The following is a 57184-nucleotide window of genomic DNA, read 5'->3' as shown; positions in this document are numbered from 1 at the left end:
ATAATAGATAATCTGGTCAAGCTTCTTGGTTGGTAAACCTAACAGATATCCAATTTTATTTGGCAATGACTTGAAATACCAGATATGCGCTACCGGTACCACCAACTCAATATGCCCCATGCGCTCACGGCGCACTTTTTTCTCAGTTACTTCAACACCGCAACGGTCACAGATAATCCCTTTGTACCTGATTCTCTTATATTTCCCGCAGTGGCACTCCCAATCCTTCACTGGCCCGAAAATCCGCTCACAGAACAAACCGCCCATTTCTGGCTTGTAGGTTCTGTAGTTGATGGTTTCCGGTTTTGTTACCTCTCCGTTTGATCTCTCCAGAATTGATTCTGGAGAAGCCAAGCTGATGGTAACTTTAGAGAAGTCCTGGATTAATTTTTTATTTCTTGCTAACGCCATGTTATGTGTTGCTAGATATGTAAAATTCCTTTTTACTAAGCAGCTCTCCTAACGCAGATGAGGGAGATTCCAGACAAAGGCGTTTTTGGCCTCTTTTTCTGAAATCTCCTCCAAAACAGCTTTTTAGTCCAGCGTAATTTCCAAGGCCAAGCCTCTGAGTTCGTGGATCAACACGTTGAAAGACTCAGGGATGTTCGGCTTAGGCAACACGTCGCCTTTCACAATGGCTTCGTATGCTTTGGCACGGCCAATCACATCATCAGACTTCACAGTTAAGATCTCCTGCAGAACGTTGGCAGCCCCGAAGGCCTCCAATGCCCATACCTCCATCTCACCAAAACGCTGACCACCAAATTGTGCTTTACCACCCAACGGCTGCTGCGTAATGAGTGAGTATGGTCCAATTGAACGGGCGTGCATCTTATCGTCTACCAAGTGACCCAGTTTCAGCATGTAAATTACACCTACCGTTACGGGTTGGTCAAAGCGGTCTCCGCTTAGGCCATCAAACAGGTAAGACCGGCCGAAGCGAGGCAAGTTAGCCTCTGTCAGTTCAGCCGAAACTTGTTCCTCAGTGGCACCGTCAAAGATTGGTGTGGCATAAGTACGCCCTAACCTTAATCCAGCCCATCCTAAAACTGTTTCATAGATCTGCCCAATGTTCATCCTGGAAGGTACCCCAAGTGGGTTCAACACAATATCCATGGGTGTTCCGTCTTCCAGGAACGGCATGTCTTCCTCGCGTACAATACGGGCAACAACCCCTTTGTTACCGTGACGACCCGCCATCTTGTCACCCACTTTCAGCTTACGCTTCTTAGCGATGTACACTTTAGCTAGCTGCACAATACCTGCTGGCAACTCATCTCCTACTTCTAAAGTGAATCTATCACGCTTGAAGCGGGCAGAGATGGTGTTACGACGCTTGGTATAATTCTTCACCAGTTCCAGCAACATCTTGTTTGTTTGCTCGTCAGCAGTCCATCCTTCAAGGATCAGGTCCTTGAACATGTTCACTTCTTCCGGAACAGCATAGTTGCTTTCATCTTTGTAAGGGTTCTTGTCTGGGAAAAGCGCATCAGTGATGTTCTTTTTGCCAAACTTGGCACCTTTGGTCAAGATTTCATCCCCAAAACGGTGACGAACACCCTGGCTTGTTTTCCCCTCAAGCAATTCTACCAGCTTCTCAATCATCACGTTCTTCACGGCTTTGAGTTCACTGTTGTATTTCGCTTTCAGATCTTCCACCTCTTTCTTCGCTTTGGCGCGGAGGTTCTTATCTTTCTTAGGACGAGAGAAAAGTTTTGTCTCTATCACCACCCCATTCAAAGATGGCGGCGCTTTCAACGAGGCATCCTTCACATCACCGGCTTTATCACCGAAGATAGCACGCAGAAGTTTTTCTTCTGGCGTTGGGTCTGTCTCACCTTTAGGAGTGATTTTACCAATCAGAATGTCCCCTTCACGAACTTCAGCACCAATTCTGATGATACCATTCTCATCTAAGTTACGAACTGCCTCTTCGCTGACATTTGGAATCTCAGAAGTTAATTCTTCTTCGCCTCTCTTCGTTTCCCGAACCTCCAGTTCAAACTCTTCAATGTGAATTGAGGTAAAGATGTCATCTCTAACAACTTTCTCAGAGATCACAATCGCATCCTCAAAGTTATATCCCTGCCAAGGCATGAACGCCACCTGCAGGTTTCTTCCTAAAGCAAGTTCTCCCTGGTTTGTAGCGTATCCTTCGCACAACGGCTGACCCTTCACAACTCTTTCGTTCTTCTTAACAATAGGCGTTAAGTTGATACAAGTATCCTGGTTAGTCCGACGGAATTTGATCAGGTCATAGGTCACATATTCAGCGTCAAAACTCACCAGTTTTTCCTCATCAGTGAGGTCATACCGAATGATGATTTTGTTCGCATCAACAAAGTGAACCTCCCCATCACCTTCTGCTCTTACCAGAGCTCTGGAGTCAAGGGCAGCTCTTCCTTCCAGACCAGTTCCTACAATTGGAGCCTGCGGTTTCAACAGTGGAACCGCCTGACGCTGCATGTTAGATCCCATCAAGGCACGGTTCGCATCATCATGTTCCAGGAAAGGAATCAATGACGCAGCCACTGACACAATCTGGTTTGGAGCAACGTCCATGTAAGTGTAGCGTTCTGGCTCAACTACCGGGAAGTCACCCTCAAAACGGCCTTTAACTTTATCATTGATAAAGTTACCATTCTCATCAATCAAGGCATTTGCCTGAGCAATGTGGTGGGTATCTTCTTCTTCAGCAGTCAGGTATTTTACACCTGAGTTCATATCTACTTTTCCCTCTACCACATTGCGGTAAGGAGTTTCAATGAAGCCCATGCTATTTACGCGCGCATGCACGCAGAGCGAGGAGATCAGTCCAATGTTTGGTCCCTCTGGTGTTTCAATGGTACAAAGACGGCCATAATGGGTATAGTGAACGTCACGAACCTCAAAACCGGCGCGCTCTCTTGAAAGACCTCCTGGCCCCAGAGCAGACACCCTACGCTTGTGCGTGATTTCTGCCAGAGGGTTGGTCTGGTCCATAAACTGTGACAACTGGTTCGTTCCGAAGAACGAGTTAATCACAGAAGAAAGCGTACGGGCGTTGATCAGATCAACCGGTTTGAATTCTTCATTGTCCCGCACGTTCATACGCTCCTTGATGGTTCTGGCCATACGGGCCAGACCTACCCCAAATTGCGCATATAACTGCTCGCCAACGGTTCTTACCCGGCGGTTACTCAAATGGTCAATATCATCTACTACCGCTCTTGAGTTAATCAAACCGATCAGGTATTTCACAATGAGCACAATGTCTTCATTGGTTAACACCTTGGCATCCCAGTTATGCTCAAGTCCTAGCTTCTTATTGATTCTATAACGGCCAACATCGCCTAAGTCATACCGTTTGTCACTGAAAAACAGTTTCTGGATAATGTCTCGGGCAGTCTCTTCATCAGGCGCTTCAGTGTTCCTCAATTGACGGTAGATTTGCTCCACCGCTTCTTTCTCAGAGTTTGAGTTATCTTTCTGAAGTGTATTGTAGATGATGCTGTAGTCTGCAATGTTCACATTTTCACGGTGCAGGATGATAGACTTTACCCCAGAATCTGTGATAACATCTAAATCATCTTCTGTCACTTCTGAATCACGCTCCAATAAGACTTCGTTTCTGTCAATTGAAACCACCTCTCCGGTGTCTTCATCAACAAAATCTTCTGTCCAGGTGCGCAGAACCCGTGCAGCAAGCTTTCTACCAACAACACCTTTCAAGGTTTTCTTGTCAGCACTTACTTCTTCTGATAACCCAAACAGATCAAGAATGTCTTTATCTGTACCGTAACCTATAGCCCGAAGAAGCGTTGTTACCGGAAACTTCTTCTTACGGTCAATGTAGGCGTACATAACGTTGTTCACGTCTGTCGCAAACTCAATCCAAGACCCTTTGAAAGGGATAATTCTGGCTGAGTATAATTTAGTACCATTGGTATGTTTGCTTTGCGCAAAAAACACCCCTGGAGAACGGTGAAGCTGTGATACAATTACGCGTTCAGCGCCATTAATCACAAACGAACCTTTCTCAGTCATGTACGGGATGTTGCCCAAGAATACTTCCTGCTCAATAGTTTCAAAATCTTCATTGTCTGTATCATTACAGATCAGACGAAGTTTTGCTTTTAGTGGAACAGAATATGTTAATCCGCGGTCAATACATTCGTCAACTGAATATTTTGGAGGATCTACGTGGTAGTCCACAAATTCCAGAACGAAATTTTCGCGGGAATCAGAAATTGGGAAATTTTCAGCGAATACTTTGAAAAGACCTTCTTCCGTGCGGTTTTCGGCAGCTGTTTCCAACTGGAAAAAGTCTTTGAATGACTGCAACTGCACATCCAAGAAGTCTGGATAATCAATCACAGAATTAATGGAGGCAAAATTGATCCGCTCTGTCGTTTTACTTGTTGCCAAAGTTGTCAGATTTTAACGTTTAAACTTTGTCATGCCTAATAACGGTCTGTTCTAAGGCACTTATCTTCTAGAAAAAACTTTTCTAGGTACAAACAGGAAAAGACCTGACGAAAATGCCAGGTCTAACCCTTTGTGGTAATGGAAGGTAGTGTGTGGATTACTTAACCTCCACTTCAGCACCAGCTTCTTCCAATTGCTTTTTCAATGAATCAGCTTCATCTTTAGCAACACCTTCTTTCAATGGTTTTGGAGCACCATCAACAAGCTCTTTCGCTTCTTTCAAGCCAAGGCCAGTCAATTCTTTTACCAGTTTCACAACTGCTAGTTTAGAGGCACCAGCTGATTTAAGGACAACATCAAATGAAGTTTTCTCCTCAGCAGCAGCACCAGCATCTCCACCGGCAGCACCACCGGCTACCATTACTGGAGCAGCAGCTGCTGGTTCAATACCATACTCATCCTTAAGAATTGTAGCAAGTTCATTAACTTCTTTAACAGTTAAGTTAACCAACTGCTCAGCGAATGCTTTCAAATCTGCCATTTTTATTAGTAATTAAAAGTTGTTTTAAAATTGAAATTATTGTTCTCTCTCTGATAACGTTTTAAGCACGCCAGCCAACACATTGCCACCGCTCTGAAGGGCAGAAATAACGTTTTTGGCAGGTGATTGAAGCAAGCCGATGATCTCACCAATAAGCTCCTCTTTAGATTTGATCTTGCTGAGGGTATCTAGCTGCTCTTCTCCAATGTAAATGCTGCTGTCAATGTAAGCTCCTTTTAACAAGGGCTTTTTGTTTCCGCCTTTGCGGAAGTCTAACAACAATTTTGCCGGAGCATTTCCTGTTGTTGCTTCAAATAGAAGTCCTGAAGACCCTTTCAAAGCCACGTCTAATGAAGACGTATCCACATCAAGGGTGTCTAAGGCTTTGCGTATCAGAGTGTTTTTGTACACTTTGTACTCTATACCTCTATCAAAACACAATCTTCTGAATTTGTTGATAGTGGCTACCGTTAAGTCTGAAGCGTCCGTGATGTAAACGAAAGAGTTATTGGCTAACTTTTCGCTTAAGTCACGTACAATGATTTCTTTCTCTTCCCGTGTCATCTCTTTTTCTCGTTAGATTGAGTTTTTGTCAACTACCACACCAGGGCTCATTGTACTAGACAATGTGACGCTCTTGATATAAGTTCCTTTGGCTGAAGATGGCTTTAAACGATTCAAGGTAGCAATTACCTCAGCCGCGTTGGCTGCAATCTGATCTGGTCCAAAAGACACTTTTCCAATGCTTGTATGAATGATACCGGTTTTATCAACTTTAAAGTCAATCTTACCAGCTTTTACTTCTTTCACCGCCTTGGCAACGTCAGTAGTTACGGTACCAGCTTTAGGGTTAGGCATCAAGTTACGTGGTCCTAAGATTCTTCCTAGTCTACCTACTTTTGCCATTACCGCTGGCATCGTGATAATTACATCAACATCAGTCCATCCTTTTTCGATTTTCTGGATATAATCATCTAAACCAACGAAGTCTGCACCAGCATCTTTTGCTTCCTGCTCTTTGTCAGGAGTACAAAGCACTAATACACGAACATCTTTACCTGTACCATGTGGAAGTGTCACAACACCTCTCACCATTTGATCAGCCTTACGTGGGTCAACTCCTAAGCGCACATCAATGTCAACAGAGGCATCAAACTTTGTGAAGGTAATCTCTTTCACAACACCCGCTGCATCTAACAAAGAATACTCTTTTTTAGGGTCGTACTTCGCTAAGACTGCTTTTCTGTTTTTAGAAATTCTAGCCATTTGCTTTTTTAATTACTCACTCCAGGGAGCAGTGCCTTTAACTGTGATACCCATGCTACGCGCTGTACCCGCAACCAATTTCATAGCTGACTCCACTTTGAAAGCGTTCAAGTCAGGCATTTTGATTTCAGCAATCTCGCGAATCTGATCCCACGTCACAGAACCAACTTTGTTACGGTTAGGCTCTTTTGACCCGTTTTTGATTTTTGCTGCATCCATCAACAAAACTGGTGCTGGAGGAGTCTTAATTACAAAGTCAAACGACTTATCTGTATAGATCGTAATCAAAACTGGGCAAACTTGGCCAGCCTTATCCTGGGTTCTCGCATTAAATTGCTTGCAGAACTCCATAATGTTAAGACCTTTAGAACCAAGAGCAGGTCCAATCGGCGGTGCAGGATTCGCGGCGCCTCCCTTTACCTGAAGTTTCAGGTAACCTTTTATTTCTTTTGCCATTATTAATTATTACTACTGTTCCTTTTCTACTTGCATGTAGTTCAGTTCAACCGGTGTATTTCTACCGAAGATCTTCACCATCACGTTCAGTTTGCGACGCTCCTCAAACACTTCCTCTACTGTTCCAGAGAAACCATTGAATGGGCCATCCATCACCTTCACTGTCTCTCCCACAATAAACGGGGTCTCCAGAGTCTCAACTTCCTCAGAGGTCTCGTCAACTTTACCTAAGATGCGGTTGACTTCAGACATCCTCAAAGGAACGGGCTTTGTAGTGGCATTACCACCGTTAGCCCCCAGAAAACCTATAACTCCTGGGGTACTAGTGATCAGGTGCTCTACTTCACCATTTGAAATATCAGCGTGCACTAATACATAACCGGGAAAAAAGCTGCGTTCTCTCACGCGTTTTTTCCCGTTACGCATCTCATAAACTTTCTCTGACGGAATTAGCACCTGAGGCACCATCTCCGTAAGATTGTGACGCGCTACTTCATTTTCAAGATAAGACTTTGCTTTCTTTTCTTGTCCTGAAACCGCGCGCACTACATACCATTTTAAATCTGCCATTTCTCCAGCTCTTCTTTTTTAGAATTGGTTATAAAACCATTCCAGGGTGGAGTCGTAAACAAAGTCCATAGCACCCACAATGACTGCAAACACAACAGACCCTACCAACACTAAAATAGAGCTTTTTTGAAGCTCTGCGTAGGTAGGCCAAGATACTTTGTTCCGCATCTCCTCTACTGTGTCATTGAAGAATTTCGTCAACTTTCCCATTGTGATTCTATTTACTTCTATTGCACGGGAGGTAGGACTCGAACCTACAACCAATGGTTTTGGAGACCACTACTCTACCAATTGAGCTACTCCCGTAAAAAAATGCACGCCATTCATTCAAATGGAGTGCAAATGTAGTATTCTTTTTCTAAAAAAACAAGTCCGCCCCACTTCAACAGCAGAGCGGACTCATTTTTTTTGAAATTAGTCAAGGATTTCAGTTACCTGACCGGCACCTACAGTTCTACCACCCTCACGGATAGCGAAACGCAGACCTTTCTCCATCGCTACTTTGTTGATCAATTCAACAGTGATAGTGATGTTATCACCAGGCATCACCATTTCAACACCTTCTGGCAGAGTAATCACGCCAGTTACGTCTGTAGTTCTTAAATAGAACTGAGGACGATAGTTGTTGAAGAATGGAGTGTGACGTCCACCTTCTTCTTTAGAAAGAACGTAAACCTCAGCTTTGAATTTTTGATGAGGAGTTACTGAACCTGGCTTGCAGATAACCATACCTCTGCGGATATCAGTTTTCTCAATACCACGTAACAACAGACCTACGTTGTCACCAGCTTCACCTCTGTCAAGGATCTTACGGAACATCTCAACACCAGTTACTGTAGACTTCAAGCCTTCAGCACCCATACCCAAGATATCTACTTGCTCACCAGAGTTGATGATACCACGCTCAATACGGCCAGTGGCAACTGTACCACGACCAGTGATTGAGAACACGTCTTCAACTGGCATCAAGAAAGGAAGATCAGTTAAACGAGCAGGAATTGGAATGTAGCTATCAACAGCTGCCATCAATTCTTCAATAGTTTTCACCCACTTCTCATCTCCGTTCAAGCCACCAAGAGCTGAACCTTGAATCACTGGAATGTTATCGCCGTCAAATCATAGAAAGAAAGAAGCTCTCTGATTTCCATTTCAACTAGCTCTAATAACTCTGGATCGTCTACCATGTCCACTTTGTTCATGAACACAACAAGGGCAGGAACACCTACCTGACGAGCCAAAAGGATGTGCTCACGTGTTTGTGGCATTGGACCATCAGTAGCAGCAACTACCAGGATAGCACCGTCCATCTGAGCAGCACCAGTCACCATGTTTTTCACGTAGTCAGCGTGACCTGGGCAGTCAACGTGCGCGTAGTGACGGTTCTCAGTAGCATACTCTACGTGAGAGGTGTTAATTGTAATACCACGCTCTTTTTCTTCTGGAGCGTTGTCAATAGAAGAGAAATCTCTTTTTGCGGCTAGACCTTTACTCGCTAAAACCTGAGTAATAGCAGCAGTCAAGGTTGTCTTACCGTGGTCAACGTGCCCAATCGTACCGATGTTTACGTGCGGTTTGGAGCGATCAAATTGTTCTTTAGCCATTTTAGATAGTATTTAGTTCTTCGTTGAATAGTGCGCTCTATCAAAACACACCCGTTCGAGCCAACGATGGGAATTGAACCCACGACCCCTTCCTTACCAAGGAAGTACTCTACCCCTGAGCTACGTCGGCATAATGAAATGATGCAGCTTGCGCTGCATCATACACTTTTAAAAAAGAGCGGGAGACGAGGTTCGAACCCGCGACCTACAGCTTGGAAGGCTGTCGCTCTACCAACTGAGCTACTCCCGCTTGTTTACTAAAAGATCAGAAATTTCACTTTGAATAACCTGTAACCTTATTCTGATTTCTGACCGGTGTTGGTGTGGGGAGAGAAGGATTCGAACCTTCGAAAGCTTACGCTAACGGAGTTACAGTCCGTCCCATTTGGCCACTCTGGAATCTCCCCATTCTTCTTTCAAAGAACCCTAAAACCGTTTTCCGTTGCCGTTTTCGTTCTTAGGAGCTGCAAAATTAGATGCTTTTTCTTTCGTGTCAAATATTTCTGCAAATATTTTTTCAGGCCAATCATTTATAGCCCTTCGTTGTCCCTCAATTTCTCATCCTGTGCCTGCAGTTTTGCCACTGTTTCTTTACGTTCTTCTGTCTCTGCCATGAGTGTAAGCATTTGAAACGCTGACTGTTTGACCACTGGCATATTTTCCCGTTCCACTATGTTTACCAAAGCCTGCCAACCCCTCTCCTGCTCATCAATATTTTTTTTCATCAGGAAGGCGCCAAAGCTCTGTATGAAGTAATACAGGTCCCCGCTACGCAGTCTCCTGGCCTGCCGCAGGTACCAATCGTACATCTGGTTCTCCTGAGAATCTGTAAAAGCTGCGGCTACCGCATTTACTATGTCTGGGTTTTTCAGGTTTAAAAATGAAGTCAGGCGCTGCAGATCATGCTTGCCCCTGGCCCATGAGAAAATGGCGGCAGCGTTTACCTGGTAGGAACTGTCTTGCAGCCCTACTTCAATAATCTCTTTCGGGAGCCCTGTCAATGTCCCCAATACGTAAGTAGCCGTGGCCCTTACTGAACTGTTAGGGTCTTTGGCCGCCAGCATCTGCAGTTGCCCCTGCACTTCTGGAGATTCCATTAGAGGAGTGCTTACCAAGAGCTCTAGTCCTGTGGCTCTAATTTTCCAGAATGGATCTTGCACGGCTTTCATAATAGCTTCCTGCAGCCCCAGCCCGGTAGTGTCCCGTAGATGGTCCAGCGCAGTTGCCTTTGCAGCAAAGGCCGTGCTGTACTGGAACTGGTTTGCCCATTCTGAGATTGTCTGCTTATGTTGTATATCTGCCAACAACGTTTGCTCTGGGTCTACCACTACCGCTTCTGGGGTATGGGCCAATGGAAAACTGAAGCTCTGGTTTGTCTTTGTGACCTCAACCTGCCACTCCTGCTTCCCCCCTTTATGATAGATAGCAACCGTCAAAGGAAAGTTGTAGACGGTTGTCTGCACAGTGTCCTGTGTCTGATTCACGTGCAGTGTCAGGGACTGGTCCTGGAAAGAATGGCTGATGCTCAGCACCGGATGCCCCGGGGTGAGGAACCATTGCTGAAAGAATGGCCTGAGGTCTTTCCCGGTTACTTCCTCAAACGCCAAGCGCAGTTCATCTATCTCTACCGGACTGAACTTGTTCCGGACCAGGTAATAATTGAGAGACTGGAAAAAAGCCTCCTCCCCAACCAATTTCCGGAGCATGTGCAGCACCCTCCCGCCTTTGGCGTATGAATGACTGTCAAACATATCTTCCTTGTCCAGGTACCGGTACCGGATCAACGGCTCCTGCTTGGTTCTGGCTTCGCCTAAATATTCCAGCAATGCCTCTCTGTGCGTGAGAGCGGCTTCATCTGCCCCGTACTGGTGCTCCGCCCACAGGTATTCTGAGTAATCTGCAAAGGACTCATTCAGGGGCAGGTTGGCCCAGGATTCAGTGGTCACCAGATCACCAAACCACTGGTGGAAAAGCTCATGGGCAATGATATGGTCCCAGTTCTTGTCTAGCAGTTCCCGGCGGTCTTGCTGCACAGACTCCATAAACGTGGAGGCTGTGGTGTTTTCCATGGCCCCTGACACAAAATTACGTACCACCACCTGCGCGTACTTGTCCCAGACAAAGGGCACGCCCAGCTTCTGGGAGAAGAATTCCATCATGGCAGGGGTGCGGCCAAAGGTAGCTTTGGCCGTAGCCGCATACTCAGGCTCTACCCAATAGGTAACCTCCTTGTCCCGCCATTTGTCTTTCACCACCGTAAATTCACCAATAGCCATCATGGCCAGGTAAGGCGCATGCGGCTGGTTCATTCGCCAATGGTCTGTGCGCAGGCCGTTGGCTCCTTTTCTAGATGATACCAGCACCCCGTTTGAAAGCGTCTTAAACCGGTCTTCTACAGTCATGATGATCTCCTGCGTCATGCGCTCATTGGGTTTGTCAATGGTGGGGAACCAGGCAGAGTTAGCCTCGGTCTCCCCCTGCGTCCAGATTTGCTGGGGCAGGTCTTCCTCTTTCCCCGTGGGGTTGATGAAGTACAGGCCCTTATCTGCCAGAATGGCCTCACTTCCTTTCACCTTCAGTTCATTGGGCTTAGCCGTGTAGGAGATAAAGATTTGCAAAGTGTCTTTACGGGTATAGGCCTTATCCAGCTTGAGGGTGAGTTGGTAGCGGTCATAGTCATAGGCCAAGGGCACCTCCTGTTTTCCTTTTTGCAGTGTCACCTTATGAAGGTCAAACCCTTTGGCATCCAGCACAATTTTTTCCTGCGGATAGAAATACGGCTTAAGGGTGAGGGTGGCCTCCCCCAGCAGGTGCTGTTTCCCCCAGTCAAACCTTACGTTGAGCCGCGTGTGCAGCAGATCCATCAGGCGCTCAGCCGCAGGATTATAAGGCCCCTGGCTGGTGACAGGGGCGGGAGCCAAAGCCGCAGAATCAACCTTGGTGGCTACGGGTTCAGCGGCAACAGAGGTGTTTACAGGGCGTTTGGCGGCACAACCCGCCAGCAGCCCTGCTGCGGTCATATACAAGAAGGCGCGGGAAACAATGTGATTCATGCAAGGATTTATTAACTTTGAGGACTCAAGTTGAGAATTTATTCTAAACTTACCGTATACACGCTCTTAAACGCTGCTCTACATGCTACAGGTAAAATCAGCTACGAAAACGTGGCAAGTTGTGGTTGAGAAAAACCAGATTCTTCTCAATAACGCCCCTTTTACCTGGGATCTGCTCCCGCTCAACGCCACCTCTTTCCATATAATCAAAGACGGCAAGTCTTACACGGCAGAGCTGCTGGAGACCGAGCCAGACACCAAGACCTTCCAAATAAAAATCAACGGCAACGTGCACACCCTGCAGGTGCAAGACCGCATGGACCTGTTGCTGGAAAGCCTGGGCATGGGGCAGGCCCTGAGCCAAAAGCTCAATGACATCAAAGCCCCTATGCCGGGGCTGATTCTGGACATCAAGGTAACGCCGGGGCAGGAGGTGAAGAAAGGAGACCCAGTTCTCATTCTGGAGGCCATGAAGATGGAAAACATCATCAAATCACCTGGTGACGGCGTGGTGAGCGAGGTGAAAGTAAGCGTGAAACAGAACGTGGAGAAGAACCAGGTACTGGTTGTATTTTAGATAAAACCTGTTTTGGGCCTGTTTTTCAGAAAACAGGCCCAAAACGTATACAGGCGTCACTAACTATTCTACTTATAAGAAGCATGCGATTCAAACGAATTCTATTGAAGCTCAGCGGAGAGTCCCTGATGGGCGAACAGCAGTACGGCATTGACACCAATATGCTGGTGCAATATGCCCAGGAGATTAAAACTGCCGTAGACCTTGGGGTACAAGTAGCTGTGGTGATTGGGGGCGGAAATATTTTCAGGGGCGTACAAGCCGAGTCTGTAGGGTTAGACCGCGTGCAAGGGGACTACATGGGCATGCTGGCCACCGTTATCAACAGCATGGCGTTGCAAAGCGCCCTGGAGAAAGCCGGTGTGTTTACCCGCCTGCTCTCAGGCATCAATATTCAGCAGGTCTGCGAGCCGTACATACGGCGCCGGGCCATGCGCCACCTGGAGAAAGGCCGCGTAGTAATTTTTGGGGCCGGCATTGGCAGCCCATACTTCACCACAGACTCAGCCGCCTCCCTGCGCGCCATTGAGATAGAGGCAGATGTGGTGCTAAAAGGCACCCGCGTTGACGGCATCTACACCGCAGACCCAGAGAAAGACCCCACGGCCACCCGTTACGTAGACATTACCTTTGAAGAAGTATTTGAAAAAGGCCTCAACGTGATGGACATGACCGCCTTCACGCTCTGCAAAGAGAACAACCTGCCCATAGTGGTCTTTGACATCAACAAGCCCGGCAACCTGGCCAGATTGCTGGACGGGGAAAAAGTAGGCACCCTGGTGTCTATGTAACCAAGCCCCAGGCAATGGAATTTACAGAATAAAATCAGAAATTAGCGCCGCCCATTGGCTTACGCTGGGGCGGCCATACACAGCATATCTTTCTAACCGAAGAACAACATGACCGAAGAAATTAATTTTTACTTGAGCGAAGCCGAAGAATCTATGCAGAAGGCGGTACAGCATACAAGCGTAGAATTAACAAAAATCAGAGCCGGGAAAGCTTCACCGGCCATGGTGGAGCACCTGCGGGTAGATTACTACGGCACCCCTACCCCCATCTCGCAGGTTGCCAACGTCACCACGCCAGACGCCCGCACCCTCATGATCAAGCCTTGGGAGAAGAACATGATTTCTGAAGTGGCCAAAGCGATCAAAAACAGTGACCTAGGGCTTAACCCGCAGCAAGATGCCGAAGGCGTACGTCTGAACATTCCTGCCCTGACCGAAGAACGCAGACGCGAACTGGTGAAACAGGCCAAGAACGAGACTGAGAGCGGCAAGATCAGAATCCGGAACATCCGGAAAGATGTGAATGATGACCTCCGTAAGCTTCAGAAAGAAGGCACCTCAGAAGACGCCGTGAAAGACGCAGAAGGCAAGGTGCAGAAATTGACAGATGCTTATATTGTGAAAATTGACGAGCTTCTCACCAAGAAAGAAGCTGAGATCATGACCATCTAACCCTTACGTTTTTGGCCTGTTTTTCAGAAAACAGGCCAAAAACAGAAAGCCCCGTTAGAGCAATCTAACGGGGCTTTCTGTTTTTGGCAGGTATGCGTTCTATAGCTGCTTCTGTGCGTAGCCTAGTCCAGGCTTCTCAGCCATTTGGTGGCAGCATCAATATCATCAAACACCTCAATGCCGCGGGTGTCATAGGTAAAGCGCAAAGACTTGTCTGTGGAGAGCCGGCTGAACATGCTGGGCGAGTACACCCAGGCAAAGGCGGTCATTCCCGCCTGTTTCATGCGCGGAAACCAATCTGACCCTACCCATTCTGCCGCACTGGACCAAATTCCTTCTACATTGGTGTTGTCATTTAAGACCTTATGGCTCCCGTGCTGCACCATGGCCTCTAAGATCCGCTCACAGCCCTCCTGCACAGAACGAAGTGTTTGAAACCCTGTCCAGTCGGCATACACACATTGGGAGGAATCATCAAAAGAGATAGTGATAGTGGGGTCTTGAAACAGGACAGATTTACTCATTTTTCAATTAACTCTTCCATTAAAGAAGAAGTGGAAGCAAATTAGGCCAGCAAGCCGAGTTTACCAAGAACATTTTAAGGAAAAACAGGATTTAACCTCGCGCCAAAACCCCAAAACCCTTTTTTAACGAATCACACCCAAGAAAGGTTACCTTTGCTGGGTCACCTTGCCGCTGCTTTAACAGAAAAGAAAATATAACCAACTTTCCAGAGATAATTCAACCCATACATTACCAGAAACCTACCAGCACACCCACCCCGCACGGCGCCCACATTCCCCCTCCACCACCCATTCTTGGTTGCGCAGGTTCTGCCCCAGAGAATTGAACAGCACCTAAGAACGGAAACAAAGCCACAATCTCAGGGACAGCTGCTGCTTTTGCGTCACTGAAACAAGGGTTGGACACCCCTTAAAAAGCCGGGCGTCTGTTTTGGGCCTGTTTTGAGAAAAACAGCCTTAAAACAACGCCCGGCTTTTAGGACCGACAGCTCTACCTGTACAGTTTTTTAGCTTCTACATATTCCAGCACCGGCTCCGGCAACAGGTAACGGGTTGATTTCCCCTCTTTGAGGCACTTTCTGATAAACGTGGCAGAGATGTCCAGCAGCGGCGCGGGCACCACCTGAATCTTGGGGTGATTTTGAAACTGCTCCGGCACCTTGGCACTGCCGGGCCTGGGGTACACCAACACCTCAGCCTCTTCCAGCAGCTGTTCGTAATTCTTCCATTTGTGCAGCGTGGCCAGGTTGTCTTCGCCCATGATCAGGGCAAACTGGTACGTGGGGTATTTTTCCTTCAGGTAAATAAGGGTGTCAATGGTGTAGCTGGGCTTGGGCATTCTGAACTCAATGTCTGTCACCCCCAGGTCTGGGTTGTCTGCTATGGCCAGGCGCACCATGTGCAGGCGGTCAAACTCATGCAACAGGGTGTTGCTGGGTTTAAACGGGTTCTGCGGGCTCACCACCAGCCAAACAGTGTCCAGCGTGGTGTTGGTGGCCATGTAGTTGGCCAGAATGAGGTGCCCTACATGAATGGGGTTGAAAGACCCAAAGAGCAGTCCAACCCGCATGCTTATGCTATTACGTCTTCTTGATAAATGAAATCACGCACCAGTTTCTCCGCCTTGGCGAAGGCTTCTTCCAGGTTCTCGTTCACAATCACCTCATCAAACCTGTCTTCAAAGCTCAACTCAAACTTGGCCTTGAACACGCGGCTGGAGATGCTGGAGGCCGAGTCTGTATTGCGGGCTACCAAACGCTTAGAAAGCTCCTCAATAGAAGGGGGTTTCACAAAAATGGCAAGGGCGCGGTCTTTGTAGAACTCTTTCACACTCAGGCCGCCCTTTACGTCTACGTCTAAGATGGCATGTTTTCCAGAAGCCCAGATGCGCTCAATCTCAGATTTAAGCGTACCGTAAAAAGCGCCTTCGTACACCTCTTCCCACTCTACAAATTCGTCCTGGTCAATTTTCTGGCGGAATTCCTCTGGCGTGATAAAGTAGTAATCTTTACCGTTTTCTTCTGAGCGGCCGCGTCGGTCACGGGTGCAGGCAGAAATAGAGAAGTTTAATTCTGGGAGTACGTTTACTAAATGCCGTACAATTGTAGTCTTGCCGGCCCCTGAGGGAGCCGAAAAAATAATGATTTTGCCTTGCATTTGGGTTTAGCGCCGCTTAGTAGCCTAAGCTTATATGGTATGGATCTTTGATTTGATGGAGTTGACGAGGTCTGCAGGGGTGCCCGGCCGCGCAAGGCAGATTTCAGGAAGGTGATAAACTCCTGCTGCTTCTCAATACTCTCAAAGCAGGGCGAGCACTCATCAGCCTGCTCTGCCAGAAAAGCCTCATCCTCTTTAGTGGCGGCACCTTCCAACCACTTCTCAAACACACCTTTCACCTTCTCACAGTCAGGCTCGTGGTTTTCATCTGTGGCGCCTGCGCCTTTTACCTCATTTGTCATTGTAGTAGTTCCCATCATAATGCTGTAAATTAACTGTTATATCCCATTGATTTAGCGTATTTCTCCAACTTCTCTTTCAGGAAGTGCCGCGCGCGGTGCAACCTGCTCCTAACTGTTCCAATAGGGATGTCCAGTATCTTGGCCATCTCCTCATAGGTGAAACCCTCCAGGTCACAGAGAATGATCACCGTCCGGAAATCTACCGGCAAAGAGTTCAGCGCCCCGGCCACTTCATCCCCAATCAGGTCCTGCACGCTTTCCATGCGCAGGTCTGTGGTGCCGCTGGAGCCTTCGCCCTCAGCGTCCACGTCTTCTGAGTTGTAGTAGCCTTCCACCTCAGAGTAGTCTACTTTGGCGGGTTGCTTGCTCTTTTTCCGGAAGTCGTTTATGAACGAGTTCTTTAGGATGCGGAACAGCCAAGCTTTGGCATTAGTTCCGGGTTCAAAGTAATCGAAGAAACGATAGGCCTTTAAATAGGTCTCCTGGACCAGGTCATTGGCATCATCTTCATCAAGGGTAAGCCGGAATGCGAAGTTGTAGAGAGAGGAAATGACCGGCATTAGCTCCGCTTCAAAGCGGGCATCTTTTTCCTCTTTACTCATTGAATTCCCTCTCTGTTCGCTCATTTGACTTAATTTAGTACTTTTACAGCATTAATAAAGGTACCTATACGCAAATATAGAAATTAAATATACATAGGTACATACGAATATTCTAGCAGATGTTTTCAGTACCCGCTAGAAAGGTACTTTTCAGGAAGTTACTCCTGCCTCTTTTTTAGTTCTGCGCCCATGCCTGCACCCATTTCTGTCACCATTCTGGCCAAAAACAGCCAGGAATACCTGCCCGCCTGCCTTTCGGCCCTGGCCAGCTTCCCGGAGATTATCCTGCTGGACAACGGCTCTACTGATGACACCGTGGCTATTGCCCAGACGTTTGCGAACGTACGGGTGTTTCATTCGCCGTTCATTGGCTTTGGGCCGCTCAAGAACCTGGCCGCCTCCCACGCCACCCATGACTGGATCCTGTCTGTAGACAGTGATGAGGTGCTTTCGCCGGAGCTGGTGCAGAACATTCTCACCCATGCCCTCGCCCCCACAACGGTGTATCAGTTTCTGCGCAAAAATTTCTATGGAAAACGAGAAATCAATGCCTGTGGTTGGGAAAATGATTTTGTGCTGCGCCTGTACCACCGCCAGCATACCGGCTTCTCCCAGAGAGACGTACATGAGGGCATACGTACAGACGGCGTACAGGTAAGAACCTTACCGGGCACCTTAGATCATTTCTCTTACCGTGACGCCTCTGAGCTTGTCTCTAAAATGAATTATTACTCCTCCCTTTTTGCACAGGAGCACCAGGACCGAAAAAAATCTGGCTTTCTGAAAGCGGTACTGAAAGGAATATTTTCTTTCTTGAAGAATTATTTCCTGAAAAAAGGATTTCTGTATGGAGCTGACGGGTTTGTGATTTCGGTTACCAACGCGGCCGGTTCTTTTTATAAATACTACAAACTGTATGAGGCAAATAAGAGACTGAATAAAAACGGGTGACATACTACCTCCCGTTTTACCTCCTTAGAGCATGTTTAAATTTGTCTTTTGCGCTGCAAACGGGCATCAAAAGAACCTGGCTTCGCCCGTTTCTCTCAACGTAGCGCTGCTACGCTGCTCAAAAATGGTATAGCCAGAACCTTTCGCCCCCAGTTTTCGCCTGCAAAAACAAAATTTAAACAAGCTCTAGCATAACCTTACACACAGTTTACCCTATCCCCCTTTATGAGAATTTTACTTTCTATACCTGGCCACACGCGCACCATTCCCATGGGGAGGTTCACAGAGAAAGCATTACAGCAACTGGGGCATGAGGTGCATGTTTTTAACCATGAGAGAAATGGCCAGGTAGAAAGGGTGCGGGAAAAAATCAGCTTTAAAAGGTTTAAGGCATATAAGAACCAGCAGGTGTTAGACTTGGCAGAAACCATCAAACCTGATCTTTTCTTTACCATCTATGGGTTTAACCATGATGCCGCCACTCTGGAGAAGCTGAAGCAGAAAGGCATCATGACCGTTTGCTGGTGGCTCAATGACCCGTTTGACCTGGGGTACAAGCACATTCCGGCACACCTGTATGACCACTTCTTCTCCAACAGCAAAGGCACCCAAGGCGTGTACCATCACTACCAGGTTAAAAACTGTCACTACCTGCCCGTGGGCATAGACCCAGAGGTGCATAAACCCGGCGCATCTGGCGAGAAGAAATATGACATTGTGTTTGCGGGAGACTGGCACCCAATCCGGGAAAAAGCCCTGACCCAGTTGGTGACACAGTTTCAGTTTGTCCTGGCAGGTCCCTGGAAACGAAAGATTGATAAGGACTCGCCCTTGCGGCCCTACTTTGTGAACATGGGGTACTTCACTCCTACTGAGATGGCCGCTTTCTTCTCCCAGGCCCACATTGTCTTTAACCTGCACACCTGGTTTGGCCGCTGGTCTTATGGGGTAAACCCGAGGCTATTTGAAGCCAGCGGTTGCCGTGCGTTCCAGATCTCTGACCGCAAAGAAGAGATTCAGGACTTGTATGAACCCGGGAAGGAGATTGTGCTGTATGACCGGCTAGAGGAAATACCTGAGCTGCTCACCCATTACCTGGCCCGGCCGGAGGAATGTGACGCCATTGCCGCCAACGCCTACACACGCACCCTGCAGCAGCATACCTATATGCACCGTATGCAAGAGCTGCTGGAGGTTATCAACCGCTCGTGACCTTCTTTGCTATAGAAAAGAAACGCCCGGCCTCTCTGGAGAAGCCGGGCGTTTTTGCTCTGGTTTCCGGAAAACAGGCCGGAAACAGGATTATTAGTAACGGTAGTACTCTGGTTTGAACGGGCCCTCTACCTCCACGCCAATATAGGCGGCTTGCTCAGCAGACAGTTCCTCCAGCTCCACCCCAATCTTGGCCAGGTGCAGACGGGCTACTTTCTCGTCCAGGTGCTTAGGCAGGGTGTACACTTTGTTCTCGTAGGCATCAGCGTTGGTCCACAGTTCAATCTGGGCCAGGGTCTGGTTAGAGAACGAGTTGGACATCACAAAAGACGGGTGACCGGTGGCGCAGCCCAGGTTTACCAGACGGCCTTCGGCCAGCACAATGATATCTTTGCCGTCAATGGTGTACAGGTCTACCTGCGGTTTCACGGTGTCTTTGGTGTGGCCGTAGTTCTCGTTCAACCACGCCATGTCAATCTCGTTGTCAAAGTGGCCAATGTTGCAGACAATGGTTTTGTCTTTCATGGCCTGGAAATGCTCTGCCCGAATGATGTTGAAGTTACCGGTAGCGGTCACCACAATGTCAGCCTCAGGAATGGCGTTCTCCATTTTCTTCACGGCAAAACCGTCCATGGCGGCTTGCAGCGCGCAGATAGGGTCAATCTCTGTCACAATCACGCGGGCACCGGCCCCACGCAAAGACGCGGCAGAACCTTTCCCTACGTCACCGTAACCGGCTACCACGGCTACTTTACCGGCCATCATCACGTCAGTAGCGCGTCTGATAGAGTCTACCAATGATTCTTTACAGCCGTATTTGTTGTCAAACTTAGACTTAGTCACCGAGTCATTCACGTTGATGGCCGGAATCAACAAAGTGCCGTTCTTCATGCGCTCGTACAGGCGGTGCACCCCGGTAGTGGTCTCCTCAGACAGACCTTTGATGTTGGCGGCCAGCTCCGGGTATTTGTCAAACACCATGTTGGTCAGGTCGCCACCGTCGTCCAGGATCATGTTCAGGGGCTGACGGTCCTCGCCAAAGAACAGGGTCTGCTCAATGCACCAGTCAAACTCCTCGGCGTTCATGCCTTTCCAGGCGTACACCTGTATGCCCGCCGCCGCAATAGCCGCCGCCGCATGGTCCTGGGTTGAGAAGATGTTGCAGCTAGACCAGGTCACCTCAGCGCCCAACGCCACCAGTGTCTCAATCAACACCGCGGTCTGGATGGTCATGTGCAGGCAACCGGCAATACGCGCACCCGCCAATGGCTGGCTGGGGCCGTACTCTTCCCTGATCGCCATCAGGCCCGGCATCTCGGCCTCGGCCAGTTTTATTTCTTTTCTTCCCCACTCCGCCAGGGAAATATCTTTTACTTTGTACTTCTGATAGGTTTCTACCATGGTAGTTCAACTTTTTTATATAGAACCACAAAGGTACACAAAAGTTTATCATCCTCCATTGAAGAGGTTTCAGCCGTTTTGGGGCTAGTTTTGGAAAAACAGGCCAGAAACAGGAAATCAGCACCCCTACCCTACCACCACCCTTTGCAATGCTCACTTCCGCCGAAAAGAAATTTATAGAAGACCATCTCACCGCTGACCCGGCGCAGCTGGTGCTGCAGGCCCAAAAGTGGCCCCGGCTCAACGTGCCCAAACTGGCGCAGCAGGTGCAGGCACGGCAGAAGGCCAAGAACAAGCTCCCTGCCTGGGCGGCTAACCTGGAGCTGGTTTTCCCTGCCAACCTTTCTGTGGAGCAGAGTTCCTCTGAGCTCACCGCCGCCTACAAGGCAACCCTGGTGCCTGCAGAGACACTGGCAGATTTGACCGGCGGCTTTGGGGTAGACGCCTTCTATTTTGCGCAGCAGTACAGGCAGGTGTACTATGTGGAGCGGCAGGCCGAACTGGCGCAGACCGTTGCCTACAACTATTCCCAATTGGGCGTGCAAAACGTGCAGGTGTGCCACCAGGAGGCCGAAGACTTTCTGCAAACCCTCTCTGCCCCGCTGGATGTCATCTACCTGGACCCCGCCCGGCGCGGCCAGGCCCGGGAGCGGGTGCACCTTCTGCAGGACTGTGAGCCAGATGTGCTGCGCCTGCTGCCCCTCCTGCTCAGCAAAGCGAAAAAAGTGCTATTGAAAACGGCCCCCATGCTGGACCTGGACCTGGCACTGCAGGAATTGCCCGGTGTCACCAGGGTATGGATTATTGCCGTGCAGAACGAAGTCAAAGAGGTGCTGTACTTACTTGAACAGGAGACGGTAGAAACCCCGCAAATAACCGCGGTGCACCTGCGGCCGGGGCAGGCGCCGCAGGAAATCACCTTTACCAGACAAGAAGAGGAAGCGGCTGCGGCCATTTATACCCCAGAACCGCTCCGGTACCTCTATGAGCCCAATACCGCGCTGCTCAAAGCCGGGGCGTTTAAGTGGCTCTCACAGCACTATCAGGTGCAGAAGCTGCACCGCAACAGCCACCTCTATACTTCAACAGATTTGTGCCGGGCGTTTCCGGGCCGGATTTTTGAAATCAGCGCCAAACCAAAAGCCAGCGCCAAAGAAATGCACAGGCTGCTGCCCCAGAGAAAAGCCAACATCACCGTGCGCAATTACCCTTTAACGGTGGCGCAGCTGCGCGATAAGTTAAAACTGAAGGAAGGCGGCGAAGATTACCTGTTTGCCACCACAGATAGGCAGAACAAGCCAATTCTGCTGCTCTGCCGCAAAGTTTAAGCCTGACAGCAGTTCTGTTTTTGGCCTGTTTTGGCCAAAACAGGCAAAAACAGGAAATGTCTTTACGTGAGCCGGTAAAGAGAACCATACACGCTATACCTGGTATTTAGGGTTGGCCTTGCTCACCCACCTGCTGCCTTTGAGCCGGAAGCGCCAGGGCAGCAGGGCATCTGCCCCGGCGTAGGCCACCCCCACCCGCGGGCCTTCCAGGATATCCTGCTCCGGGACCTCTAGCCCCCGGTCCTCAAACCAAATCTCAGAGCCGGTCAGGCTTGCGCCGGTGTGCCGGGTAGAAATGCCCAGCGCCTGCGTGAGCAGCCCGGGGCCGGCCGTAAGCCGCGGCTCTATTTTCGCCAGATTTCGGCGCAGCCGCATTTCTTCTATGCCTTCTAAGGGCTCAATGGCTCTGATGAGCACCGCATCTGCCGTGCCTTCTGCGTTGGTCACCACGTTGAACAGAGAGTAGATCCCGTAAATGAGGTACACGTACGCCACACCACCCTGGTGGTACATGATCTCTGTGCGCTTAGTGCGGCGGCCCAGGTGCGCATGGCAGGCGGCATCCCGGGTGCCGGAATACGCCTCGGTCTCCACTACCAGGCCGCGGGTCAGCACTCCGTCAAAGCGGGTGCAGAGGTGTTTCCCCAGCAGTTCGCGCGCAATGGTCACCACGTCTGGGCGGGTATAGAAAGCCTCAGGAAGTTTCTGAGCAAGAGAGGTTGGCCCCAAGGTTCTTGTTATTGCTTGATGTAGACTTCGGTCACGCCGTCTGCGGCCACATTGCTGATGACCAGCGTTCTTTCGCCGCAGAACCAGTACTGGTACCCCACCGGCATGAGGCTCTGCCCCACAATTTTGAACGGCTGCCGTTCGCCCTGCAGGTTTCCGTCCAGCCGCTCCTCGTATTCACCGTTTTCAAAAAAAGTCAGGCGCTTAGGCGTTCCCACCTGTTCACCCGTCAGGAACTCGTCTTCTTTTGAGCCCATGTAGTTGGTTCTGATGCCTTTCAGCTCCCACTCCCCCACCAGCCAGCTCTGTGTGGTCACTGAGTCTGTGGTAGTCACCTCGCAAAGGGCCACCGCCACCTGGTTGCTGTTGTCTTCTGCCGCCTCTTCTCTGCTGGCATTCTGGTTCTGCTGGCATGACGCCAGGCCCAGGCCCACGGCCAGGACGGCAAACATTCTTTTTCTCATAGCAGTGGTAGTAGGGCCCAACGCATCTCCTGCCAACCGGGGCACAGAGACGCATCTGGCCTTTTTCAGGCAGGTTACTTTTTCTTGGCCAGGGGCTTCTGAATATTAAAGTACACCTGGGTCAGGTTGAGCTTGTTAGGCGACTTGATGTTGATGAGGTGGTACTTGTTGTCAATGGTCTGCACCGGCCCGTTCTGCCGCAGCCCCACCACCGTTAAAAACATGTACTCATCCCGCGGGGCGGCCAGAACCACCGCCGTCTCTGGTGACCGGCCGTTGCCGCTGGCTTTGATGGCCTGCATGAGCCCGTCAAACTTCACCAGCCACTTCTTGCTCTCTGCCTGGTTGTTCATTTCGCCGTAGGCCATGTGAATGAGGTACATCACATCCATGTTGAACGGGTCTGTGGCCAGGATTTTCTTACCCGTGCTCACAATCTCAGGAAACTTTTCATAGAGCAGCATCTCGTTGAGGGCATCTGCCTTGTCATTGCCTTTGTAGGGGCTGTAGCCGGGCTGCATGACCCAGCCGTAGTACAGGTGCTTGTATTCTTCTGGGGTGAGGGTGCCGTCATTGGCGTGGTAGCGTTTGAGCAGGTTAGGGTAATACAGCTTTGACTTAGAAGATGAAATGGCGGTTTTGATGGCGTCAAAGTTGATCTTGGAAATAGTCTGCGCATGCCCGTTCACAAAAACAGAAAGGCAGAGCGCGGTCAGGAGGAATAGGCGTTTCATTTCAGGGATAGAGGGAAAAAGTAAGACGGCAAGCCGAATGCAAATACAATGCTAAAAACTTGGAAGCTGGCTAAAAAGTTACACCTCGCACCGTAGCCCAGCCCAAACCTCTTTCTGTTTCTGGCCTGTTTTGGCCAAAACAGGCCAGAAACAGAAAACACTAGCATCAACTAAATTATTAGTTATAATGTACAAAGATGTTTATCTTGGGCAAAACCAGCCCTGAGCCATGAAAAAGCAATTCTTCTTCTTCCTCCTTTTGATGGGCCTGCTGCAGGTAGCAAAGGCCCAGAAAGTGGTTTCCTCGTTTCAGCAAGCCGAAGGTACGGCCCATTCTATGCAGAAACTAGACGCCCGGTACAAAAGTGCGGTTCACGCAGACTCCAGCCTGGCGGTGTTCAGGGGCAACGACCAGGCAAGGCTGGTGCAGGCGTACCAGCAACTGCTGCAGGAGCTGGGCCGGCACCTAGCCCAGAACAACTTCACCTGGGGCAAACCTACCCGCTGCTTTAACCGCTTCTATTTCAGCCCAGACGGTTCTGTTGACTACTACCTCTTTCACCTGAACCCGCAGGAAGTAGATGCCCAGAAACAGGCTGAGTTCCAGCGGCTCATGCACCAGTTCATTCAAACGCACCGCCTTTCAGTGCAGGCGCCTGTCAGGTTCAGCCAGTGCAGCCCGGTGGTGTACCAGGACCCGCCTGCCAACCGGTGACATCTGTTTTTGGCCTGTTTTCTGGAAAACAGAAAAACGGAATGAAGTAGAACGAACTTAACGGTGGAACTTTCTAGCAACGGCTTGCCTCCTGTTCAACAGACATTCCGTACCTGTTTTTAACAGCATTTACTTATTTCAACCTGACTTTACTGACTTCTACCTGATTTTCCTATCTTTGACAGACCTGTTTTTAAGAACGCACCATGCCTCCTACCCAATTTTCTCAGGAAATACTCGTTTTTCACGGCCGTACCGCGCCGGAGCCGGGTATGTTGGTAGGTTACGGGGCGCTTATTCAATTTTATGGGTTGGCGTTACCGCTTCCGGTGAAATTGGCCATCATCAGCAGAAAGAACCGCAAATACAGCCAGGCCCAATGGGCCGTTTTTCCGCCAGCTTACCACCCGCAAGACTCTTTGGCCGGTCATCTAACGTTTGCCCTGAAGTATGAAGGCGTCAACCTGCTGTTTTTCAAGAAGCTGTTCGGGCAACTTGGGCCAGCCGAGGTGGTGGCCCTGATCCAGCAAGAATACACGGGGCAGTACATGCGCAAAGTCTGGTTTCTGTATGAATGGCTCCTGCAAGAACAACTGCCTATCCCAGACCTAACCATCAAGAACTATGTGCCGCTGCTGGAGGAGAAACTACAGTACGGGTTAGCAGGGGGCACCCGTTCTGCCCGGCACCGTATTCTCAACAACCTGCCCGGCACCCCGGCTTTCTGCCCGTTGGTTTCTAAAACCAATGCCCTGGAGCAATACATAGCTGAAAAACTGGACGAGAAGATCAGCCGCACGCTCAAAGGGGTGCACAAAGATGTGTTGCTGCGTACCTCGGCTTTTCTGCTGCTCAAAGATTCCAAGGCCTCGTTTAGCATTGAAGGCGAGCGCCCCACCCAAACCAGGGCCGTGCGGTGGGGCCAGGCCATTGGGCAGGCGGGTGCCCGGCCGTTAAGCCAAGCCGAACTCCTGCGCTTGCAACAGTTAGTCATTGGCGACAGCCGGTTCACGGCGCTGGGCTACCGCACCGCCGGCGGGTTTGTGGGGGAACATGACCGAAGCACCGGCGAGCCCCTGCCCGACCATATTTCTGCGCGCTGGCAAGACCTGGCAGCCTTGATGCAAGGTCTACTGGCAAGTGCCCAACTCTTAGAAAACGCCCATTACCACCCGGTACTGGCGGCCGCGCAAGTGGCCTTCGGGTTTGTGTTCATTCACCCGTTTGTAGATGGCAACGGCCGTCTGCACCGCTATCTCCTGCACCACCTGCTGGCGGCTATGCGTTTTACACCGCAGGGCATCATCTTTCCGGTGTCGGCGGCTATTCTGGAGCACATGGCCGCGTACCGGCAGGTGCTGGAAACCTACTCGCACCCCCTGCTGGATTTCATTCAATGGCGCACCACCCCAGACCATAACATAGAAGTACTCAACGAGACCATAGACTATTACCGCTACTTTGACGCCACCCCGCAAGCGGAATTCCTGTTCCATTGCGTGGACTATACCATTCAGCACATCATCCCCGAAGAAGTAGCGTACCTCCAGAAATACGACCGCCTGAAGGCTTGGCTAGATGACCGTTTCCAGATGCCCGATAAAACTGTAGCCCTGCTAATACAGTTTTTGCAACAGGGCCAGGGCACTTTATCTGCCCGCGCCAAAGCCAAAGAGTTTGCCGCCTTAACGCCAGAAGAAGTACTTGAGATTGAAACGCGCTATAAGCGGGTTTTTGAACCAGAGGAATAGAGCAAATCTAACCTCCCTAAAATACGTCTGTACGTTTTTGGCTTCTTTTTCCAAAATCAGGCCGAAAACAGGATTTTAATCTTGTGGCAGAATGGTTAGCTTGCGAATAGAATCAAGTCTGTACCTCACGGGGAGAGGCATGGGCAAGGCCTTGGTCATGGCGGCTGTAGTGTATGCCCGTGAACAGAACATTAAAATTCACCCGGTATGCCCTTCGCCAAAATGCTCTTCAAGAAAGAGGAATCTATTAGGGATGTGCTGTTTAAGGAGCGGTTGGTTGTGGGGTGAACGAAGGATGTTGTACTAAAATAATATCTATATATTATTTAGATAGTGACTCATCCATTATCGCTTAAATCACTTTTTTATTAATGGTTAAAGTTTTTGACTTTTACCTTATAAACACATTTGAATTAACTCATTAATTAAGGTTTTAGGATCCTCAAATATCTCAGAGGCGGTCATCTCTAATGCAATTTCTTTTTTATTAAAATTGTATTCGTTTTCAAGAATAGCTATAACTTCTTTACCAGCGATATCAAAAAGTGGCTTAGTATTATTTTGTCTATCAGACAAAGTATAATTTTCAGGAATAATAAACCCACTTTTGGCCTGTATAATCGCTCGAACATCACTTTCCTCAACATTTGCAAGCCTTGAAATAGCTGGAGGACAAATTAAATAATTTTCCATTTCCCATCTTCTCCATCTTCTATACTTTAATTGGCTACCATCCGAATCAAAGTCAGGATATGTCTCATTTAAACTAGCATTAGTATTTTCGTATAGGTTATTATCTCTATCTTCTAAACTTAATCCGATCAAACCCTGAATTTCAGCCTTTAAATGATGAAATAATTGTTTCCTTTGGTCATGCTTATTCGCAAAAGACCATATTACTAAATTTTGCGGCCAAACTAAGCCTAATTTTTCGCACCAAATTCTCAAAAACTCTGCATCAGATGTATTTTCAACAAATAAAACCCTTTTAAATCTTTGCAAGTTATTTATCATAGGCGAATACTCAGTCCCTAAACCACCAATCAAGGCAACTTTTTGGCTTTCTTGATTTAAATAACTTACCCTACTCCCCCTTACCTGCAATATATCTGTGGTACTTACATATTTCAAAATTTCAGTTGAATGACTAGTTAATAAAACTTGCTTATTACTCAAATCACTAACATTTACTAACTTATCAATTAATAAAGTTTGGAGACTGCAGTGAAGATGTGCATCAGGTTCATCTAACAAAAGAACGTCAATATTTGCATCAAGTGCAAAAGTATAAATACTAAGCCATTGCAAAAAACCACTTCCTTCTACCATAATATCCCTTTTATTATATGAAGGAAAAGGCTTAAAACGGCCATTTTCAAATTTACCTTTAGCAAGGTCAACCTTCACATAATTATGAAAGAGCGGGCTAAAATTATGAGGAAAAAGATTTACATTAAATATTTCACAAAGCAATGTGTTTAAAATTTCGAAAGGATCACTAGCTTTCAGCTGACGTAAACTTGCACGTGGAATTTTGTTATTTATTTTAAGAGAATTTCTTTTGGATAGATTAACTAAGAACATTTCCACTATAGTATTACGAAGAACAGCACCCGCTAAACCACGTCCTATCATCTTTTTTCTATCGGCTTGGGAAAACCATTGTTCTCTATCACTAATACCAGCAAATGGAGGCAGATAGGCTATTGTAGGAAGTTTATCCCCATGAGACAAATTTGAAGAGGTTTGCTTTATAAATAGTCGCTCTTGAGTTAATGAAAATGATATTTCAAGGAATCTATCTGGCTTCTCAGGTAAATCCCAATAGCATTTTATTTTAAGACTATAACTTGCAATTGGCTTTAAGTTTGTCCACAAGTATTTAAGAGATGGAATATTAATAGGAGTAAAGTCGTCAAAGCTTATACCTATTCCATCTCCATTAAAGCTTGGCAATAGTGATTTACTTCCTTTCTCATTAATCAAATATAGTTTTGCAAACTCCCATACAGCCAATGAATGCAGGACTGAAGATTTACCTGAGTTATTCCCTCCTGCTATAACAGAAACACTATTTGTCTTTAATTCAAATATTGTTGATTGAAATCTTTTAAAATTAGTTAATTCAACTTTCTTTATCACTTTTGTAAAATTTAATAAATATTAAAACATTTTAAAAGTACATTATTTTTTGTTAATTCAAAAAGTTAAAGTATCAGAAACCACTTTATCCCTTTTGTCACTTAGTCTTTAACTTTGACTAAAATAAACACGTCATAAATACCCTCATACCCTTGCCATTCAACCCATTTACCATAGACCTACCCGTTCGGGAGATTATCCCTTTCGTGCGGGAACACCTTGCCGCCCAGAACACGCTGATTGTGAACGCGCCTCCGGGGGCGGGCAAGAGCACCCTGTTGCCGCTGGCCCTCTTAGACGAGGCCTGGGGGATGGGGCAGAAAATCATTATGCTGGAACCCCGCCGGTTGGCCGCCCGCACCATTTCCATAGAAGATAGGCAGAGGAAATGACTTTGGGAATGGCTTCTAATATGCAATTGTATCAGTTTTTAGTCCTCGTACATCATTCCTGTTATAGGGTATTATCACCAAAAATGGCCTTATACTGAAGACTTCTACTTCAATGGGTTTACTGTTTCCACAGAAACTAAATTGTACATTATTCTGTACATATAAATGTACGCTTTTTTTTCGTACATTTATCTTTCAATTGAAGAACGGGAGCCATGAAAGCTATTACCATCACCAGCCTGCGTAACAGAATCAAAGCGTATTTAGATGAGGTCATCCAATCTGGAGAGACCATCATAGTGCCACGAAACAACAAAAATGATGAGGCAGTGGTGCTGATCTCTTTGAAAGAATACAATGCCCTGCAGGAAACCGAGTATCTACTCTCCAGCCAAGCCAACCGCAACAAACTACAAACTTCTATTGCTCAATTGAATGCGGGTGAGACGGTGCCTTTCACCTTTCCAGATTCAAAAACAGGAGTGGCAGAATAGGCATGAACATTACTTTTTCCGCGCAAGCCTGGGAAGAATACCTGTATTGGCAAAGCACAGACCCAGGCATGGTGACCAAAATCAATGACCTTTTAAAGGTGATTCAACGCACTCCCTTTGAAGGAATTGGCAAACCTGAAGCATTGAAGCATGGCCTTAAAGGATTTTGGTCCAGAAGAATCACCCAGGAACACCGCCTGGTATACCGTATTGTGGGAGAAAGAGGAATGAATCAAGTATGTGAGGTAGCCCAATGCCGCTACCACTACACCAGATAAGCAATTCTCCTTTACGCTACCCTTAAAGGAAGCGGTGGGCCTTGAGTACTTAACCCAATTACCACCTCATTCCTAATTTCTAATTCTTAATTCCTAATTCTCCCTCCCTTGCCTTTCAACCCATTTACCATAGACCTGCCCGTTCGGGAGATTATCCCTTCCGTGCGGGAACACCTCGCTGCCCAGAACACGCTGATTGTGAACGCACCTCCGGGGGCGGGCAAGAGTACCTTGTTGCCGCTGGCCCTCTTAGACGAGGCCTGGCTGAAGGGGCAGAAAATCATCATGCTGGAACCCCGCCGGTTGGCGGCCCGCACCATTGCCGAGCGGCTGGCGCAACTGCTGGGCGAAGAAGTGGGCCAGACCGTGGGCTACCGCATCCGGTTTGAGAACCGCATCTCAGAGAAGACCCGCCTGGAAGTAGTCACCGAGGGCATTCTCACCCGCATGTTGCACTCAGACAACGCGCTCAAGGGCGTGGGGCTGGTTATTTTTGACGAGTTTCATGAGCGCAGCATCCACGCCGATGTGGCCATGGCCCTCGCCCGCGAAGCACAGGCTACCCAGCGCCCCGACCTGCGCCTTCTGGTCATGAGCGCCACCCTCAACATGCCCCAGCTCACCCGCCTGCTCAACGCCCCCGCCGTGGTGAGCGAGGGCCGGCAATACCCCATAGACGTGCAGTACGCCGGCGAGACCGATGCCCAACTGCTCCACGAAATGACCGACCGCGCCGTGCGCCAGGCCCTGCAAGAGAAAGAAGGCGATATGCTGGTGTTTCTGCCCGGCGAACAGGACATCAGAAAAGTAGAAGCCCTGCTGCGGCGCGGCCTGCGCGACGTGGCCATTCACCCGCTGTACGGCATGCTGCCCCCCGGCAAGCAGTACGCCGCCATCATGCCCGACCGCAACGGCAAACGCAAAGTGGTGCTGGCTACCTCCATTGCGGAGACCAGCCTCACCATTGAGGGCGTGACCGTGGTGGTAGATACCGGCTTTGCCAAAACCCAGCGGTTTGACCCCGCCACCGGCCTCAGCCGCCTGGAGACGGTGCGCATCTCCAAAGACGCCGCCGACCAACGCGCCGGTCGGGCCGGGCGCTTAGGCCCCGGCACCTGTTACCGCCTCTGGACCGAGAACCTGCACGCCCGCCTGGCCCCGCACCGCACCCCCGAGATTCAGGAAGCCGACCTGGCCCCGCTGGTGCTGGACATGGCCGCCTGGGGCATCACCGATATTAGGGCGCTTACTTGGCTCACGCCGCCGCCCAAAGCCGCCCTGCTGCACGCCCAGGAAACCCTGCACCAGCTCAACGCCCTGGAAAACGGGCGCATCACCGAGCACGGCCGCACCATGCACGCCCTGCCCACGCACCCGCGCCTGGCCCACATGCTGCTGGCCGCCCAGGAAACCGGTCAGCTGGCTCTGGCCACCGACATTGCCGCCCTGCTGGAAGAACGCGACCCGCTGCCCCGCGAAGCCGGTATAGACCTGAACCTCCGCCTAGAGGCCTTGCGGCGTACCCGCCAAGAGAAACTGCACCAGAAACGCTTCGCCAAGATTGACAAGATTGCCGCCTCTTACCGGCGGATGTTCCAGATTGAACCTGAAAACACCGCCGTGGACCCCTATGAAACGGGTTTCCTGCTGGCCAACTGCTACCCCGAGCGCATTGCCTGCGCCCGCCCCGGCAATAACGCCCAGTTCCAGCTCGCCAACGGCAAGTACGCCAGTGCCGGCCACCGCGACGACCTGGCCCATGACCCATGGCTGGCCATCGCGCATCTGCACGCCGGTGGCGAAGGCGTGGGCCGCATTTTCCTGGCCTCGCCGCTCAACCCCAAAGACCTGGCCCCGCTGGTGAAGCAGAAAGATGTGGTCTCCTGGGACCCCGAGGAAGGAGAATTAACGGCCTCCCGCGACCTGCGCATAGGCAACATCGTGCTCCAGAGCAAACCCCTCCCCGAGCCCGACGAACGCTTCCTGATCCCCGCCATCTGCGAGACCATCCAACGCGAAGGCGAAGATTGGCTTAATTTCTCGGATGCCGTGAAGCAGTTCCAGAACCGCGTGCTCTGCCTAAGAAAATGGCACCCCACCGAAGGCTTCCCTGATATCAGTACTTCTACCCTTTTGCTCACCTGTAACGAGTGGCTGGCCTATCACCTGGAAGACGTGCAGATTGGCCAGGACCTGCTGGACATTGACCTGCTGCCCCTGCTCCAGAACATGCTCACCCGGGAGCAACGCGAACGGCTGGACGAGCTGGCCCCCGCCACGCTTACCTTGCCAGACGGCCACGCGGTGGAACTTTACTACCCAGAGAACGCGCAGCCGCCGGTGTTGGAAGTACGCTTGCAAGACATCTTTGCGTGGGAAAACCACCCCACCGTTGACGGTGGCGACGTAGGCGTGGCCCTGCATTTGCTCTCCCCAGACTTGAAGCCCTTGAAAGTGGTGACCAGTTTGCGCTATTTCTGGCAGGAAGAATACAGGTTGATGCGCGGCTCTTTAAAAGCCCGCTTCCCGAAGGTGGAATGGAAGTGATAAACATATACAGTACCCGAAATGGGTTTGCTGATAGTGTATCGCTGGAAGCTATTTGTGATTTTGCAATTTAGACCAGTATTGATGCGGCAACCGCTATGGACGGAGATGCAAAAAGTTCTTCTTAGTAGTACGAGGTCTTTTTGAGCAGGCGTTTTGACGGTGTATTTATTAGTTGCGTTTTAGGCCTATTTTCAGGAAAACAGGCCGAAAACGCAAACGGCGCGGTTCCTTCTCCCCCGGGGAGAAGGCTAGGATGAGGGAGGTTCCAATTGCCAGAAGCAGGATTTCCAGGATTAGGTTCATTTTCTGGATTTTGTGAGTGATTGGCGCAGACGCTCGCAGGTCCTCCGGACGCTACGAGGTCTTTTGGAGTGGCTTATTGCGCAATGTTGATGGTTAAGAACAAATGCGCTGGCGCGAGTCTTTGACTCGTGACCATAAGTGCTGCGAGTCTCCAGACTCGCCGGGAACCACCAGCCGGTGACATGCGAAATATGTGTTCCGCACTCAGTCTGGCATTAGATAAAACGAGTTTATGCCTCAAACGGAGAAACGGAAGTCTGGAGACGCCAACCACGCAACGGCACTTATCTGGAGACTCGCGCCAGAATAGATGAAAGAAGTACCTTTCTGCTGTTCCTCTCCTCAAAGCATGCAACTCATAAACCAATAGCTGCTGATGTATTCCGCGTAGCTAAAACAGTACAAGCGTACGCAGACAGATAGCCAATACTTAGAGAGCAGATAGTAGAATTAAACGATTGGCTGGACATTTAAGAAAGGGTTTTACTAGATGAAATTCACTAGAAGGTCGCCTTTCATCAGACGCAATCATCTACCATCACAAGAAATAATACCGATAGGCTAAAATAGAAGAGCCGCTGCCCTTTGTTGGCAGCGGCTCTCATTGTTCCACAGTTTTATTTTGCGCCTTGATAGGCCATCAGTTATTCAATCCAGTTGCGGCGGCCTTCAAAGTGGTTGCACCCAAACTGGGCGCCGGTCACCATCTCAAACGGCTTGGGCTGGCTGGGCATCATGCCCATCTCATGCACCACCGGGAGCACAAATTCTGGGTTCATGGCTGGTTTGCCAGACAGTTCATCACACAAGCCAAACTGGTTGCTTTGCACTTCCACTACTTTCTGATCCTGGATCCAGTGGTTACAATGATTGCAGGTCGCTTCCATATCTTCATCTGTTTAAGTTCAACATCAAGTAGAAGTTTATACCCCGGCAGCTGCATTTTGGGTTCAGGAAAAACAGCTTTTGAATTAATTTAGATTTGTACTAAATAAAGACACCGGTTCCTTCAAAGCCCTCAGCGGGGGGCTAGCTTAAAAATACCTTTGTCTAACGCCCACCCCAAAGCAGACACCTTGCCGGGCAGAGGATCAACTACCTCACCCTCCCTCCCGGCCAGCGCACCAGATTCACTGCCCCGCCAGAGGAAGTCAGAGCTATCAGAAGAATGTCCCGCGGGGTTGCGCCTTCATTCAGCGGCCAGGCGCTAAAATTCAGGTTTCTTCCGCAGGGCAACCCTTACCTTTTTGTGCGGAATGCCGTAGGAAAGCAGGTAAAAACCAAATAACCATGGACGCTAACCAAACCACCAGATCATTCTCCCACTTGTTTAAAAGCCCTTCCCAGCTATTTGCCGCCCTCTCCAACCCTGGCAAAGCCGGAATGGACCTTTACAAAGCCCTGTCTACCAGAGAAAAGCAGTATGTGCTGTTTGCCGCCGGTGCCGGGCTGATTGTCTATGGCTTTGTGCTGGGCAAGCAGAACAAGTAGCACCGGTTCCTGTTTTCGGGCTGTTTTTCAGAAAACAGCGAAAACAGGAATTCCCCCTCCTTCCCCTGCGGGCGGCTGCCGTTCACCTCCCATTTTCCCTGCCCCCTGCCCGTACTTAAACCAACTGCTTGTGGGCCAAGCCCATTGCCAGGATCTTCGCTGAACTTTTTCATTCGCCATCACCACAGAAGCAGGTAATGCTTATATTTACTCCGGAAACCATTTAACACAACTATGTATACCGGACTTCAGCACCTGCACTCGTACCTTGCGTACCTGGTGCTTCTAGGCGTAGTAATCTCCCTGCTCAGCGCCTTGGCAGGTTTATTTGGGGGTAAAACCTTCACCGACAAGAACCGCAAACTGGGCCTGCTGGGCTTAATCCCTACGCACCTGCAATGGGTGGTGGGCTTGATTCTGTACTTTGTTTCTCCGCTGGGGCTGGAAAGCGCCTCTGGCGAAGCCATGAAAAACTCAGTGTCCCGCCTGTACTTCTTAGAACACCCGCTCATGATGGTGCTGGCCGTGGTTCTCATCACCGTTGGGTATTCCCGGGCTAAACGCCAGGTAGGCACTACCAGCGGCTTTAAAAGCATTGCCATTTTTTACGCCCTTGGCCTGATTCTGATTCTGAGCCGCATTCCCTGGAATGCCTGGCCGGGCAACTAGCCTGATTTTTCTATTGCCTTCCAAAGCCGCTTCTAAAAAAAGGAGCGGCTTTTTTGTTGTACCGCCCTGGTTGCACCTGACCGCTTCAACGTTCCGTTTCCGGGCTGTTTTTCAAAAAGTAGCGCTAAAACAGGCGCTGGCTCCTTGATTGGCCAAGGCGCCGCTGGCAGCTTTTCTTTCTGCTTGGCGTATGCGTACATACTAAAAAGGAAGAACATGATTAGAGCGTATAAACTGTACAATGACGAAGAGGGCCATTCAAGAGTGGCCGTAGGCACGGTAACCGACCGCACCCTGACTGACGCCAAAGCCATTCAATTTAAAGTTACCCCACCCGGCACCTTCTATGATTGGCACCCTGCCCCTACCCTGCAGTATGTACTCACGCTGGAAGGCACCCTGGAATTCACCACCAGCACCGGGGAAACCTTCACCCTTACCGCAGGAGACGTGTTAATTGCCGCTGACACCGCAGGCAAAGGGCATAAATGGCAAATGATTGGGGAATACCCCTGGAAAAGAGCCTATGTGCTGGTGAACACTGAAGATGACCTCAACTTTGTTCCTAATGAATGAGACGCCGGGGCAATACCTGTACGAAGAAGAAGTGGAAGAGAGGTGGTCTTCTGTGCGGCAACGCGCCCTGGCAGGAACCTGCCGTCAGGCTTCTAGTTGGTTTCTAGCGCGGCTACCGGAACCAGCAACTACGTTGGCAGCCCCTTTGTCTGGCAGTTTTCACCAACCAACCTAAAACAAGTAGTCTCAACGGAAAAGCCACGAAAGAAGCTCCCGTGGCCTTTCCGTTGAGACTGCATATAAGGCTCTCATGAATAATCCTGTTTTCGGCCCGTTTTTCAAAAAACAGGCGAAAACAGGATTATAAGATCAGACGCTACGTCTAACAGAACTACTCCCTTTGTGTTCCTGAACAGATCTAGGCTGCTAACTAGATAAGCACCTGTGGTTCTCAATTTCCGTTCGTCACCCAGATCCTTTCTGGGGAACAGAGAAAGGAGTAGACTGTAAAGTTATTTCTGCTCAAACGCCTGTCACGCAGGAGAAGGTCTTTGAGCTGTGGTTTGATTCATCAAGAGCTGCAAGATAACATGGAGCAACCCGCCTGCTGGGTGGCCCAATCTGGCCGTTTGGCAAAAAACTCATCATACCGGTGGGAGTATGGGTCCTGGATGGCCTCCTGCAACTTGAGGAATAACGTATCCTGCCCCTGCTCCAACTCCTGAATGGCCTGGTGCAGCAGGTAGTTCCTGAGAATGAACCGCGGGTTTGCTTTCCGCATCAGCTCCTGCGACTCTTCTCTGGAGATGGCATTGGCGCTTCTCCTTCGGCCGTAGGCGTTTATAAAGTCAACCAGAAGCTCCCTTTCCTTGCCGGAAAGCTCCTGATAAAAAGCGTCTTTGAAATGGGCAACTATTGCCGGCTCTTCCTGCTGCGCCGCCGGTAGCTCTATCAGGTACTGATAGAACATGGTCATGTCTGGCTGCACGGTGGCAAGCATTTTCTCCAATTGGGTAAGTAACTCCGTGTCTTCCTCCCTCACCTGGTCCAGGCCCAGCTTTCTGCCCAGCATGGCGTAATACTCTGTGTAAAAGAGGTCGCTGTAGGTTTCCAGGGTAGCCACCAGCTCCTCGGTGCCGGGCAGTAGCGGCGCAATGGCGCTGGCCAGACAGCCCAGGTTCCAGTACGCAATGCTTGCCTGTTTCCCAAACGCATACCGCCGCCCGGGCAGATCTGTGGTATTGGGGGTGAAGTTGGGGTCATAATTATCAAGGAACGAAAAGGGGCCGTAGTCAATGGTGAGGCCCAGAACAGACATGTTGTCTGTGTTCATGACGCCGTGCACAAAACCCACGCGCATCCACTCCACCACCAGCCGGGCGGTTCTGGCCACCACTTCTTTAAACCAGGGCAGTACTTTTTCTTCGCCCTGTATGTGCGGGTAGTACCGGGAAATGGTCCAGTCAACCAGCTTTCTCAGGTTCTCCACCTCTTTTCTGGCGGCGGGCATCTCAAAGCTCCCAAACCGAAGAAAACTGGGTGCCACCCGCAGCACAATGGCTCCCGACTCAAAGGCGGGGTTTCCGTTGTAGAACATGTCGCGCATGACCTGGTCACCCGTGGCAACCAGGCTCAGCGCCCGGGTAGTGGGCACCCCCAAATAATGCATGGCCTCGCTCATCAGGTACTCCCGCACCGATGAACGGAGCACGGCCCGGCCGTCGGCGCGGCGGGAGTAGGCAGTTTGCCCGGCCCCCTTCAGTTGCAGTTCATACGTCTGGCCATGGGGTGCCTCCCACTCCCCCAAGGTAATGGCTCTGCCGTCTCCCAGCTGCCCGGCCCAGTTCCCAAACTGGTGGCCGGCGTAGCACGCTGCGTACGGGTACATGGAGGCGGTCACCTTGTTTCCGCCCAGAATGTCTACCTCCTGCTGGTCAACAGGCTTTTGAACGCCCAGCTCCTGCGCCAGACTCTCTGACCACGCCAGCAAAGAAGGGCTTTTAACCGGTGTGGGCAGGGCCTTGCTGTACAGCACGCCCGGCGTTTGCCGCGGACGGGTGTTGCCGCTGTCATCCCCCGGAAACGTTTCTACAAATTGCTTTTTATATTCTTTCTCTTGTAAGCTTTGCATGTACTAGTGTGTATTAAAATTCCAGAACAGGAACAGTTCACTGCCCCTGTCTTGGGTAAACATAAGTTGGAGGGGAATAGTTGTGTTGAGGGGAGCTGAAGAAGGAATGAATTTCCCCGCCTGTTTTTGGGCTGTTTTTAGAAAAACAGCCCAAAAACAGGAAAATAGAATTTAGCGGTCTGCTGGCTCTGCCGGAAGGGGCTTATACAAAAACGCGGGACCCTGAGTAGTTGAGCCTGAATTCTTTGGGGGTGCAGCCGTTCTTTCTCTTAAAGATTCTGTTAAAATAGGAGAGATTGTTGAAGCCGCACTTGAATGAAATTTCTGAGATACTTTCTGTGGTGTCAATCAACATGCGGGAGGCGTGGCCTAACCTGATTTCATTCAGGCTGTCAACAAACGTTTTACCAGTCCGTTTTTTGATAAACCTACTAAAAGACACCTCTGGCATGTTCACCACCTTGGCTACATCTGCCAGTGAAACATCTTTATCATAATAAGACTGCATGTATTCAAACGCCTTCTCTATTCTGCGGGAGTAGTGGTTGAACTGGTCTGGGGTAAACGAGCTGTTTGACAAGGTGCGCATGTTGCGCGAGGTAGAAAGGTCATGCAGGATGGAAATCAACTCCAGCACTGAGTCAAACCCGCTTTTCTTGGAAAGCTGCTTAAGCCGGGGGTGAAAGGCCTCACTTACCTCTATTGAAAAAGCAACCCCCTTGCTGGCCCGTTCCAGCAAGGTTCTTACAAAGCTAAGCTGGTTTCTCCGGAGCAGTTTCTCATCAAACAGATCACGGTGAAACTGAATGGTAATCTCTTCAATGGCTTTGGTCTGGCACTGATGCGTGAACCACCCATGAGGCAGATTACTCCCCACCAGCACCATGTCATAGGTGCCAATGACCTCTACATGATCTCCCACCACCCTTCGGGCCCCGTCGGCATTGTACACCAGGTTCAGCTCAAAGTCATCATGATAGTGCAAGGGAAAAGTAAACTCCTCCTTCACCCTGGCAAAGATGGTGAAACAGTCATTCTGAGTTAAGGGAGTGATCTCTCTATAAATTGTACTCATGTTAAAAAGAAGCTTTTTAGAGATTCAGCATCTACTGCTTGTTAAAATAGCATTAGAAAATATTCTTAAATATCCATAAATTCCAAGATGAATCCTAGAAGGCAAATTTATCAATTGTGCAAATAAATCAATCTTTATCTGAAGCAAAATCAGTTTCAAACCTTTTTACCTATTTTTATTTTGATATAATTTATAAATTTCTCAAACCATTCACCCCATCTTAAAAATAACCGGGTCGCGTTAAACTGTGCAAAAGGTGAGATAATATTGTTTATTGCTAAAATTGTATCATTCCCCACACCAGATTCTGTCTATTTTTGTACTAGTTCTGAACATAGCCACTTTGCCATTGGCATTGCTGAAAAACGTTACTGTTTCATGTTAAATGACTTGTCTGTATCAGGCGCTCCTCACCGGCAGGAGGTGGCGCCACAAGCTTTATTGAAGAGGCCGGCTTTTTGGCGGCTCCTGGCAGTAGTAGACTCACTAAAACACCAGTTCCTTTCTGAAGATTGAGGCTTTACACCCGCTCTTACAAGAATGGTCCCATTTATTTACCATAGATACACAACTACCCAACCGCTTGCATGAAGTTACAACCATTAGATATTGCCATTATTCTCCTATACCTGGTATCAGTGTCTGTGATAGGACTGGTATTACAGAAAAGGGCTAAGGCAAACAAAGAAGCTTACTTGTTGGGGGGAAATACCTTGCCCTGGTATGCACTGGGGCTTTCTAACGCGTCAGGCATGTTTGACATCTCAGGCACCATGTGGATGGTGATGCTTGGTTTTGTCTATGGCCTCAAAAGTATCTGGATTCCCTGGCTGTGGCCCTCGTTCAACCAAGTGTTCCTGATGATGTTCCTGGGCATGTGGCTTCGCCGGTCAAACGTGACGACAGGAGCCGAGTGGATGCTGACCCGCTTCGGCCGGGGCCGGGATTCAAACAAATCACATGCCATTGTGGTCATCTTCGCGCTGCTCAGCTGTCTGGGGTTTCTGGCATACGGGTTCATTGGGCTGGGGAAGTTTGTGGAGATCTTTGTGCCCTGGTCCATGGTTCAGCCTTACATCCCGTTTGAAGTGTCTGCCGAGTTTGTGCCGCACTTTTACGGCATGATCTTCACCCTGTTTGCCATGTTCTACTCTGTCATTGGCGGAATGTCCAGTATTGTGTGGGCCGATGTGCTGCAATATGTCATCATGACGGTAGCCGCCGTGATTATTGGGGTCATGGCCATGAATAACCTGGAGGCATCTGCCCTGAACGTGCCGGAAGAATGGAAAACCCCCTTCTTTGGGGCCACTCTCAACCTGGACTGGACCGGCATCATTGATGAAGTAAATGACAAGATTCAATCAGACGGCTATTCCCTCTTCGGGATTTTCTTCTCCCTGATGCTGTTTAAGGGGGTGCTGGCCAGTATTGCCGGCCCCACTCCCAGTTATGATATGCAGAAGGTGCTGTCTACCCGCTCCCCAGAAGACGCGGCCAAGATGAGCGGGTTTGTCTCTGTGGTCCTGATCCCTACGCGCTACCTTATGATCATTGGGTTTGTGGTGCTGGCGCTCCTGAATTATAACCAACTCAACCTGGAAACAGCCAATGGCATTGATTTTGAACGCATTCTCCCCTCTGCTATCCAGAATTTTGCCCCCACAGGCGTACTGGGCCTGATTCTGGCCGGTTTGCTGGCGGCCTTTATTGGGACCTTTGCCGGCACCCTCAACGCCGCCCAGGCCTATCTGGTCAACGACGTGTACCTGCGGTATGTCAACCCCACCGCCTCTAACCAAACCGTAACGCGCATGAACTACACCACCGGCATTGTGGTGGTATTTGTGAGCATGATCATCGGGTTCTTCGCCAAAGATGTGAACAGCCTGCTCCAGTGGATTGTGGCCGGTTTGTACGGTGGGTATATTTCAGCCAACGTTTTAAAGTGGTACTGGTGGCGGTTTAACGGCAGCGGTTTTTTCTGGGGCATGCTGTCGGGCATTATTCCGGCCCTCATCTTCCCCTACATCTTTGACGGGCTTGACCTGTACTACTTCCCGCTCCTGCTCCTGATTTCACTTGCCGGCAGCATCACAGGCACCTTGATGGCCCCTCCCACAGATACAGAAACGCTCAAGAGTTTTTACCGCTCTGTACGGCCCTGGGGGTTCTGGAAACCTATTGCCGAACTGGTGAAGGCGGAGGAACCTTCTTTTACCGAAAACAAAAACTTCTGGCTGGACATGTTCAACGTGGTGATAGGGGTTGTCGGCCAGATGTCACTCACCCTGCTGCCCCTCTACCTGGTGCTGGGCATGAACACAGAGCTGATCATTGTTCTGGTGGTATTGGCAATCATTGGCGCCATCCTTAAAAAGACCTGGTGGGACAAACTGTCTTCCCGGGAAAACCAAACCCCTGCCCTTCCTAAAAAGGAAGAGACAGTTGCAGCCCACAGATAAATCAAGACTTGCTGACAAAACAGAAGCAGTGTCACCTCAACTTATTTCATCATGAACAACACATTTAACCAAAGACTAGGCATCTTAGAAAAAGCGCACCAGGAACTTATCTCCCGCCCAAACCAAAAAATGCCGCTTGGGAACGGGATCTTTGACAGATATGCCTTTCCGGTACTTACCGCCCAGCACGCCCCCCTTACCTGGCGCTATGACTTCAACCCGGAGACCAATCCGTATTTTATGGAGCGGCTGGGTGTAAACGCCGCTTTCAATGCCGGTGCCATCAAACTGAATAACAAATACTACCTGGTGGCCCGGGTGGAGGGATATGACCGCAAGTCCTTTTTCGCGGTAGCAGAGAGTGACAATGGCCTTGACAATTTTCAGTTCTGGGACCGCCCCGTGGTGATGCCTGAAACAGAAGAGCCAGACACCAATATCTATGACATGCGGGTGGTTCAGCACGAAGACGGCTGGATCTACGGCCTTTTTTGTACAGAGCGGAAAGATCCCAACGCCAAACCCGGAGATGAGTCTGGGGCGGTGGCGCAATGTGGGATTGCCCGCACCAAAGACCTTAAAACCTGGGAGCGCCTGCCTGACCTGAAAACGCCCTCTCCGCAACAGCGCAACGTGGTTCTGCACCCTGAGTTTGTAAACGGGAAATATGCGTTGTACACCCGCCCGCAAGACAGTTTCATTGAGGCCGGCACCGGCGGCGGCATTGGCTATGGCTTCTGTGACACCATGGAGCAGGCGGTGGTAGAAAAAGAGCTGATCCTGCACAGCAAAAAGTACCACACGGTCTATGAGGCTAAAAATGGCCAGGGCCCTGCACCTCTCAAAACAGACAAAGGATGGCTTCACCTGGCCCACGGGGTGAGAAACACCGCCGCTGGGCTGCGGTATGTCCTGTACCTGTTCATGACAGATCTGGAAAACCCGTTTAAGATAACCCACACCCCCGGAGGCTATTTTATTGCCCCAGAAGGCGAAGAACGCATTGGCGACGTGTCAAACGTGGCGTTTGCCAACGGCTGGATCTTAGATGACAATGGTTCCGTGTTCATTTATTATGCCTCCTCAGACACCCGTACCCATGTGGCCACCTCTACCGTTGACCGTCTGGTAGATTACGCCCTCCACACCCCGGAAGACGGGTTTCGGTCTGCCGCCTCGGTTCAGCAGATTAACCGGCTGATAGACCAGAACCACCTGCATTTAAAGAGCATCAAGAAGCCGCTGCCCTTGCCCCAATAAGGACAGAAAAACAGGGCAATAGGTACTTCTAAAATACCGCATCTCAAGAACAGGCAACAGCGGTAGTATGCTTTCCTGGGGATGAGAGAAAGTGAAAGAGATTACTATCGAAAATAAAATACTTTACCTCCTATCCCATTTTCTATACCAGTAAACACAAAGTTCATAGATTTTTTAGCGGGTACTAAGTGAGGAATACTCTCCCTGAGCCAAAGGCGCTGTTCTGAAGCAAAAGGTGAATGCTTTGCCACCACCGCTCAAAATTTCTCTATGAACGTCTATTCCGCAAAGGGGCAGTAGTTAGAGCTTGTTTACATTTTGATTTTGCAGGCGAAAACGGGGAGCGAAAGGTTCTTCTATAGCGTTTTTTGAGCAGCATACGCCCCGCTATGGTGCGACAAAAAGGTAAAGTCAGGTTCTTTTGACACCCGTTTGCAGCGCAAAAGGCAAATTTAAACATGCTCTCAACTGCCCCTTTGCATTTTGCCTTTAGCGCAGGCGTAAATGGCAGCCATTAAGCAATACGTTAAAAAAACGGGGTGTTTCTACAGCAGTTTCAGAACCTCTTATCAGCGCTACCAGGGCGGGGAAAGTGTCAAGATAGAAGCTGTTTCCCCGCCTGTTTCCGGGCTGTTTTTAGAAAAACAGCTCGGAAACAGGAAAATAGAAATCAGCGGTGTGCCGCGGCCTACCCTTTGGGCAGCAGGAGTGACTTCACCGCCTCCGTCATCTCGTCTACCACCTGCTCCCACACCTCTGGCTCTCCCTGCAGGAAGAACTTCTGGTTAATTTCCAGCTCAAACCCGGCGTACTGGTCATCTGTAAACCTGGTTCTGAGGTAGGTGGGGAAACCGTCTTCCACGCCGGCATAGGGTGCATTGAACAACACCTTGCGGCTGGGGTTCAGAGAGCGGAGGGCCTCTTCCAGTTGGGCCGCAAACGAAGATTCCAAGGTCCGGTCAGGGTCAAACAGTATCCCAATATCGGCCTGCCGCACCTCCCCTTCCTGGGCGGGGGTGAAGGTGTGCACCGCCAGATGCAGCACGTGGTTTCCTTTGCTGATCTCAGATTGCACGTTGGCTTCCACCTGCTGGCGGTGCGGAAAATAATACTGCGCCAGCACCTTCTGTTTCTCCTGCTCAGAAAGGGCCTTGCTGTATTTTGAGAAGAGCTCCCCACTGTCTAAGGAACGGTTAGGCTCCACTAAGAGCCGTGAGCAGGAAGTGGAGAACAAAGGCAACTGAAGCTTTTCTGCCAGGTGTTTGGCCAACCGAAACGCGCCAAAGTCAATGGCTTTGTGGGAATAGAGCACTTCTTCTTCTCCTTTGAACAGGTGCTCATACGGTGCCGGCACGTCATTGCCAGCGTGTTCACAGGTTAAAATGCAGGAAAGCGCCATACGCAGTGTGTTTAGATGCAGGTGCGTTTTCGGCCTGTTTTCCTGAAAACAGGCGAAAACAGCATTGGGTGACAGAGATCATTTTTTTAAAGCTTAAACGCAAGGGAGGCCCCTTTAGGGGAAACTTTCAGTTTCACGGGCGCCCCAAAGATCAGGGCTTTGTTGACCTGGCCGTGCCCCGCCGGAAACCCGAAGCACACCGGAAAGTCATACTCCTTCACCGCATCCCAGACAATCTCCTCCGGGGTCTTCCCAAAGGGCGGCTCGTCTTCCTGTATATCCACCAGGTCACCCACCACCAGGCCTTTCACATACTCAAACTTGCCCGCCTGCTTCAGAGACAGCAGGTAACTGTCCAGCCGGAAGTGCTTCTCCCCCACCTCCTCCAGAAACAGGATTTTGCCGTTGGTATTCACCTCAGTCATGGTGCCCTTGGCGTTGCACAGCACACTGATGGTGCCGCCCACCATGGTAGCTTCAGAAATGCCTTCGCGGTTGAGCGCATGGGGTTTTACCTGGTAGGTGAGGGACTCGCCAAACAAGGCTTTCCTGAGGGTTTCCCATGATTGGGCCTGGTACCCCGCCTCCAGGTCTGCGGCCATGGTGGCATGGATAGAGGCTATGCCCAACATGCCCTGCACGTGGCTGTGCAGAAAGGTAGTGTCACTGTAGCCCACCAGCCACTTTGGCCCATATTTAAACTTATTGAAGTTCACCTGTTCAATGACCCGCACAATGCCGTAGCCGCCCATGGTTTCTAAGACCGCCTTTAGCTGGTCATTGTCCAGCATCTCCTGCAGGTCATCTTTCCGGAGGGTGTCTGAGCCAGCAAAGCTGCCATGGCGGGCCCCAATAGACCTACCCAGCACCGGCACCAATTGCCAGTCTTTGAGGATTTGCACCATCTGGTCAATGTATGGCTGCTCGGTGTAATTGCTGGTACTGATCACGCCAACTTTATCTCCAGGCTTCAGGAAAGGGGGTAAAATCATACGCTCATTTTTCCCCCACAAACGGGCGGGGGCTGTACAAGTTTACCTTAAACCTAAAAGCCGTAGTTTTCGCACCCCCGGTACGGGTTTCCCGCAGAATTCAGGCTCTGGGTCAAAAAAGAGCACTTAAAAAACCTTCCCTTTTCACAAGCCCTTCTGAAAAACCCTTTCGGAATAAGGAGTAGCCTTGCGTACTTTTGGGGATCAACCAGTAACCTAAAAAGCGGCGTTGGAAGACATGGAGCATGAAAAGCAGACAGCCGCAGAGCGGAATGGCATCAACCTCAAAAACGAACGGTCCCTGCATGCGGCCCTTAAACAGTGGTATGCGCAGCCGCAGGACCGGTTTGAAGTGCCCCTGGCGGGCTATGTCATTGACCTCCTGCGCGGCAACCAGCTGGTAGAAATCCAGACCAGGAACTTTGCGGCTCTTCGGCCTAAGCTGCAGGCGTTGCTACCAGGCCACAAGGTACATCTGCTGCACCCAGTCACCCTGGAGAAATGGGTGGTACAGGTTGACCAGAAAGATGCCTCTGTACTCTCCAGACGCAAGTCTCCCTACCGCGGCGCCCTTACCCACCTCTTCACCGAGCTGGTCCGGATCCCTGAACTGGTAGCTCACCCCAACCTCACCCTGGAATTCGTCCTCATCAAGGAGGAAGAAGTGCGCTGCCGTGATGGGAAAGGGAGTAAGCACCGCAAGCACGTCAGCCTCAGAGACCGCAAGCTGTTGCAAGTTGTCAGCACGCACCGGTTTACGTGCGCCCGGGACTTTCTCCAGTTTCTGCCGGCAGACGTGCCCCAGCCGTTCTCCAATAAAACCCTGGCGGCTCTGCTGCACCTGCCTCTGCCCCAGTGCCGCCAAATCACGTACTGCCTTAGAAAAATGGGAGCCCTGGCAGTGACCGGCAAACAGGGCAATGAACTGCTCTTTTCTATTGGGGAGCCACAGATCTGCCTATAGACAACCCTGCGTTTTGGGGCTGTTTTCTAAAAACAGCCCTAAAACGCAGAGCAACAGATTCCTTTTCCGCAGGGCGGGAATTACCCTTTCCTATACACGGGCCGCACCATGTTTTCAAAGGTGTAGATTTCGTCCCACATCTCCTGCGTGACCAGTTTGCGTTCCAGCACCACAATGTCATGAATGGCTTTGCCGGTGGCCAGGGCCTCTTTGGCAATAGAGGCGGCGGTTTCATAGCCCAGCAGCGGGTTGAGCGCGGTCACAATGCCAATGCTGCGCATCACCTCTTCGCGGCACACTTCTACATTGGCCGTAATGCCCTCAATACACTTGGTCCTGAGGGTATGGATGGCGTTGATCATGTAGTTCATGGAGGTAAACAGGCTGAAGGCGATCACCGGCTCCATCACGTTGAGCTGCAGCTGCCCGGCCTCAGCGGCCATGCAGATGGTGAGGTCAGCGCCCATCACGTAGAACGCGGTCTGGTTTACCACCTCCGGTATCACCGGGTTCACCTTGCCGGGCATGATGGAGGAACCTGGCTGCATGGGAGGCAGTTTAATTTCATTCAGCCCCGCCCTTGGCCCTGAAGACAGCAGCCGCAGGTCATTGCAGATTTTGGAGATCTTGATGGCACTCCGTTTCAGCATGGCAGACACCAGCACGTAAGAACCCATGTCTGAGGTGGCTTCAATCAGGTCGGGCGCCAGGGTCATGGGCAGTTTGGTGAGCTGCGCCAGGTACTTGACACACAGTTGCGGGTACCCCTCTGGCGTGTTGATGCTGGTGCCAATGGCGGTGGCGCCCATGTTGATCTCTGTGAGCTTTTCCTGCGCCTCTGTCAGGTGCACAATGTCATCATTGAGGGTGGTGGACCACCCGTGAAACTCCTGCCCCAGTGTCATGGGCACCGCGTCCTGCAGCTGGGTCCGTCCCATTTTGAGTACGTTCTTGAACTCCTCTGCCTTCCGGCGAAAAGAATCCCGCAGCTCAGCCAATGCCTGCAGGTACACTTTCACCTTGAAATGCACCGCCATCATGATGGCCGTGGGATAGGTGTCATTGGTAGATTGTGAGCAGTTCACGTGGTTGTTGGGGTGCAGAAACTCATACTGCCCTTTCTCGTGCCCCAGGTACTCCAGCCCTATGTTGGCAATGACCTCGTTGGCATTCATGTTCACGGAGGTTCCGGCCCCGCCCTGAATCAAATCGGTTACAAACTGGTCATGGAACTCCCCGGCAATGATGCGGTCACAGGCGTAGATGATGGCTTCGGCAATTTTGGGCTCCAGCACGCCGCAGTCCCGGTTGGCCATGGCCGCCGCTTTTTTCACGTGGGCAAAGGCCTCTATGAATAGCGGCTCAGAGGCATTGGTGATGCCGGTGATGTTAAAGTTTTCCTTCGCCCGAAGCGTCTGTACGCCATAATAGACATTGTTGGGGATTTGCTTCTCCCCCAGGAAGTCGTGTTCAATTCTAAACGATTGGTTCATGGACAGGCATTTAGTCAAATGAGTGGTGGTACCCTCAGCTTTTAATACCCTCTTTTACCTCACTTTGTTTCTACCTCCCCGTTTCCACCTCCTCCCCAGGCACCCGTACGGGTGGCAACATTCCTGTTTCTGGCCTGTTTTTGGAAAAACAGGCCAGAAACAGGAATTGGCACACACGCTCACAGCACCTCCAGACGCTATATGACCTTCAAAGCAGTTGCTGATGGCGCATTGCTGATGGTTGGAAAATGGATCTGGCGCGAGACCTTGGACTCGTGCCATGAAGTGGGGCGAGTCCAAGGTCTCGCCGGGAACTGCATTTGCCCCACCCATTCCTCGGCTGTACGGGATTTGCCATCCCGGACACAGTGCCTGCGGATTTGCAATCTGCGGCGCCTGCAGATCAAACATGCTGCCACGGGGATTGCAAATCCCCGTGTACCAGCTTCCGGATTACAAATCCGGAAGAGCGTGAGAGCACTGTAATTGGCAGGGCTCAACTATATGTGTAACAAGGGAATTGATCAGGAATGCGTGTCCTCCTATGTCAACATCCCCCTTGCCCCCTTCAAAGGGGGAGTATCAGGTATGCGTGGGAGACAAGGCGGTGCCTGGTCTCTTCCATTCTCCGAAACGTCTGAACCAGACCAACAGGCAAGCAACAATGAACCATCAACACTTCTGCCCTTGACTGATGTGCGCAGCACGGGCCCGGCTCAGGCTAGCGGATCAGCAACGGTTACCTACAGAGGCAGACAGAGCAAGTAAGGCTGATCAGGAGAGGAACCCAAACCAGTCCTGGGGGTGAGCGCCTCTGTTAATACGGTGCCGCTTCAGCGGCAAGGCCGGAGGGCCTAGTTTTAACAGCAGTGCTCACCGCCAGGACGGGGCCCCGCGGCCGTGAGCGCTTACCGGAAAAGATGAAACAACACAGTGGGTGAGGCACCGGAGCAAACGCCAAAGCCAGGTAAACAGCAGACCACGTATTCCTAAAATAACGACACTGCAGCAAGCGCCACCGCCAAGGGAACAGCAGACTACGCATTGCCCCTGCAGCAGCGGCAAAAATGAAAATTCACTCCAATAATGCCCTGCATCTACACAAAAACATGGATCTCAACGGCAGAGGAGGAACCAGGAGCAACCGGCCATCAAACACGTCACTACACCTGCCCCAAAGCATCCACCACCTGCAAACGCATGCAAAAAACCAATTTCCCCTCATCACATAACCCCCCTATTTCCGTTATACCCCAAAGCAGCAACCTCAACCAACATGGACTATTTCGTAGCGAAAGACTCAGTAGTGCGGGAAATCTGGGGAAAAGGCGACACCATCCTTTTCATCTTCGCGGGCTCCTCCGCTGAATTCGCGCTGAACAAGGCCGTGGACTGGCTTTACTTCACCGGCAGGCTTCCCGCTGACCCGCTGGGCCGTCTCTTCTCAACGGTGGCATACGCCAGGCAAATAGTCTTCTCCACCACCCAGGGCGCGAACAAGGCCATTGACACCATGGCCAAAATCCATGCGGGGGTGGAAGCCAAACGCGGGGCCACCATCCCCGACTGGGCATACCGGGATGTGCTGTTCATGCTCATTGACTACTCCATCAGATCGTTTGAAGTCCTGGAGCGCAGCCTCACCCTTTCAGAAAAAGCAGAGGTGTTTGAGGTTTTTTACCGCGTGGGGCACCGCATGGGCCTGACCGGGCTGCCCACCAGGTATGAGGCGTGGCTCCAGATGCGGGCAGAGCATTTAGAGCAAGACCTGGCGCAAAGTCCCTATACCCAGGACTTGTTCCAGCAGTACAAGAAGCATTTGGGCACCGTGCGGTACCGGCTGCTGCTGGAGGCGCAGGTGATGGTGGTGCCAGACCGCGTGAAAGAACTGCTGGGCTTCCGGAAGATCTCCCTGCTGCCGCCCATTTTGCAGGGGTACAAAGTGAGCCGCGCCCTGAAACTGGACTGGTTCCTGAAGTCTATCATTCTGCCCAAGGCGTACCAGAAAGAGATCAAAGACCTGGACCAGGCGCCCGCTTAACCTGTTTTGACCCCTAAGAAGCAAGCACAGGCTACTGCCCGGTGGAAATCCCTTCTAAACTGTACATCACCCCCAGGCCCAGCGACTGACTGTACTGCACAGAATGGTCCTGGTCGCGGTCATAGACCACATTGCCCATCAGGTTGACATTGATGTAGCGGGTGATCTTGGCCGTAAGGACTGCGTTAACCCTGTGGTCAACTTTATCAAAGGAAATGCGCTTGTAGTTGAGGTTGGAGATGTAACTCAGCTTCAGGTTCAGGTTAGCGGCGAAGTCTTTCTGGTAGTCTACCTGCACCAGGCCTGAGAGGATCTCAGTGCGCACTTTATCACCGGGTGGCACGCCGTACCGCTCGTTCTCCCCCACGTTCTCATCTACCAGAAACGTAAACCTGGGCGCAAAGGGGCTCAACCGTAAAGAGAAGTTTGGTGTGGGTTTGTATTCTGCCCCCAGGGCGAACGTCAGGTAACCGGGAGAAAGGAAATTAGAAATCAGCTTATCATTGCCGGCATCATCAATATCATACTCGTAGCCCTTGGTGAACTGAGACAAGAAGTTAGCCGAGGCAAAGACGTTCCAGTCATTGGAGAACCCCACGCCGTATTTGGTGTCCAGGTAGAGGCGGTCCAGGCTTTTGCGCATGCCCTCGCCTTTGTTTTTGAGCAGGCCATACTGCAGCTGCAGGGTGTTGTCCCAAGACACCCGCTCCCATTTGTAGTTGGCCCTACCGTTAAAAAAGGTGTTCAACGCAATTGAACTGACCCCACCCGCCTTCCAGTTGTCACTGAACGCCGCCTGGTTCAGGTTGAGCCCTGTAGAAAGGGAGCGGCGCCAGGTGGTGTCAGCCACCGTTTGTGCCTGCAATGAAACAAAGGAGAACAGAAAAAAGGAAAGCAGCAGTACTCGTTTACCCATCCTGAAAGAGAATTAGTTTTTAGAACCAGCCCAGACAGCCCCAGCGCCTTTAACCGGGCTGGTTCTACCGCGAAGGTAGAGACATTAGAATTAAAATACGGTTTCACAGGCAAAAACTCCGCCGCTAAGGCAACCCTCCGCTTTGCGTTTTAGACCTGTTTTTCAGAAACTAAGCCAAAAACAGACGCCCGCTTTGGGCCACCCGTTCCCTTCTCCAGGTGTTCAGAAACGCCAACCAAAACGCGGGGGCGCCGTTTCAAGACCGTGATGAAACGTTGAACCTAGTCCCCCTATGAAGGCAGAACAACACGTGGACCAGCTCCTGCGGGAGCAACTGGTAGAACTTCTGAGAGGCGGCTTCGCCCCAAATGTGATTTTACTCCGGGAATTCCACTATGACCGCGCCGGGGTAATGCTGCCGGGTCTGCATTTTTCGGCCTGGATTCTGTTAGGCCACCTGCACGCGCGCCACGCCACGCTGCTCCAGTTCATGAAAAACCCTACCGGTGACGTTGATGTGTGGCCAGACGCCCATTGGCCTGAAAACCACCAACCCGCCACTGACCAGGAATGGAACACTGCCATTGACGCCTTTGAGCAGGACCAGGAAGAGATGATCCGGCTGGTGCAGAACCCGGCCGTAGATTTGTTTCAGGTTCACCCCAACGGCAAAACCCTCTCCTGGGCCGCCATGACCACCCTGCACCACACCGGCTACCACATTGGCCAGCTGAAAACCGTAGGCAGGCAGTTAGGGGTGTGGTAACCCTTGTTTCAACCTCGTTCTCCTATTCCAGCGCACACCATTTCTCAAACCCCGGGGCTTTGGGTACTTTTGGGCCGAAATGAAAGCGATCAACCAATTTATCCTTCAACACCTGAAGACCCTTGAAATGGTGGGCGTGAGCATGCGCATCATCAGTTTTACCCTGGTTAGCTGGCTGGGGCCCTCCAGCCCTTTTCTATTTGTCTGGATCTTTAACACCTTAGACGCGCTCCTGCTCTCTTGGTGTTCGGTGCTGAAAAAAGACCGGGCCTACACCCTGCTAAATATTTTCTGGATCTTGGTAGGGGTCATTGGGATTGTGAGGGCAGCAGAGGTCTTATAAGAAACACCTTTCCCCAACCGGCTTACTGTTTTCCCTCTTTCTATCACCATGCATCGTGCCTGGCCTTGACCTGGCGCAGGCTCCGTTTTAGGGCTACTTTCGCAAAAACAGCCCGGAAACAGAAGCTCGTTTCTTAAAAGCACAAGCGCACGCTTGCGCCCTGCCCTGCCATAATAATGCGACACAGGGACTTCCTTACATTCTGTTTTCGCCTGTTTTTCTGAAAGCAGGCCGAAAACAGAAACCACCTACCCCGCAGAATACAGCTGCGCCTGAGATTGCAGGATTTCCTGCTTCAGCTGCTCAAAGTCCTGGTGCGGGAAACCGGTGGCATACGTCATCTCCTGGCCTTTCCCGGTGGGGTAGCCCAGAAACCGGATCAACGGTCCGGCAATGGCGTCGGCTTTTTGGATTTGCTCCTCGGTGAGCTGCTCCATCCAATACCCTGCTTGCCCTTTTTTCAGGTGCTTGGGGTTCTGGCGCTGCAGCGTGGCAAAACTCATGGCCTCCTGCATCTCCTCCCGCTGCCTTGGCGGTAGCTGCACCCCCAGATAATCCAGCAACCGGCTCAGCTCCGCCTGAAAGTCCAGCAGAAACGCCTCATACAGCGTGATGTGCATCTGGTGCTGTCGGCTCAACCGCAGGTGGTCAAACACGTGCCACACCCACTCCCGCATGAGGTTCTCAAAATGCGTCTCCAGGTACACCTTGGGGTCTTTGATGGGCTGCGGGTAATACTTGAGCATGTACTCAGAACAGTAGTATTTGGCCGCCGAGACAGCCCGGTCCCGGGGGTCCCGGATGATGTACACCTTCTTGTCAAACTGGTCAAACACCTCGCCGCTGCGCTTACAGACCGGCGAGTGGGTCCAGACGTGGCTGCTTTGGGAAATGTACTGTGGCAGATCCTCAACGGGCATTCTGAAAATACTGCTGATGCGGTAACTGTCTTGCAGGTCTGTGATCTCCAGCACGTCAATGCTGGCCTGGCTGGGGTAGTTCAGGTCCCAGGTTTTGGCCAGTTCATAAATAGGGTGGCGCTGAATAAAACTCCGGTGGGGTTGGCCAGACCGGGCCATGATCTCCTGAATGATCTGGTACAGCCAGAAGTTCCCGCACTTGGGGGCGCCGCCTTGCAGTAGGTGCATGTGTCTAGGTTTGGGTTGGTAAGAAAGTTCTCCTGACGGAAACCAGGGGCCAAAGGTTATCACCCGCTCCCGCCAACCACTTTCTATGGTTTAGGCGTAAAAGGCTTGACATCCCAAAACCTACCGCGGTCTATGAAGCATATTTTCCCGTTCCAGTCTAAGATCAGCAACGCGCAGCGCAAAGTGCAGCTGCAGCAGGAGCCGCAGCTGGTGTGGTTCACCGGCCTCTCGGGTTTCGGTAAAAGTACGCTGGCGCTTCGGCTGGAGCACTACCTGTTTCACCGCGGGCACAAGGTGTTCCTGCTGGACGGGGACAACCTCCGGAACGGCCTGAACCGGGACCTGAGCTTCTCCCCCCAGGACCGCAAAGAAAACATACGGCGGGTGGCCGAAGTGGCTAAACTCATGCTGGATGCCGGTTTGGTGGTGGTTTCGGCGTTTATCTCCCCCTACGCAGAGGAGCGGGAGCTGGTCAGGCAGATTGTGGGCGAAAACCGGTTCATAGAGGTGTTTGTGAACTGCCCGCTGGCCGAATGCGAGAAACGTGACACCAAAGGCCTGTACGCCAAAGCCCGTAAGGGCCTCATTCCGGAGTTTACCGGCATCAGCGCGCCGTATGAAGCGCCCCTGCTCCCAGACCTGGAAGTAAGAACCAGCGAAGAATCTATTGACGAATCCCTGCTGCAGCTCATCCAGTTTGTGGAGCCGCGGGTGCTGGCGAAAGAGAAAGTTGGCGCTACCTTTGGCCTATGAACCCAGCCGCCGCTTCCCCCTCCGCTAATCCTTCTGCCGCCGTGCCCCACCCACACCTGCACCACTGGCTCGCGGTTGCCCGGCAGGCCGCGCTTGACGCCGGTAAGGCTATTTTGGAGATTTACCACCAGGAAGACTTCGGGATAGAGGCAAAAGCAGACCAATCGCCGCTGACCAAGGCTGACCAGGCGGCGCACCAGATCATCTCCCACGCGCTGGCAGCCACCCACCTGCCCATTCTCTCTGAGGAAGGAAAAGAAATTCCCTTCCCCCAAAGGGCCGCCTGGGACTGGTTCTGGCTTGTTGACCCGCTAGACGGCACCAAAGAGTTCATCAAACGCAACGGCGAGTTTACCGTAAACATTGCCCTCCTGCACAAAACCGTTGCCGTGGCCGGCGTTGTCTACGCCCCCTGCCTGAACACCTTGTACTGGGGCGCCAAAGAAACCGGTGTCTTCAAAGAATCGCCCGCCGGGAAGGAGCTACTTTTGCCCTGTTTTGAGAAAAACAGCCTGGAAACGCTCCGGCAGAAAAGCGGGGTGCGCCTCATTGCCTCCCGCACCCACCAAACGCATGAGACCCAGGATTTCATTGCCCAGTTCCCCCACCCACACCTCACCTCCATGGGCAGCTCCCTCAAGTTCCTGCTCCTGGCCGAAGGCAAAGCCGACCTCTACCCCCGCTTTGCGCCCACCATGGAATGGGACACCGCTGCCAGCCATGCCCTTTTAAACGCCCTCAACCGCAGCATCTATCAACCAAACCTGCAGCAGGAACTCGTGTACAACAAGCCCAACCTGCTGAATCCGTCGTTTGTGGCAATGTAGAAGACTGGGAACCTCTCTTGCCCCCCATCTTTCCCTTCTTTCATCATCAAGAGCGCTGCTTCTGGGCAAGCTAGATATATGGAATCTGTTAGAGCTTGTTTAAATTTTGGGCTGTGGTCTACAATGTATGATGGCTCCCCGAGAACGCAAGCCAATCAGCAAATCCTTCTAAAAGCCTGCGCTATTTCAACGTGGAGGTAGTTTATTTTCTGTAGGTGCGGCAAAATCCCATCTTCTCCATTCCATCATACATTGTAGACCACCACCAAATTTTGATTTTGGAAGCGAAAAAGGGGAGCGAACGGTTCTTCTATAGCGTTTTTTGAGCAGCATAACAGCGCTATGGTGCGAGAAAAAAGTTAAGTCAGATTCTCTTGATACCCGTAAGACAGATTTAAACAAGCTCTTAGAACATCCTTTCACATCAAAGGGGTAGACAGTTACTTCTAAAGAACCGCTTACCTACATGCAGATTCTCCCCTTGAGCATTACCCAAACGAGAGTTTGAGGCAGCGAGCGTAGCTCATAAAGAGGGGTGTTTCCACAGGAGAACAGGCATTGCCCCATCCAGTACACGAATCACTTTTCATAAAAGAGACAGGAGAAAGTCTGCTTTGGTTAAACGGCAGAGGGAAGCACCTCCCTTTATGTGTTTCGCCGCTGCCTCTAACTCCCGTTTGGCCAATCGTTGAGCGGGCAAGTAGGTTTCACCAAATATTCCAGGTGGGTACCCATTGACCTTTTACCCTTAGAACGTTAGACTCCCGTTTTGGACCTGTTTTTCTGAAAACAGCCCCAAAACAGAAAGCAGCAAACATCTCCTCCAGCTGCCAAGAAACAGATTAAGCGGTCCGGTAAAAATTTCAGAACTTTGCCGGTAGATGGCACACGTGACTTCCTTAGACTTGCTCCCTGACTTACCCGTGAAAGAGGCGCTCCCCCGCCTGCTTTCGGCCCTTGCCACAGATGCCCGCGTAGTGCTGGAAGCACCGCCCGGCGCCGGTAAAACCACCCTGGTGCCCCTGGCCCTGCTGGAGACCGCGTGGCGGAAAGACGGCAAGATCATTCTGCTGGAACCCCGCCGGCTGGCCGCCCGCGCCGCCGCCCAGCGCATGTCTGACCTGCTGGGTGAGGAAGTGGGCCAAACCGTGGGCTACTGGATCAGGATGGAACACGTGGCCTCTCCCAAGACCAAAATTGAGGTGGTCACAGAAGGCATTCTCACCCGCCTGCTCCAGTCAGATCCCGCCCTGGAAGGTATTGCCGCCATCATCTTTGACGAGTTCCATGAACGCAGTTTACAGGCCGACATGGGGTTGGCTTTGGCCTTAGATGCCCAGGCGGTGCTGCGCCCAGACCTCAGATTGTTGGTGATGAGTGCCACGTTAGACGCCACCCAGGTAGGCAACTGGCTGGAGGCGCCGGTGATCAGGAGCGAAGGCCGCCAATACCCTGTAGAGACGCATTACCTGTCACAGGCGGAGGTAGCCGCCGCCGGCACCAAACCGCTAGAACGGCTGCTCAACCTGGTGCCCAAAGCCATCAGGCAAGCCCTGGCACAGGTTCCAGACGGTGATGCGCTGGTTTTTCTCCCCGGAATGGGCGAGATCAGGCGCGTGGCCGCGCAGCTGGAGGAGCGCCTGCCAGACCAGGTAGACCTGCACGTGCTGCACGGAGACCTGAACCTGAGCCAACAGGTGGCCGCCATTGCCCCGCCCCCCCGGGGCCGCCGCAAAGTTGTGCTGGCCACCAGCATTGCCGAGACCAGTTTGACCATTGAAGGTGTGAAGATGGTGATTGACGGCGGCTACGCCCGGGTTCCAAAATTCGTGCCCCGCACCGGCCTCACCACGCTGGTGACCATACCGGTGTCAAAGGCCGCCGCCGACCAGCGGCGCGGCCGCGCGGGCCGCTTAGGCCCCGGCGTGTGCTTCCGGCTTTGGTCGCAGGTAGACCACCTGCACCTCCCAGACCGGCAGGCGCCTGAGATCTCTGAGGCTGACCTTTCGGGGCTGGCACTGGAGCTTTCCATCTGGGGCGCCAGGGAAGTGAACTCGCTCAAGTGGCTGGACACCCCGCCGGCACCAGCCATGGCCCTGGCCCGGGACCTGCTTCTTCGGCTGGAGGCCATTGACAGCCAGGGCAACCCCACCGGCCACGGCAAAGCACTGGCTGCCCTGGGCTTGTCACCCAGGTTTGGGCATCTGGTGATGCGGGGGCAGGAACTGGGAGCAGGGGGCACCGCCTGCGCCCTGGCGGCCCTGCTGTCTGACCGTGACATGCTCAAGCCCATACAAATCTCCTGGTCCACACCGCTGCCAGACATTGCGCTCCGGCTGGAGCTGCTGCAGGGCAAGCGCCCCCAAACCCCCGGCTTCACCCTAGATGAAAACACCCTGCGCCGCATCAGGGAGCAGGCCAATAACTTAAAGCAGCGCCTGCGCGGCAAAACCACCCCTGTTTCTGAAGACGCCGCCGGACTGCTCACCGCCCTGGCTTACCCAGACCGGCTGGCCCAGCGAGAGGCCTCAGGCCGGGTGCGGCTGGTTTCCGGCCAGCGGGCGGCCCTCCCCACCGAGCTCTTCGGCGAAGCCGAATTCTACGCCGTGGCCCATCTGGAAGCCAGTGACCGGCCCCGCGTACTGCTGGCAGCCACCATCACCAAGGTTGAAATCCTGGAACATTTTGCCCACCAGCTGGAACGGGCACAGGAAATACGCTGGGATTCTACCACAGACCGAATTATAGCCCGTCAATTCACCAGGCTGGGCGCCCTGACCTTAGAGGAAGCCCCGCTCCCCAACCCAGACCAGGAGCAGATGGCGCAGGCGCTGCTGCAGGCCCTGCAGGAAAAAGGAGTGTCCCGGCTGCCGTGGTCTGAGGAGGCCCTGCGCACCCGCCAGCGGCTGGCGTTTCTGCACCACCTGCAGCCAGACCAATGGCCAGACGTCTCAGACGCCACGCTCACGGCTTCGCTGGAAGAATGGCTTCTGCCCCACCTTCTGGGGGTACGCTCACTGGAACAGGTGGCCCGGCTGGATTTCAAGGAGATTCTGCTGGCCCACCTGGCCTGGGAGAACGGCAGGAGCTGGACCGGCTGGCCCCGTCGCACCTGGAGGTACCCAGCGGCTCCCGCATTGCCGTTGATTACTCAGATGTAGAGGCACCTGTGCTGGCCGTAAGGCTGCAGGAAGTGTTTGGGCTGCTGGACACGCCCCGCATTGGCGGCGGCAAAATACCGCTGCTGATGCACCTGCTTTCACCGGCGTCACGGCCCGTGCAGGTCACCCGCGACCTGCGCAGCTTCTGGAGCACCGGTTATTTTGAGGTGCGCAAAGACCTCAGGGGCCGTTACCCCAAACACCACTGGCCAGATGACCCGCTCAGCGCCCCACCCACCAGAGGCACCAAGAAACGGCCCATGTAGCAGAGGTATGAACGTCCTGTTTTCGGCCTGTTTTTCTAAAAACAGC

At 51.2% G+C, this 57184-nt stretch carries 52 protein-coding genes, 4 tRNA genes and 2 pseudogenes (1 of these 58 cut by a window edge); 26 read left to right on the top strand and 32 right to left on the bottom strand.

The features are described 5' to 3' along the window. From rpoC to A8O25_RS06390, 14 genes and pseudogenes are all read right to left on the bottom strand, one after another. Window positions 1-411 carry the 5' end (the start) of a DNA-directed RNA polymerase subunit beta' gene (gene rpoC, locus A8O25_RS06455; protein WP_066832328.1) on the bottom strand. The gene continues 3906 nt to the left of window position 1, outside the view, so 411 of the gene's 4317 nt are visible here — the first part of the coding sequence; the start codon lies at window positions 409-411; its stop codon lies beyond the left edge, outside the window. 123 nt (window positions 412-534) lie between these two features. Then, the gene (gene rpoB / locus A8O25_RS06450; protein WP_066832325.1) at window positions 535-4407 is read right to left on the bottom strand and encodes a DNA-directed RNA polymerase subunit beta; all 3873 of its coding nucleotides are present in this window, start codon (window positions 4405-4407) and stop codon (window positions 535-537) included. A gap of 157 nt (window positions 4408-4564) precedes the next feature. Beyond that, the gene (gene rplL, locus A8O25_RS06445; protein ID WP_066832322.1) at window positions 4565-4948 is read right to left on the bottom strand and encodes a 50S ribosomal protein L7/L12; all 384 of its coding nucleotides are present in this window, start codon (window positions 4946-4948) and stop codon (window positions 4565-4567) included. Between the two features lie 36 nt (window positions 4949-4984). Further along, window positions 4985-5512 carry a 50S ribosomal protein L10 gene (gene rplJ / locus A8O25_RS06440; RefSeq protein ID WP_066832315.1) on the bottom strand — a complete coding sequence of 176 codons (528 nt, stop codon included), beginning with the start codon at window positions 5510-5512 and terminating at the stop codon, window positions 4985-4987. A 12-nt stretch (window positions 5513-5524) separates the two neighbouring features. Beyond that, a complete protein-coding gene (gene rplA, locus A8O25_RS06435; RefSeq protein WP_066832312.1) occupies window positions 5525-6214 on the bottom strand; it encodes a 50S ribosomal protein L1 in 690 nt (229 codons plus the stop codon). A 12-nt stretch (window positions 6215-6226) separates the two neighbouring features. Then, window positions 6227-6670: a 50S ribosomal protein L11 gene (gene rplK / locus A8O25_RS06430; protein ID WP_066832309.1), complete on the bottom strand. Its 444-nt coding sequence runs from the start codon at window positions 6668-6670 to the stop codon at window positions 6227-6229. Between the two features lie 12 nt (window positions 6671-6682). Next, the gene (gene nusG, locus A8O25_RS06425; RefSeq protein ID WP_066832306.1) at window positions 6683-7240 is read right to left on the bottom strand and encodes a transcription termination/antitermination protein NusG; all 558 of its coding nucleotides are present in this window, start codon (window positions 7238-7240) and stop codon (window positions 6683-6685) included. Window positions 7241-7258: 18 nt separating this feature from the next. After that, window positions 7259-7450, bottom strand: coding sequence for a preprotein translocase subunit SecE (gene secE, locus A8O25_RS06420; RefSeq protein ID WP_066832303.1), 192 nt, complete (start codon window positions 7448-7450; stop codon window positions 7259-7261). Window positions 7451-7473: 23 nt separating this feature from the next. Further along, window positions 7474-7546 (bottom strand) — tRNA-Trp (locus tag A8O25_RS06415). A gap of 108 nt (window positions 7547-7654) precedes the next feature. Then, window positions 7655-8841, bottom strand: a pseudogene (tuf, locus tag A8O25_RS06410) (elongation factor Tu). A gap of 58 nt (window positions 8842-8899) precedes the next feature. After that, window positions 8900-8971 (bottom strand) — tRNA-Thr (locus A8O25_RS06405). A gap of 47 nt (window positions 8972-9018) precedes the next feature. Beyond that, window positions 9019-9091, bottom strand: a tRNA-Gly gene (locus A8O25_RS06400). Between the two features lie 74 nt (window positions 9092-9165). Continuing rightward, a tRNA-Tyr gene (locus tag A8O25_RS06395) sits at window positions 9166-9248 on the bottom strand. Between the two features lie 123 nt (window positions 9249-9371). Next, window positions 9372-11894: a M1 family metallopeptidase gene (locus A8O25_RS06390; RefSeq protein WP_082893494.1), complete on the bottom strand. Its 2523-nt coding sequence runs from the start codon at window positions 11892-11894 to the stop codon at window positions 9372-9374. Between the two features lie 82 nt (window positions 11895-11976). Between A8O25_RS06390 and A8O25_RS06385 the strand changes: the two genes are divergently transcribed. The 3 genes from A8O25_RS06385 (at window position 11977) to frr (ending at window position 13934) form a co-directional block, all read left to right on the top strand. Next, window positions 11977-12471: an acyl-CoA carboxylase biotin carboxyl carrier protein subunit gene (locus A8O25_RS06385; RefSeq protein WP_066832300.1), complete on the top strand. Its 495-nt coding sequence runs from the start codon at window positions 11977-11979 to the stop codon at window positions 12469-12471. Window positions 12472-12554: 83 nt separating this feature from the next. Further along, the gene (pyrH, locus tag A8O25_RS06380) at window positions 12555-13262 is read left to right on the top strand and encodes a UMP kinase (RefSeq protein WP_066832297.1); all 708 of its coding nucleotides are present in this window, start codon (window positions 12555-12557) and stop codon (window positions 13260-13262) included. A gap of 108 nt (window positions 13263-13370) precedes the next feature. Beyond that, on the top strand, window positions 13371-13934 hold the full coding sequence (gene frr / locus A8O25_RS06375) for a ribosome recycling factor (RefSeq protein WP_066832294.1): 564 nt from the start codon (window positions 13371-13373) through the stop codon (window positions 13932-13934). 122 nt (window positions 13935-14056) lie between these two features. On the opposite strand, the gene A8O25_RS06370 is transcribed toward frr, so the two are convergent. The 5 genes from A8O25_RS06370 to A8O25_RS06355 all read right to left on the bottom strand — a co-directional run bounded on the left by A8O25_RS06370 (window position 14057) and on the right by A8O25_RS06355 (window position 17042). Beyond that, complete coding sequence (locus tag A8O25_RS06370) at window positions 14057-14458, bottom strand: STAS/SEC14 domain-containing protein (RefSeq protein ID WP_066832292.1); 402 nt, start codon at window positions 14456-14458, stop codon at window positions 14057-14059. Window positions 14459-14948: 490 nt separating this feature from the next. Beyond that, entirely contained in the window at window positions 14949-15527 is a 579-nt protein-coding gene (nadD, locus tag A8O25_RS06365) for a nicotinate (nicotinamide) nucleotide adenylyltransferase (RefSeq protein WP_066832288.1), read from the bottom strand. Window positions 15528-15529: 2 nt separating this feature from the next. Then, on the bottom strand, window positions 15530-16114 hold the full coding sequence (gmk, locus tag A8O25_RS06360; RefSeq protein WP_066832285.1) for a guanylate kinase: 585 nt from the start codon (window positions 16112-16114) through the stop codon (window positions 15530-15532). Further along, window positions 16045-16434: a hypothetical protein gene (locus tag A8O25_RS22905; protein ID WP_153042621.1), complete on the bottom strand. Its 390-nt coding sequence runs from the start codon at window positions 16432-16434 to the stop codon at window positions 16045-16047. Before A8O25_RS22905 ends, gmk begins: the two co-directional genes overlap by 70 nt. A gap of 11 nt (window positions 16435-16445) precedes the next feature. After that, a complete protein-coding gene (locus tag A8O25_RS06355) occupies window positions 16446-17042 on the bottom strand; it encodes a sigma-70 family RNA polymerase sigma factor (protein ID WP_066832282.1) in 597 nt (198 codons plus the stop codon). A 165-nt stretch (window positions 17043-17207) separates the two neighbouring features. On the opposite strand from A8O25_RS06355, the gene A8O25_RS06350 reads away from it, so the two are divergent. Further along, a complete protein-coding gene (locus A8O25_RS06350) occupies window positions 17208-17969 on the top strand; it encodes a glycosyltransferase family 2 protein (protein WP_066832280.1) in 762 nt (253 codons plus the stop codon). A 225-nt stretch (window positions 17970-18194) separates the two neighbouring features. Continuing rightward, window positions 18195-19181 carry a CgeB family protein gene (locus A8O25_RS06345; protein WP_066832278.1) on the top strand — a complete coding sequence of 329 codons (987 nt, stop codon included), beginning with the start codon at window positions 18195-18197 and terminating at the stop codon, window positions 19179-19181. Between the two features lie 93 nt (window positions 19182-19274). On the opposite strand, the gene ahcY is transcribed toward A8O25_RS06345, so the two are convergent. Beyond that, on the bottom strand, window positions 19275-20582 hold the full coding sequence (ahcY, locus tag A8O25_RS06340; RefSeq protein WP_066832276.1) for an adenosylhomocysteinase: 1308 nt from the start codon (window positions 20580-20582) through the stop codon (window positions 19275-19277). Window positions 20583-20731: 149 nt separating this feature from the next. Between ahcY and A8O25_RS06335 the strand changes: the two genes are divergently transcribed. Then, window positions 20732-21910, top strand: coding sequence for a THUMP-like domain-containing protein (locus A8O25_RS06335; protein WP_066832273.1), 1179 nt, complete (start codon window positions 20732-20734; stop codon window positions 21908-21910). 93 nt (window positions 21911-22003) lie between these two features. Here A8O25_RS06335 and A8O25_RS06330 read toward each other — a convergent pair whose 3' ends face one another. The 3 genes from A8O25_RS06330 to A8O25_RS06320 form a co-directional block, all read right to left on the bottom strand. Next, window positions 22004-22639, bottom strand: a complete 636-nt coding sequence (locus A8O25_RS06330; RefSeq protein ID WP_066832265.1) for a DNA-3-methyladenine glycosylase — start codon at window positions 22637-22639, stop codon at window positions 22004-22006. Window positions 22640-22647: 8 nt separating this feature from the next. Then, entirely contained in the window at window positions 22648-23103 is a 456-nt protein-coding gene (locus A8O25_RS06325) for a hypothetical protein (protein WP_153042620.1), read from the bottom strand. A gap of 74 nt (window positions 23104-23177) precedes the next feature. Continuing rightward, window positions 23178-23837, bottom strand: a complete 660-nt coding sequence (locus tag A8O25_RS06320; RefSeq protein ID WP_066832258.1) for a DUF4919 domain-containing protein — start codon at window positions 23835-23837, stop codon at window positions 23178-23180. A 229-nt stretch (window positions 23838-24066) separates the two neighbouring features. On the opposite strand from A8O25_RS06320, the gene A8O25_RS06315 reads away from it, so the two are divergent. The 3 genes from A8O25_RS06315 (at window position 24067) to A8O25_RS24325 (ending at window position 26610) form a co-directional block, all read left to right on the top strand. After that, on the top strand, window positions 24067-24552 hold the full coding sequence (locus tag A8O25_RS06315) for a hypothetical protein (RefSeq protein WP_066832256.1): 486 nt from the start codon (window positions 24067-24069) through the stop codon (window positions 24550-24552). 206 nt (window positions 24553-24758) lie between these two features. Next, a complete protein-coding gene (locus A8O25_RS06310) occupies window positions 24759-26303 on the top strand; it encodes a Fic family protein (RefSeq protein ID WP_066832254.1) in 1545 nt (514 codons plus the stop codon). A 91-nt stretch (window positions 26304-26394) separates the two neighbouring features. Continuing rightward, on the top strand, window positions 26395-26610 hold the full coding sequence (locus tag A8O25_RS24325; RefSeq protein ID WP_074987944.1) for a GNAT family N-acetyltransferase: 216 nt from the start codon (window positions 26395-26397) through the stop codon (window positions 26608-26610). Window positions 26611-26699: 89 nt separating this feature from the next. Here the strand turns inward: A8O25_RS24325 and A8O25_RS06305 are convergent, their stop codons facing one another. Next, window positions 26700-28445, bottom strand: coding sequence for an ATP-dependent nuclease (locus A8O25_RS06305; RefSeq protein WP_074987943.1), 1746 nt, complete (start codon window positions 28443-28445; stop codon window positions 26700-26702). A gap of 152 nt (window positions 28446-28597) precedes the next feature. Between A8O25_RS06305 and A8O25_RS06300 the strand changes: the two are divergent. From A8O25_RS06300 to hrpB (A8O25_RS06285), 4 genes and pseudogenes are all read left to right on the top strand, one after another. Further along, window positions 28598-28813: pseudogene (locus A8O25_RS06300) on the top strand (hypothetical protein); the annotation flags it as partial. Between the two features lie 239 nt (window positions 28814-29052). Beyond that, window positions 29053-29331, top strand: a complete 279-nt coding sequence (locus tag A8O25_RS06295; RefSeq protein ID WP_066832246.1) for a type II toxin-antitoxin system Phd/YefM family antitoxin — start codon at window positions 29053-29055, stop codon at window positions 29329-29331. 2 nt (window positions 29332-29333) lie between these two features. Next, window positions 29334-29609, top strand: coding sequence for a Txe/YoeB family addiction module toxin (locus tag A8O25_RS06290; protein ID WP_066832244.1), 276 nt, complete (start codon window positions 29334-29336; stop codon window positions 29607-29609). Window positions 29610-29717: 108 nt separating this feature from the next. Further along, window positions 29718-32156 (top strand): ATP-dependent helicase HrpB, encoded by a 2439-nt coding sequence (gene hrpB / locus A8O25_RS06285; protein WP_066832242.1) that lies wholly within the window; start codon window positions 29718-29720, stop codon window positions 32154-32156. A gap of 950 nt (window positions 32157-33106) precedes the next feature. On the opposite strand, the gene A8O25_RS06280 is transcribed toward hrpB (A8O25_RS06285), so the two are convergent. Then, window positions 33107-33349, bottom strand: a complete 243-nt coding sequence (locus A8O25_RS06280; protein WP_066832232.1) for a hypothetical protein — start codon at window positions 33347-33349, stop codon at window positions 33107-33109. Between the two features lie 403 nt (window positions 33350-33752). On the opposite strand from A8O25_RS06280, the gene A8O25_RS06275 reads away from it, so the two are divergent. The 3 genes from A8O25_RS06275 (at window position 33753) to A8O25_RS06265 (ending at window position 35198) form a co-directional block, all read left to right on the top strand. Next, window positions 33753-33953, top strand: a complete 201-nt coding sequence (locus A8O25_RS06275) for a hypothetical protein (protein ID WP_066832230.1) — start codon at window positions 33753-33755, stop codon at window positions 33951-33953. 234 nt (window positions 33954-34187) lie between these two features. Beyond that, complete coding sequence (locus tag A8O25_RS06270; protein ID WP_066832228.1) at window positions 34188-34622, top strand: hypothetical protein; 435 nt, start codon at window positions 34188-34190, stop codon at window positions 34620-34622. 216 nt (window positions 34623-34838) lie between these two features. Further along, window positions 34839-35198 (top strand): cupin domain-containing protein, encoded by a 360-nt coding sequence (locus A8O25_RS06265; protein ID WP_066832453.1) that lies wholly within the window; start codon window positions 34839-34841, stop codon window positions 35196-35198. Between the two features lie 511 nt (window positions 35199-35709). Here A8O25_RS06265 and A8O25_RS06260 read toward each other — a convergent pair. Both A8O25_RS06260 and A8O25_RS06255 read right to left on the bottom strand, forming a co-directional pair. Beyond that, window positions 35710-37269, bottom strand: a complete 1560-nt coding sequence (locus tag A8O25_RS06260) for a protein adenylyltransferase SelO (protein ID WP_066832226.1) — start codon at window positions 37267-37269, stop codon at window positions 35710-35712. Window positions 37270-37471: 202 nt separating this feature from the next. Further along, a complete protein-coding gene (locus A8O25_RS06255; RefSeq protein ID WP_066832223.1) occupies window positions 37472-38344 on the bottom strand; it encodes an AraC family transcriptional regulator in 873 nt (290 codons plus the stop codon). A 587-nt stretch (window positions 38345-38931) separates the two neighbouring features. Here A8O25_RS06255 and A8O25_RS06250 point away from each other — a divergent pair. Both A8O25_RS06250 and A8O25_RS06245 read left to right on the top strand, forming a co-directional pair. After that, entirely contained in the window at window positions 38932-40809 is a 1878-nt protein-coding gene (locus tag A8O25_RS06250) for a sodium:solute symporter family protein (RefSeq protein ID WP_066832220.1), read from the top strand. A gap of 51 nt (window positions 40810-40860) precedes the next feature. Further along, window positions 40861-42069, top strand: a complete 1209-nt coding sequence (locus A8O25_RS06245; protein WP_066832218.1) for a glycoside hydrolase family 130 protein — start codon at window positions 40861-40863, stop codon at window positions 42067-42069. Window positions 42070-42757: 688 nt separating this feature from the next. On the opposite strand, the gene A8O25_RS06240 is transcribed toward A8O25_RS06245, so the two are convergent. Both A8O25_RS06240 and A8O25_RS06235 read right to left on the bottom strand, forming a co-directional pair. Beyond that, window positions 42758-43468 (bottom strand): N-formylglutamate amidohydrolase, encoded by a 711-nt coding sequence (locus tag A8O25_RS06240; RefSeq protein ID WP_066832215.1) that lies wholly within the window; start codon window positions 43466-43468, stop codon window positions 42758-42760. 86 nt (window positions 43469-43554) lie between these two features. After that, window positions 43555-44460 carry a S66 peptidase family protein gene (locus A8O25_RS06235; protein WP_066832212.1) on the bottom strand — a complete coding sequence of 302 codons (906 nt, stop codon included), beginning with the start codon at window positions 44458-44460 and terminating at the stop codon, window positions 43555-43557. 238 nt (window positions 44461-44698) lie between these two features. On the opposite strand from A8O25_RS06235, the gene A8O25_RS06230 reads away from it, so the two are divergent. Then, the gene (locus A8O25_RS06230; protein WP_066832450.1) at window positions 44699-45424 is read left to right on the top strand and encodes a DUF8091 domain-containing protein; all 726 of its coding nucleotides are present in this window, start codon (window positions 44699-44701) and stop codon (window positions 45422-45424) included. An 80-nt stretch (window positions 45425-45504) separates the two neighbouring features. Here the strand turns inward: A8O25_RS06230 and aspA are convergent, their stop codons facing one another. Continuing rightward, window positions 45505-46917 (bottom strand): aspartate ammonia-lyase, encoded by a 1413-nt coding sequence (gene aspA, locus A8O25_RS06225; protein WP_066832209.1) that lies wholly within the window; start codon window positions 46915-46917, stop codon window positions 45505-45507. Window positions 46918-48193: 1276 nt separating this feature from the next. On the opposite strand from aspA, the gene A8O25_RS06220 reads away from it, so the two are divergent. Further along, window positions 48194-48958 carry an oxygenase MpaB family protein gene (locus tag A8O25_RS06220; RefSeq protein WP_066832206.1) on the top strand — a complete coding sequence of 255 codons (765 nt, stop codon included), beginning with the start codon at window positions 48194-48196 and terminating at the stop codon, window positions 48956-48958. Window positions 48959-48989: 31 nt separating this feature from the next. Here A8O25_RS06220 and A8O25_RS06215 read toward each other — a convergent pair whose 3' ends face one another. Continuing rightward, entirely contained in the window at window positions 48990-49874 is an 885-nt protein-coding gene (locus A8O25_RS06215) for a DUF3078 domain-containing protein (protein WP_066832204.1), read from the bottom strand. A gap of 292 nt (window positions 49875-50166) precedes the next feature. Between A8O25_RS06215 and A8O25_RS06210 the strand changes: the two genes are divergently transcribed. Together A8O25_RS06210 and A8O25_RS06205 are read left to right on the top strand one after the other, a co-directional pair. Then, window positions 50167-50640, top strand: coding sequence for a hypothetical protein (locus tag A8O25_RS06210; protein ID WP_066832200.1), 474 nt, complete (start codon window positions 50167-50169; stop codon window positions 50638-50640). Window positions 50641-50719: 79 nt separating this feature from the next. After that, entirely contained in the window at window positions 50720-50983 is a 264-nt protein-coding gene (locus A8O25_RS06205; protein ID WP_206598659.1) for a CBU_0592 family membrane protein, read from the top strand. Window positions 50984-51231: 248 nt separating this feature from the next. Here the strand turns inward: A8O25_RS06205 and A8O25_RS06200 are convergent, their stop codons facing one another. After that, entirely contained in the window at window positions 51232-52131 is a 900-nt protein-coding gene (locus A8O25_RS06200; RefSeq protein ID WP_066832197.1) for a sulfotransferase domain-containing protein, read from the bottom strand. Window positions 52132-52263: 132 nt separating this feature from the next. On the opposite strand from A8O25_RS06200, the gene cysC reads away from it, so the two are divergent. The 4 genes from cysC to A8O25_RS23750 all read left to right on the top strand — a co-directional run bounded on the left by cysC (window position 52264) and on the right by A8O25_RS23750 (window position 57138). Beyond that, complete coding sequence (gene cysC, locus A8O25_RS06195; protein ID WP_066832194.1) at window positions 52264-52884, top strand: adenylyl-sulfate kinase; 621 nt, start codon at window positions 52264-52266, stop codon at window positions 52882-52884. Beyond that, window positions 52881-53711 (top strand): 3'(2'),5'-bisphosphate nucleotidase CysQ, encoded by an 831-nt coding sequence (gene cysQ / locus A8O25_RS06190; RefSeq protein WP_082893492.1) that lies wholly within the window; start codon window positions 52881-52883, stop codon window positions 53709-53711. The genes cysC and cysQ overlap by 4 nt, the downstream gene beginning before the upstream one ends. 881 nt (window positions 53712-54592) lie before the next feature. Further along, entirely contained in the window at window positions 54593-56872 is a 2280-nt protein-coding gene (gene hrpB, locus A8O25_RS06185) for an ATP-dependent helicase HrpB (protein ID WP_241498945.1), read from the top strand. Then, the gene (locus A8O25_RS23750) at window positions 56782-57138 is read left to right on the top strand and encodes an ATP-dependent helicase C-terminal domain-containing protein (protein ID WP_241498947.1); all 357 of its coding nucleotides are present in this window, start codon (window positions 56782-56784) and stop codon (window positions 57136-57138) included. Before hrpB (A8O25_RS06185) ends, A8O25_RS23750 begins: the two co-directional genes overlap by 91 nt. Window positions 57139-57184: the final 46 nt, after the last annotated feature.

It is taken from the genome of Rufibacter ruber, assembly GCF_001647275.1.
In the GTDB taxonomy this organism is placed as follows: domain Bacteria; phylum Bacteroidota; class Bacteroidia; order Cytophagales; family Hymenobacteraceae; genus Nibribacter; species Nibribacter ruber_C.
The sequence above is the reverse complement of the archived record's forward strand: the minus strand, read 5'-3'. Positions and strand labels throughout refer to the sequence as shown.

Excerpts from the sequence above, each read along its gene's own strand:
- A8O25_RS06345 (WP_066832278.1), top strand. The coding sequence starts at position 18,195 with ATGAGAATTTTACTTTCTATACCTGGCCACACGCGCACCATTCCCATG.
- A8O25_RS06320 (WP_066832258.1), bottom strand. The coding sequence starts at position 23,837 with ATGAAACGCCTATTCCTCCTGACCGCGCTCTGCCTTTCTGTTTTTGTG.
- A8O25_RS06255 (WP_066832223.1), bottom strand. The coding sequence starts at position 38,344 with ATGAGTACAATTTATAGAGAGATCACTCCCTTAACTCAGAATGACTGT.
- A8O25_RS06235 (WP_066832212.1), bottom strand. The coding sequence starts at position 44,460 with ATGATTTTACCCCCTTTCCTGAAGCCTGGAGATAAAGTTGGCGTGATC.
- ahcY (WP_066832276.1), bottom strand. The coding sequence starts at position 20,582 with ATGGTAGAAACCTATCAGAAGTACAAAGTAAAAGATATTTCCCTGGCG.
- A8O25_RS06370 (WP_066832292.1), bottom strand. The coding sequence starts at position 14,458 with ATGAGTAAATCTGTCCTGTTTCAAGACCCCACTATCACTATCTCTTTT.
- A8O25_RS06335 (WP_066832273.1), top strand. The coding sequence starts at position 20,732 with ATGCTCACTTCCGCCGAAAAGAAATTTATAGAAGACCATCTCACCGCT.
- gmk (WP_066832285.1), bottom strand. The coding sequence starts at position 16,114 with ATGCAAGGCAAAATCATTATTTTTTCGGCTCCCTCAGGGGCCGGCAAG.
- aspA (WP_066832209.1), bottom strand. The coding sequence starts at position 46,917 with ATGAACCAATCGTTTAGAATTGAACACGACTTCCTGGGGGAGAAGCAA.
- rplK (WP_066832309.1), bottom strand. The coding sequence starts at position 6,670 with ATGGCAAAAGAAATAAAAGGTTACCTGAAACTTCAGGTAAAGGGAGGC.
- A8O25_RS06260 (WP_066832226.1), bottom strand. The coding sequence starts at position 37,269 with ATGCAAAGCTTACAAGAGAAAGAATATAAAAAGCAATTTGTAGAAACG.
- A8O25_RS06200 (WP_066832197.1), bottom strand. The coding sequence starts at position 52,131 with ATGCACCTACTGCAAGGCGGCGCCCCCAAGTGCGGGAACTTCTGGCTG.
- A8O25_RS06350 (WP_066832280.1), top strand. The coding sequence starts at position 17,208 with ATGCCTGCACCCATTTCTGTCACCATTCTGGCCAAAAACAGCCAGGAA.
- A8O25_RS06205 (WP_206598659.1), top strand. The coding sequence starts at position 50,720 with ATGAAAGCGATCAACCAATTTATCCTTCAACACCTGAAGACCCTTGAA.
- A8O25_RS06385 (WP_066832300.1), top strand. The coding sequence starts at position 11,977 with ATGCTACAGGTAAAATCAGCTACGAAAACGTGGCAAGTTGTGGTTGAG.
- A8O25_RS06210 (WP_066832200.1), top strand. The coding sequence starts at position 50,167 with ATGAAGGCAGAACAACACGTGGACCAGCTCCTGCGGGAGCAACTGGTA.
- A8O25_RS06310 (WP_066832254.1), top strand. The coding sequence starts at position 24,759 with ATGCCTCCTACCCAATTTTCTCAGGAAATACTCGTTTTTCACGGCCGT.
- A8O25_RS06355 (WP_066832282.1), bottom strand. The coding sequence starts at position 17,042 with ATGAGCGAACAGAGAGGGAATTCAATGAGTAAAGAGGAAAAAGATGCC.
- A8O25_RS06325 (WP_153042620.1), bottom strand. The coding sequence starts at position 23,103 with ATGAGAAAAAGAATGTTTGCCGTCCTGGCCGTGGGCCTGGGCCTGGCG.
- A8O25_RS06240 (WP_066832215.1), bottom strand. The coding sequence starts at position 43,468 with ATGGCGCTTTCCTGCATTTTAACCTGTGAACACGCTGGCAATGACGTG.
- A8O25_RS06315 (WP_066832256.1), top strand. The coding sequence starts at position 24,067 with ATGAAAAAGCAATTCTTCTTCTTCCTCCTTTTGATGGGCCTGCTGCAG.
- A8O25_RS06215 (WP_066832204.1), bottom strand. The coding sequence starts at position 49,874 with ATGGGTAAACGAGTACTGCTGCTTTCCTTTTTTCTGTTCTCCTTTGTT.
- A8O25_RS06230 (WP_066832450.1), top strand. The coding sequence starts at position 44,699 with ATGGAGCATGAAAAGCAGACAGCCGCAGAGCGGAATGGCATCAACCTC.
- nadD (WP_066832288.1), bottom strand. The coding sequence starts at position 15,527 with ATGCGGGTTGGACTGCTCTTTGGGTCTTTCAACCCCATTCATGTAGGG.
- cysC (WP_066832194.1), top strand. The coding sequence starts at position 52,264 with ATGAAGCATATTTTCCCGTTCCAGTCTAAGATCAGCAACGCGCAGCGC.
- A8O25_RS06290 (WP_066832244.1), top strand. The coding sequence starts at position 29,334 with ATGAACATTACTTTTTCCGCGCAAGCCTGGGAAGAATACCTGTATTGG.
- A8O25_RS06280 (WP_066832232.1), bottom strand. The coding sequence starts at position 33,349 with ATGGAAGCGACCTGCAATCATTGTAACCACTGGATCCAGGATCAGAAA.
- A8O25_RS06220 (WP_066832206.1), top strand. The coding sequence starts at position 48,194 with ATGGACTATTTCGTAGCGAAAGACTCAGTAGTGCGGGAAATCTGGGGA.
- A8O25_RS22905 (WP_153042621.1), bottom strand. The coding sequence starts at position 16,434 with ATGATGGGAACTACTACAATGACAAATGAGGTAAAAGGCGCAGGCGCC.
- rplL (WP_066832322.1), bottom strand. The coding sequence starts at position 4,948 with ATGGCAGATTTGAAAGCATTCGCTGAGCAGTTGGTTAACTTAACTGTT.
- hrpB (WP_241498945.1), top strand. The coding sequence starts at position 54,593 with ATGGCACACGTGACTTCCTTAGACTTGCTCCCTGACTTACCCGTGAAA.
- A8O25_RS06295 (WP_066832246.1), top strand. The coding sequence starts at position 29,053 with ATGAAAGCTATTACCATCACCAGCCTGCGTAACAGAATCAAAGCGTAT.
- nusG (WP_066832306.1), bottom strand. The coding sequence starts at position 7,240 with ATGGCAGATTTAAAATGGTATGTAGTGCGCGCGGTTTCAGGACAAGAA.
- A8O25_RS06390 (WP_082893494.1), bottom strand. The coding sequence starts at position 11,894 with ATGAATCACATTGTTTCCCGCGCCTTCTTGTATATGACCGCAGCAGGG.
- A8O25_RS24325 (WP_074987944.1), top strand. The coding sequence starts at position 26,395 with ATGGTTAGCTTGCGAATAGAATCAAGTCTGTACCTCACGGGGAGAGGC.
- secE (WP_066832303.1), bottom strand. The coding sequence starts at position 7,450 with ATGGGAAAGTTGACGAAATTCTTCAATGACACAGTAGAGGAGATGCGG.
- pyrH (WP_066832297.1), top strand. The coding sequence starts at position 12,555 with ATGCGATTCAAACGAATTCTATTGAAGCTCAGCGGAGAGTCCCTGATG.
- rplA (WP_066832312.1), bottom strand. The coding sequence starts at position 6,214 with ATGGCTAGAATTTCTAAAAACAGAAAAGCAGTCTTAGCGAAGTACGAC.
- cysQ (WP_082893492.1), top strand. The coding sequence starts at position 52,881 with ATGAACCCAGCCGCCGCTTCCCCCTCCGCTAATCCTTCTGCCGCCGTG.
- A8O25_RS06265 (WP_066832453.1), top strand. The coding sequence starts at position 34,839 with ATGATTAGAGCGTATAAACTGTACAATGACGAAGAGGGCCATTCAAGA.
- frr (WP_066832294.1), top strand. The coding sequence starts at position 13,371 with ATGACCGAAGAAATTAATTTTTACTTGAGCGAAGCCGAAGAATCTATG.
- A8O25_RS06275 (WP_066832230.1), top strand. The coding sequence starts at position 33,753 with ATGGACGCTAACCAAACCACCAGATCATTCTCCCACTTGTTTAAAAGC.
- rplJ (WP_066832315.1), bottom strand. The coding sequence starts at position 5,512 with ATGACACGGGAAGAGAAAGAAATCATTGTACGTGACTTAAGCGAAAAG.
- A8O25_RS06250 (WP_066832220.1), top strand. The coding sequence starts at position 38,932 with ATGAAGTTACAACCATTAGATATTGCCATTATTCTCCTATACCTGGTA.
- A8O25_RS06245 (WP_066832218.1), top strand. The coding sequence starts at position 40,861 with ATGAACAACACATTTAACCAAAGACTAGGCATCTTAGAAAAAGCGCAC.
- A8O25_RS06270 (WP_066832228.1), top strand. The coding sequence starts at position 34,188 with ATGTATACCGGACTTCAGCACCTGCACTCGTACCTTGCGTACCTGGTG.